We start from the raw sequence: 41812 nt of genomic DNA on the forward strand, positions 1-41812 counted from the left end.
GCCGGCAAGGTCGAAGCGACCATCACCGGAACTACCGGTGGTGATTTCGAGAACCTCAACGTCAGCTCGACCCCGGCAGTCACTGCCGTTACCGACTCGCTCGACACCAGCACCGTGGTGCTGACCGCCACCCCAAGCGTGACCGAAGGCGGCACCGTGGTGTACACCGCCACCGTCAGCGCGCCAGTCACCGGTACGCCGCTGGTGATTTCCCTGGCCAACGGCCAGACCATCACCATCCCGGTCAACGCCAGCTCTGGTTCGGTGGACTACATCGCGCCGAACAACGTCTACACCACCAACACGCCGCTGACCAACAGCATCACGGGTGTGACCGGTGGCAACTACGAGAAACTGGAAGCCTCGGGCAACCCAAGCACCACGGTCACCGACGACCCGGCGCACCTGGACAACACCGGTCTGGCCCTCACAGCCACCAATACTGTCCAGGAAGGCGGCCAGATCACCTATACCGCCAAGCTGACCAACCCGGCTGGCACCGAGATGAAGGTGACTCTGAGCAATGGCGCGGTGATCACCATCGCCAAGGGCCAGAGCGAAGGCACCGTCACCGTCGATGCACCGAAGAACACCGTGTACGTGGACGCAGGTAGCGTCAGCGCGACCATCACCGGCACCACCGGCGGTGATTTCGAGAAGCTGAACGTCAGCGCGACCCCGGCGGTAACCGCCGTTACCGACAGCATCGACACCAGCACCGTGACCCTGTCCGCCACCCCGAGCGTAACCGAAGGCGGCGTCGTCACCTACACCGCCACCGTGACCTCGCCGGTGACCGAGAAGCCGCTGGTCATCAGCCTGGCCAACGGCCAGACCATCACCATTGGTGTCAACGAGACCAGTGGTTCGGTCAACTTCACCGCACCGAACAACGTCTACACCACCAATGCGCCGCTGACCAACAGCATCACCGGCACCACCGGCGGCAACTACGAGAAGCTGGAGACCACCGGTACGCCAAGCACCACGGTCACCGACAATCCGAACAACCTGGACACCACCAACGTCAACCTCACGGCGACCGGTACCGTCCAGGAAGGCGGCCAGATCACCTACACCGCCAAGCTGAGCAACCCGGCCGGCAGCGAGATGAAGGTCACCCTGAGCAATGGCGCAGTCATCACCATCGCCAAGGGCCTGAGCGAAGGCACCATTACTGTCGATGCGCCGAAGAACACCGTGTACGTGGACGCCGGCAGCGTCAGCGCGACCATCACCGGTACCACCGGCGGTGATTTCGAGAAGCTGAACGTCAGTACAAACCCGGCAGTGACCTCGGTCACCGACACCATCGACACCAGCACTGTGACCCTTACCGCCACGCCATCGGCGGTCGAAGGCGGCGTGATCACCTACACCGCTACCGTCACCGCACCGGTCACCGGCTCGCCGCTGGTGATTTCGCTCGCCAACGGCCAGAGCATCACCATCGGCCTGAACCAGACCACCGGCTCCGTGGACTTCGTGGCGCCGAACAACGTCTACACCACCAACCCGGCGGTGACCAACAGCATCACCGGCGTGACCGGCGGCAACTACGAGAAGCTGGTCACCAGCGGTACCCCAAGCACCACGGTGACCGACAACCCGAACAGCCTGGACACCACCAACGTCAGCCTGAGCGCGACCGGTACCGTCCAGGAAGGTGGCCAGATCACCTATACCGCCAAGCTGAGCAACGCGGCGGGCAGCGAAATGAAGGTGACCTTGAGCAACGGCGCCGTCATCACCATCGCCAAGGGCAAGACCGAAGGCACTGTCACCGTCGACGCACCGAAAAACACGGTGTACGTGGATGCGGGCGAAGTGAAGGCGACCATCACCGGCACCACCGGTGGTGACTTCGAGAAGCTGAACGTCAGCGCGACCCCGGCGGTAACCGCCGTGACCGACACCATCGACACCAGCACCGTGACCCTGACCGCCACCCCGAGCGTGACCGAAGGCGGCGTGGTCACCTACACTGCGACCGTGACCTCGCCGGTGACCGAGAAGCCGCTGGTCATCAGCCTGGCCAATGGCCAGACCATCACCATCGGTGTCAACGAAACCAGCGGCACGGTCAACTACACCGCACCGAACAACGTCTACAACACCAATGCGCCGCTGACCAACAGCATCACCAACGTCACCGGCGGCAACTACGAAAAACTGGTCACCACCGGTACCCCAAGCACCACGGTGACCGACGGCACCAACACCAAGGACACCACCGGCCTGAGCCTGACGGCCACGTCGACGGTCGCCGAAGGCGGTCTGATCACCTACACCGCCAAGCTGACCAACCCAGCCGGCACCGAGATGAAGATCACCCTGAGCAATGGTGAAGTCATCACCATCGGCAAAGGCCTGAGCGAGGGCAGTGTCACCATCAACGCGCCGGCCGATGACCCGTACATCGATGCCAGCACGCTGAAGGTCAACATCACCGGCTCCACCGGTGGCGACTTCGAGCAACTGGTTACCGACGGTTCGTTCGTCGAAACCAAGGTCACCGACACCATCGACAACACCGGCCTGAGCCTGAGCGCCACTCAGACGGTCGCCGAAGGTGGCCAGATCACCTACACCGCCACCTTGACCAACAAGGCCGGCACTGCCATGACCGTCACCCTGAGCAACGGCGCGGTGATCCACATCGATGCCGGCAAGACCTCTGGCACCGCTACCGTCGCGGCCCCGGCCGATGACGTGTACATCGACGCGGGCAACGTCTCGGCGACCATCACCGGCACCACCGGTGGCAACTTCGAACAGCTGACCGTCAGCGACAAGCCTGCGGTCACCGCCGTGACCGACACCATCCAGACCACCACCCTCAGCATCAACGGCACCGCCGCAGTGGCCGAGGGCGGCACGGCCACCTACACCCTGACGCTGACCAACCCGGCGCAGACCGACGTCACCGTGAAACTGAGCTACAGCGGCACCGCCAGCAACGGAGCCGACTACACCGGCGTGGTCAGCGTGGTGATCAAGGCCAACAGCTCGACGGCCACCTTCACCGTCCCGACCATCAAGGACAACATCACCGAAGGCCCCGAGCAGTTCACCGTCAAGATCGACTCGGCCACCGGCGGCAACTTCGAGAACCTGGCCATCAGCGGCAGCGCCGGCAGCGCCACCACGGTCATCTACGAACCAGCCCCGGTGCTGGACCTGGACGCCAACGACTCCAGCGGCAAGGCCGGCGCCGACTACCAGACCACCTTCACCGAAAACGGCAAGGGTGTGTCGATCGGCGATGTCGACGTCAGCATCACCGACTACGACAGCTCGATGCTGACCGGCGCCACCGTGACCCTGACCAACCGTCAGCCAGGCGATGCCCTGAACCTGGGCAACAGCGTCAACGGAATCACCATCAATGCCAACAGCACCGACGGCAAGGTGGTGCTGACCCTGAGCGGCACTGCGTCGCTGGCCGACTACATCCAGGCGATCAAGAACATCACCTTCATCAACACCAGCGAAGACCCGAGCACTACGCCACGGATCATCACGGTAACGGTGACCGATGGTGTCAACACCTCCAACACCGCGACCACCACGGTCAACGTGATTGCCGTGAACGATGCGCCGACCACCACTGGCGGCGCGGTCACCGGCAACGAGGACACCGACCTGGTACTGGCCTGGAGCGACTTCAACGTCAGCGACGTCGATTCGCCGCTGAGCAGCCTGGGCGTGACCATCAACACCCTGCCAGGCGCCGGCAAACTGCAACTGCTGGTCGGTTCGACCTGGACCGACGTCAAGGCCGGCCAGACCGTCAGCCAGGCCGACATCGCCGCCGGCAAGCTCAAGTTCGTACCGGCCACCAACGAATCTGGCGTCGACGGCTACGGCGGCACCGGCGTGGGCAACAAGCAGGCCGACTACGCGCAGATCAAGTACACGCCTACCGACGGCAAGGATGCGGGCACCCAGGCCACGCTGAAGGTCGACATCAAGCCGGTCGCCGACGCCCCGACGCTGAGCATCGGCAACAACAGCGTCAACTCGCTGGGCCTGACCAAGGAAACCTGGACCTCGCTCAAGGACCTGGGCACCAATGGCAACGGCATCACCGGTGACGCGCTGAAGAACGTGTTCGCCAACTCCGGCAAGGCCGGCAAGACCGAAACCGTGACGACGGTCGACACCACGGCCAGCATCACCGCAGGTTCGGGCTCGAAGACCTCCGGCCTGATCTACCTGGAAGCCGGCAAGACCTATACCTTCAGCGGCACCGCCGACGACAGCCTGCAGATCGTCATCGGCGGCAAGAACGTTGCCGGCGCCATCTGGGCCAACTCCAGCGGTGCCATCTCTGGCAGCTTCACGCCGACCACCAGCGGCTACTACACCCTGGAAATCTACAGCGCCAACCAGGCGGGCCCGGGCAGCCTGGACATCAACATCCAGGTAGACAAAGGTGCGGTCACCGACCTGAACAGCACCAACATCCCGATGTATCCGAGTGTCAGCGCGCTGGCGAATGCCGGTGTGACGGTGTCCGACCTGCATGGCAGCAACGGCACGGGCTACTACGACGGCTACAAGCTCAACGAAGGCGGCGAGAACGGCGCACCGATCAAACTGGTGAGCATCAACACCGCACTGACCGACACCGACGGTTCGGAATCCCTGAGTGTCAAGCTCTCGGGCATCCCGGCAGGTTCGGTACTGGCAGACAGCGCAGGCCACACCATCACCGTGGGCAGCGGCGCCGTCGATGTCACCGGCTGGAACCTGGGCAGCCTGACCATCAAGCCACCGGCCTACTACCAGGGCCAGTTCGACGTGAAGGTCAGCTCGACCTCGAGCGAAAGCGTCGGCGGCAGCACCGCGACCACCGAAGGCACTATCAAGGTCACGGTCTACCCGCAGACCTACACCACCAGCAACCTGTCGTCCGACAGCGACACCATCACCGGCACCGATGGCAACGACATCATCGTGTCGGACGTCAATGGTCTGCACGTTGTACCGGGGCAGAACTACAACATCGCCTTCATCGTCGACACCTCGGGCTCGATGGGCTCGTCGGGCGTGAATGCGGCCAAGTCTTCGCTGGAGTCGGTCTTCAAGACCCTGGCCGCCAGCGTCAAAGGCGCCCAGTCGGGCGTGGTCAACATCCTCCTGGTGGACTTCGCCACCCAGGTCAAGAGCACGGTCTCGGTGACCCTCAACGACGCAGGCCTGAAAACCCTGCTGGCGGCACTGAACAACCTGTCGTCCGGCGGTGGCACCAACTACGAAGATGCCTTCAAGACCACCGCCAACTGGTTCCAGTCTCTCAAGGATGGCGGCAGCACCGGCAGCAACCAGACGTTCTTCATTACTGACGGCCAGCCGACCTACTACCAGACCAACGAGAAGACCAACCCGACGCTGGGCAACTCCGGCGTGACCATGGACGACTACCTCGCCTCGATCAACTACAAGGCGGGCATGACGGTCAATGCCTACATCAACAACAGCAACTACATCAGCATCGACAGCAGCGGCAATCTGCAAGTGCAGACATACAGCAACAAAAACGGCTGGTCCTACAGCACGTCCGGCCAACTGCATGCCGAAGGCAATGGCAGCTACGAGCTGTCGAAACTGGCCGGTACCGGTAACTCCACCGACAAAGACACGCTGTCCAACTCGACCGACAGTTTCAAGATCCTCTCGGCCTTGTCCGACGTCGAGGCGATCGGCCTGAACAGTGGCGTCAATACCAGCGACCTGAAGCCGTACGACTCCGATGGCAAGCCGCAGACCAACATCGACCCGAGCAAGCTCGCCGATGCCATCCTCGGACACACCGAGGCCACCCTGCCGGGCAACGACACGGTCAACGGCGGCGATGGCAACGATATCATCTTCGGCGACCTGGTGACCTTCCCGTCGATCGCTGGTACCGGCGTCGAGGCCATCCAGGCCTATGTCGCCGGCAAGACCGGAGTCGAAGTCGGTGACGTGGACGCACGGGCGATGCACCAGTACGTCAGCGAGCACTACACCGAGTTCGACATCTCCGGGGCCAACGACGGCAGCGACACCCTGATCGGCGGCGCAGGCAATGACATCATCTTCGGCCAGGGTGGCAACGACTACCTCGATGGCGGCAAGGGCAATGACATCCTGCTCGGCGGCAGCGGCAACGACACCCTCATCGGCGGCCAGGGTAATGACATCCTGATCGGTGGCAGCGGTGCCGACCTGTTCGTTTGGAAGGCAGGTGACGTGGGCAACGATGTGATCAAGGACTTCAAGGCCAGCGAGGGTGACCGCCTCGACCTGCACGACCTGCTGCAGGGCGAGACGGCCAGCACCATCGACAACTACCTGAAGATCACCACCGCCGCAGATGGCACCTCGACCTTGCAGGTCAGCTCCGACGGCAAGCTCAACGCCGGCGGCAGCGCCGACGTGACCATCAAGCTCGAAGGCGTGAACTGGTCGAATACCACGGTGAACTCGCTGATCAGCGGTGCCGACCCGACCATCAAGGTCGATCACTGATCCCTCCCCGCGGTGGCCAGGCCTGGCCACCGCGGGGGCGGCCTTCCCTGACTTCCTCGCGCAGCGCATACTCACGCGCCGGGCTCACCTGCCTGGTGAACTTTGCCTATGCTGCGGATTACCAACTAAGGAACCATCGTGACGAGGGACGACGCCATGTTCTACGTGCAACGCGACGCCGACGGCCAGTTGCTGCGGGTAGAAGCTGCCCCCTATGCCGAATTCACGGAAATGCTCCCGGCCGACCATGCCGACATCCTCGAATGGTTTGCCGACGACGTGGTCGAGACCAGCCTGCGTCAGCTCAAGCAGAGCGACCTGGACATGATCCGCGTGCTGGAGGACTTGATCGATGTGTTGACCACCAAGGGCGTGATCAGCATCACCGACTTGCCCGCCGGCGCCCAGGCCAAGCTGCTCAACCGCTCCACCGCGCGCAAGGCGCTGGGCAGCTTGAACAACCTGATCCAGGAAGATGAGGACAGCGGGTTGATCTGAACCGCATTCTGCAAACCGACGCGGTCCCTGTGGGAGCGGGCTTGCCCGCGAAGCAGGCGCCGCAGTGGATGGCACCGGCTTCGCCAGTGTTCGCGGGCAAGCCCGCTCCCACAGGGTACTGTCTACAGGGCCGTAGACCTCATCAGCGCTCGCGCAAGGCCTCGGTGCGGGCCTTGATGATCGGCTTGAGCAAGTAGCTCATGATGGTCTTCTTGCCGGTCTTGATGTCCACCGTAGCGACCATGCCGGGGATGATCTGCAGCGGTTTGTCGTCGCTGCCCAGGTGGCTCTTCCCGGTGCGCAGGCGGATCGGGTAGTAAGTGGTCTTCTTGTCTTCGTCGGTGATGGTGTCGGCGCCGATCTGTTCGAGCTTGGCCTCGAGCCCGCCGTAGATCGTGTAGTCATAAGCAGTGAACTTGACCATGGCCTCCTGCCCCGGGTGCAGGAAGGCGATGTCCTTGGGCAGGATCTTCGCTTCGATCACCAGGGTGTCGTCCAGCGGCACGATCTCGATGATGTCGCTGCCTGGCTGGATCACCCCGCCGATGGTGTTGACCAGCAACTGCTTGACGATGCCGCGCACCGGTGAAGTGACCAGCGTGCGGTTGACCCGGTCGTCCAGCGCCTGAGTGGTCGCGGTGGCCTTGTTCAGGTCGGTGCGCGCCTCGTTGAGCTGGGTCAGCGCGTCGCTGCGGAACTTGCCGCGGGTTTCCTCGATCTTGCTCTGCACTTCCTTCACCGCCGCCTCGGCGCGCGGGATGGCCAGTTCGGTGGCGTCCAGTTCGCCACGGGTCTCCACTTCGGAACGGCGCAGGCGCAGGATCTCGACCTGGGAAATCGCCCCCTTGGCCACCAGCGGCTCAGACATGCCGATTTCCTGGCGCAGCAGCTGCAGGCTGTTGGCGTACTGGGCGCGCTTGGAATTGAACTCGCGCAACTCCTGCTGCTTCTGCACCAGTTGCTGCTGCAGGCCATTGACCTCGTCATTCAGTTGCTGCCGCCGGCTGGCGTACAGCGATTCTTCGCTGGCCGCCTGGCTGGGTGCAGACTCGCGCAGCTTGTCGTCGATCGTCAGCGGCCGGTCCTCGACCTCGGCACTCAGGCGCTCGACGCGCAAGGCCATGGCCACGCGTTCGGCCTCCGTTTCGCCCTTGTTCGAGATGAAGCGCGTCTGGTCCAGGCGCAGCAAGGGTTGACCGACTTCCACCACTTCCCCCTCCTTGGCGAAGATCTCGGCGACGATGCCACCCTCCAGGTTCTGCACCTTCTGCACCTTGGACGACGGGATGGCCTTGCCCTCCCCCCGGGTCACTTCATCGATGGGCGCGAAGCAGGCCCAGACGATCAGGAACAGGAAGAACGCGATCACGCCCCAGATGGTCAGGCGCACGACACGCGGGGCGTCTTCGATCAGCGCCTTGTTGACCTCGGGCAGCGGTTGCCCATGCAGCGAATCGGAGCCCTTGAAATAGCGCCGCAGGCTGTCCTTGAACTGGCCGATCTCGAGCTTATGCAACACTGATCTGCCCCTTCTTCAGTGCATCCATGACGGCAGCTTTCGGGCCATCGGCGACCACCTGGCCGCGGTCGATGACGATCAGCCGGTCGACCAGCGTCAGCAGCGAGGCCCGGTGGGTCACCAGCAGCACGGTCTTGCTCTCGATCACCGCCTGCAGGCGCTGCTTGAGGCGCTCTTCGCCTGTATTGTCCATGGCCGCGGTGGGCTCGTCGAGCAGGAGGATCTGCGGGTTGAGCAGCAACGCACGGCCGAGGGCGACGTTCTGCCGCTGGCCGCCGGAAAGGTTCTGCCCGCGCTCGCCGACCTGCAGCTCGTAGCCGTCCGGGTGCAACCGGGCGAATTCATGCACACCGGCCAGTTCGGCGGCCTGCAGGATCAGTTCGTCCTCGATGTAGCGGGCGCCGCTGACCAGGTTGTCGCGCAGGGTACCGGCCAGCAGCTGGATGTCCTGCGGCACGTAGCCGACGTTGTGGCGCAGCTCGCTGACGTCGATCTGACGGATGTCCACACCGTCGACCAGCAGCGAACCATTGTCCGCCTCGTACAGGCCGACGATCAGCTTGGCCAGCGAGCTTTTGCCCGAACCGCTGCGGCCGATGATGCCGACCTTTTCACCCGGGCGGATATTCAGGCTGATGTTCTTCAGGGCCTGGTTCTGCTGGTTGGGGTAGGTGAAATCGACGCCGCGGAACTCGATGGCGCCCTGCAGCACCTGGCGGCTAAGCGGGCGTTCCTCGAAATTGCGCTCTTGTGGCAGCTCCATCATCTGGTTGGTCGAGGCCATGGTCACCTTGGCCTGTTGATAACGCGCCAGCAACCCGTTCAACTGGCCAAGCGGGCCGAGGGCGCGACCACTGAGCATGTAGCAAGCCACCAGGCCACCCATGCTGAGGTTGCCGTCGATGATCAGGTAAACACCGACACAGATCATCGCCACGCCGGCCATCTGCTGGATCATCAGGGTGATGTTCATGGCCAGGCCCGACAACACTTTCACCCGCAACTCAAGGCGGCTGAGCGTGCCGAGGGTCTGTTCCCACATGTACTGGCGTTCGCTCTCGGCATTGTTGACCTTGACCGCGTCCAGCCCGGCCAGGGTTTCGATCAGGCTCGACTGGCGCTCGGAGGCCAGTGCCATGGTCCTTTCCATGGTCGCCATGAGCGGTTTTTGCAGCGCATAGCCGATGCCCAGTGCCAACGGGAAGGCCAGGACAGGAATCCACACCAGGTGGCCGCCGATGATGGCGATGACCATGAGGATGATCAAGGTGAACGGCAGGTCGATCAGGCTGGTCAGGGTCAGCGAGGCGAGGAAGTCGCGCAGGCCCTGGAACTCGTGGATGTTCTGGGCAAAGCTGCCGACCCGCGCCGGGCGGTACTTCATCGACATGCCGACAATGCGCTCGAACAGCGTGGAGGAGATGATCAGGTCGGTCTTCTTGCCCGCCAGGTCCAGGCACAGGCTACGCAACCCTTTGAGGATCAGGTCGAACAAGTAGGCGCCGGTAATACCCACCGCCAACACCCACAGGGTCGACGTGGCTTGGTTGGGTACCACGCGATCGTAGACGTTCATCACGAACAGCGGCGCGGCCAGCGCGATCAGGTTGATCACCAGGCTGGCGGCGATGGCGTCGATGTACAGCCACTTGCTGCGCAGCAGGGTGTCACGGAACCAGGACTTGGCGCGCGGGATGAGATTGCCGTGGTTGACGTCGTACTTGTGCTGCGGCTGGGCGAAGAACACCTTGCCGCTGTAGTCCTCTACCAGCGCCTCGCGGCTGACCAGCACCTCGCCACCGTCGCTCTCGCTGAGCAGCAGGCGTGCGGTGTCGGCGTTTTCCCAACCGAGCAGGACCGCGGCGCGGCCTTCCTTGAGCAGCAGCATGGCCGGCATGGCAATGCTCGGGATCTGCTCCAGCTTGCGCTGCAGCAGGCGGCCCTGCAGCCCGGCGCGGGCAGCGGCACGGGGCAGCAACTCAGGGTTCAGGCGCTGAGCCGGCAGGGGCAATCCAGTGGTCAGCATCACTCGGCTGGCGGGTTTCTGATGCAACACGCACAGGGTCAGCAGACAGTCCAGCAGGGGATCGTCATGCTGACTACGCGGATCGTGGTTGAGCTGGACTCGTCTGACGTCGGATTCCACGTGGCGCTCTTCCTTGCAGTAGTTGGAACAATTGCCGATTGTTCTTTCCAGCAGACGACAGCGAAACCCGAAGGTTCATGACGGCTGCACAGCGGACGATTCTAAAAATATACCCACCCCTCCAACAGCACTAACAAAAGACTAACGATTCATCACACAGGCGCAAGTCAAAGTTGCGCTTCGCTTGTTGGCAGCGCCGCCGTTGTATCCGCAAAGTCATGCAGGACGGGGCTTTAAAACAGAGCGCCACATTTTCGATGATGCAAAGACATTACAACTAATACGAAAGTAAGAGTTGGCAAGCGGATAATTCACGATATGACTTTAGCTTGCCCACACTCGCAGCCTCGCAACCGAAGTCAATCATTCGTCGTTTTCAAATCAGCCAAAAGCCGTGTGCGCAACAGTTTGATATTCAGTGAATAAAAGCACTTTCGAATCATTCCAAAGACCCGTCAACGGGGCATGGAAGGTACTGGTCGAGTCATCTGGAGAGCCCCATGAGCACGGTAGTCGCCATCGTCAAAAGCATTGTTGGCCAAGTCATCGCGGTGTCCCCGGAAGGCATCCGCCGTGTGCTCATCGAAGGTGATCGGCTGTATGCGGGCGAGCAGGTACTGACCGGTGTGGGGGGGGCCGTTACCCTGCAGCTGGCCGATGGGCGCTACCTGGACCTCGGTCGCGACAGCCAGTGGAGCGCTGGCACGCCTGACAGCAGCGCCGACATGGGCATGGCCACTGCACAGGCGGCACCGTCGGTGGAGCAGTTGCAGCAGGCCATTCAGGCGGGCGCCGACCCGACCATGGCGCTGGAGGCGACGGCAGCGGGCCCGTCGACATCGGGCGGCAGCAGTGGCGCGCTGGGTGGCGGGCACAGTTTTGTCATGCTCGAGGAAACCGCTGGGCGGGTCGACCCGACGATCGGCTACCAGACCGGGCCGCTGAATTTCAGCGAGGGCCTGCGCTTCGAGCAGTTCGCCGGCCTGGACACGACCGTGGCCGCAGACACAGGCACGGCCGTGACGCTGAGCGCGACCCCGTCGATCAGCGAGAACGGCGGTACCATCGTCTATGTCGCCACGGTTGGCCAGGCCCCGCTCAGCGAACTGACCGTGACCTTGTCCAATGGTGCGGTGATCGTGATTGCCGCCGGACAGACCAGTGGCTCGGTGAATATCGCAGTGCCCGCCAACGACACGGTGTACGTCGATGGCCGGGTGCTGTCGGTGAACATCACCGGCACCAGTGGCGGCGGCCTACCCGTCAACATCGACAATACCCCGGCCAGCACACGTGTGGTCGATAGCATCGACACTACCACCGCCACCCTCAGCGCCAGCCCTGTGGTGGCCGAAGGGGGGGCGATCACCTACACCGTGACCCTGAGCAACCCGGCGCAGACCGCCGTCACGGTCAGCCTGTCCAATGGCCAGGTCATCAACATCGCCGCGGGCCAGAGCAGCGGCAGCGTGTCGTTGCAGGCGGCAAACGATGTGTACCAGGGCGCGAGCACGCTCAGCACCAGCATCACATCCGCCTCCGGGGGTAACTTCGAGCACCTGGAGGCAAACCCTGCCCCCGTTCTGACGGTGATCAACGATTCGGTCGACACCACTACCGTAACCCTGACGGCCAGCACATCGGCCAGCGAAAACGGCAACATCCTGTATACCGCCAGCCTCTCGGCACCGGTCACCGGCACACCGGTGGTTGTCACCCTGGCCAACGGCCAGGCCATCACCGTGGCGGTGGGCCAGAGCGTCGGCACGGTCAGCGTACCGGTGGGCAACGACGTGTATCAGGGGCAGGGGCAAGTCAGTAACAGCATCAGCACGGTCAGCGGTGGCAACTTCGAAAACCTGGTCGCCAACCCGACGCCGGTCAGCACCACGATCAGCGCAGTGCAAGACACCACCACGGTGAGCCTGAGCGCGACCCCGAGCGTGGCCGAGGGTGGCCAGATCCTCTACACCGCGACCCTCAGCAACCCAGCCCAGAGCGCCGTTACGGTGACCCTGAGCAACGGCCAGACCATCACCATCGCGGCCAACCAGGCTTCCGGCAGCATCAGCGTGGCCGCACCGGGCGACGATCGCTATGTCGATGGCGGGCTGGTCAGCGCGCGCATCATTGATGCCAGCGGCGGCAACTTCGAGCAGCTGGCAATCAACAGCACGCCGGCGCTGACGACGGTCACCGACACCCTCGATACCTCGACCGTGATGCTCAGTGCCACACCTTCGGTGGCCGAAGGCGGGACCATCCTCTACACCGCCACGGTGAATGCACCGGTGACCGGCTCACCGTTGCTCGTCAGCCTGGCCAACGGACAGATCATCACCATTGCGGTCGGCCAGAGCGCCGGCACGGCCATGGGAACTGCAAGCAACGACGTGTACCAAGGGCACGCACCGGTGACCAACAGCATCGTCGGGGTCAGTGGCGGCAATTATGAAAACCTGGTGGCCAACCCGGCACCGGTCAGCACCAACGTCACCGACGTGTTGGACAGCGTGCGGGCAACCCTGAGCGCGACAGCTTCGGTGGCCGAGGGTGGAAGCATTGTCTACACCGTGACCCTCGACGCACCGGTGGCGGGGGCTCCGGTGGTGGTCACCCTCAGCAATGGGCAGACCATCAGCATCGCCGTTGGCCAAAGCGTCGGCACAGCCACGGCTACGGTGAGCAACGAGCCTTACCAGGGGCATGCCGCAATCAGCAACAGCATTGCCGGGATCAGCGGGGGCAACTTCGAAAATCTGGTGGCAGACCAGGCGTCGGTCAGTACCCGCGTGACCAATGTACCGGACAGCATCGCCCTGACTTTGACGGCGACCCCCGCCGTCGCCGAGGGTGGCACCATCGTCTACACCGTGACCGTGAATGCACCGGTGACTGGCGCGCCACTGGTCGTCAGCCTTGCCAATGGCCAGACCGTCACCATCCCGGTCGGGCAAAGTTCGGGAACGGTCGCTGCGGTTGTGGATAACGATGCCTACCAGGGGCATGCGCCGATCGGCAACAGCATCACCGGGGTCAGCGGGGGCAACTACGAAAATCTGGTGGCCGATCAGACGCCAGTCAGCACCACTGTCACGGATGTGCAGGACACCACCACGGTCAGCCTGACCGCCACGCCGTCCGTGCTGGAAGGCGGCACCATCGTCTACACCGCAAGCGTGGGAGCGCCGGTCACCGGCAGCCCGGTCGTGGTGACCCTGACCAATGGCCAGACCATCACCATCCCGGTCGGCCAGAGTTCGGGAACTGCGACCGGCGCCGTGAGCAATGATGTTTATCAAGGCCATGCCCCGGTCACCAACAGCATCAGCGACGTGTCTGGCGGCAATTACGAGAACCTGATCGCCGACAAGACCCAGGTCAGCACCAACGTCACGGACGTGCAGGACACCACTACCGTGACCCTGACTGCCACACCATCCGTCGCCGAGGGCGGCACCATCGTCTACACCGCCACGGTGAATGCCCCCGTCAGCGGCTCTGCAGTGGTCGTGACCTTGGCCAATGGGCAGATCATCACCATCCCCGTAGGCCAGAGCACCGGCACGGCCACCAGCGCCGTGAGCAACGACGTCTACCAGGGACATGCGCCGGTCACCAACACCATCACGGCCGTCAGCGGCGGCAACTACGAAAGCCTGGTGGCCAATGCCGCGACGGTCAGCACCACCATTACCGATGTGCAAGACACTACAACGGTGACCCTGACGGCCACGCCGTCCGTATCCGAAGGCGGGACCATCCTCTACACCGCCACCGTCGGCGCGCCAGTGACCGGCAACCCGGTCGTGGTCACGCTGACCAATGGTCAGATCATCACCATCGCGGTCGGCCAGAGTTCCGGCACTGCTACAGGTGTCGTCAGCAATGACGTCTATCAGGGCCATGCGCCCGTCACCAACAGCATCAGCAGCGTGACCGGTGGTAGCTACGAAAACCTGGTGGCGGACAAGAGCCAGGTCAGCACCAGCGTGACGGACGTGACGGACACCACCACCGTCACCCTGACCGCCACACCGTCCGTAGCTGAGGGTGGAACCATCCTTTACACTGCCACTGTCGACGCGCCCGTTACCGGTAGCCCGGTCGTGGTGACCCTCAACAATGGCCAGACCATTACCATCCCGGTCGGCCAGAGCTATGGCACCGCCACGGGTGCCGTCAGCAACGACGTCTACCAGGGCCATGCGGCAGTTTCCAACAGCATCACCAGTGTCAGCGGCGGCAACTACGAGAATCTGGTTGCCGATCAGGCCCCCGTCAGCACCAGTGTCACCGACGTGCAGGACACCACCACCGTCTCGCTGTCGGCGACGCCGAGCGTGGCTGAAGGTGGCCAGATCGTGTACACCGCCACCCTGACCAATGCCGCCCAGTCTCCAGTGACCGTCACCCTGAGCAACGGCCAGACCATCACCATCGGAGCCAACCAGACTTCCGGCAGCGTCAGTGTCGCCACCCACGGCGATAACCCCTACCTCGATGCCGGCCAGGTCAGCGCCCGCATCACCAACGCCACGGGGGGCAACTTTGAGAATCTGGCGGTTAACAGCACCCCAGCAGTGACCAACGTCACCGATACCGTCGACACTTCAACTGTCAGCCTCACCGCCACGCCATCCGTGGCCGAAGGCGGGACCATCGTCTACACCGCCACGGTCACCGCACCGGTCACCGGTTCTGCCGTCGTGGTCACCCTGGCCAACGGCCAAACCATCACCATTCCGGTCGGCCAGAGTTCCGGCACCGCCACCGCTGCAGTCTCCAATGACGTCTACCAAGGCCATCCTGCCGTCAGCAACAGCATCAGCAATGTGTCGGGCGGCAACTATGAAAACCTGGTGGCCGATAAGACCCAGGTCAGCACCAGCGTCACCGATGTGACGGACACGACGACGGTCACGCTGACGGCCTCGCCGTCCGTGGCCGAAGGCGGCACCATCCTCTACACCGCTTCCGTCGGTGCCCCGGTCACCGGCAGTCCGGTGGTGGTCACGCTGACCAATGGCCAGAGCATCACCATCCCAGTCGGCCAGAGCACCGGCACTGCCACCAGCGCCGTGAGCAATGATGTTTATCAAGGCCATGCCCCGGTTACCAACAGCATCAGCGACGTGTCTGGCGGCAGTTACGAGAACCTGGTCGCAGATAAGTCCCAGGTCAGCACTACGGTCACGGATGTGACCGACACCACGACGGTCACCTTGACGGCCACGCCATCCGTAGCCGAGGGCGGGACCATCATCTACACCGCAAGTGTGGGTGCTCCGGTCACCGGTAGCCCAGTGGTGGTCAGCCTGGCCAACGGGCAGAGCATCACTATCCCGGTGGGCCAGAGCTCCGGCACGGCCACCGGCGCCGTGACCAACGATGTTTATCAGGGGCACGCGGCCGTTTCCAACAGCATCACCAGTGTCAGCGGCGGCAACTTCGAGAATCTAGTCGCCGATCAGGCCCCCGTCAGCACCAGTGTCACAGACGTGCAGGACACCACCACCGTCTCGCTGTCGGCGACGCCGAGCGTGGCTGAAGGTGGCCAGATCGTGTACACCGCCACCCTGACCAACGCCGCACAGTCGCCGGTGACCGTCACCCTGAGTAACGGCCAGACCATCACCATCGGCGCTAACCAGACCTCTGGCAGCATCAGCGTTGCCACCCACGGCGATAACCCCTACCTGGATGCCGGTCAGGTCAGCGCCAGCATTACCAATGCATCGGGCGGCAACTTTGAGAACCTCGCAGTCAACAGCACCCCAGCGGTGACCAATGTCACGGATACCGTCGACACCTCGACCGTGAGCCTGACCGCCACGCCATCGGTGGCCGAAGGCGGGACCATCATCTACACCGCCACGGTCACCGCACCGGTCACAGGTTCTGCCGTCGTGGTCACCTTGGCCAACGGCCAGACCATCACCATCCCGGTCGGGCAGAGTTCCGGCACCGCCACTGCTGCAGTCTCCAACGACGTCTATCAGGGCCATCCCGCAGTGGCCAACAGCATCAGCAATGTGTCCGGCGGAAATTACGAAAACCTGGTGGCTGACAAGACGACGGTCAGCACCAGCGTCACGGATGTAACGGACACCACCACAGTCACCCTGACGGCCACGCCATCCGTGGCCGAGGGCGGATCCATCATTTACACCGCAAGTGTGAATGCCCCCGTCACCGGTAGCCCAGTGGTGGTCAGCCTGGCCAACGGGCAGACCATCACCATTGCCGTCGGTCAGAGTTCCGGCACCACCACCGGCATGGTGAGCAACGATGTCTATCAGGGTCAAGCGCCAGTCACCAACAACATCACCGCCGTCAGCGGCGGCAACTATGAAAACCTGATCGCCAATACCGCCACCGTCAGCACCACGGTCACCGATGTTCAGGACACCACCACAGTGACGCTGACCGCTACACCATCGGTGGCCGAAGGCGGAACCATCCTCTACACCGCCACTGTCGACGCACCCGTCACCGGTAGCCCGGTCGTGGTCAACCTGGCCAACGGCCAGACCATTACCATTGCAGTCGGCCAGAGCTCCGGCACGACCACCGGCGCCGTCAGCAACGACGTCTATCAGGGCCATGCACCGGTCACCAACAGCATCAGCAACGTGTCTGGCGGCAATTACGAGAATCTGATCGCAGACCATACTCAGGTCAGCACTAGCGTCACTGATGTGCAGGACACCACCACCGTGTCGCTGTCAGCGACCCCGAGCGTGGCTGAAGGCGGCCAAATCGTATACACCGCGACCCTGACCAATGCCGCGCAGTCTCCGGTGACCGTCACCCTGAGCAACGGCCAGACCATCACCATCGCCGCCAACCAGACTTCCGGCAGCGTCAGCGTTGCCACCCATGGCGATAATCCCTATCTCGATGCCGGCCAGGTCAGCACGCGCATCACCGACGCATCGGGCGGTAACTTCGAGAATCTGGCGGTCAACAACACGCCAGCAGTGACCAGCGTCACCGACACCGTCGATACTTCTACTGTCAGCCTGACCGCCACGCCATCCGTGGCCGAGGGCGGGACCATTGTCTACACCGCCACGGTTACCGCACCGGTCACAGGTTCTGCCGTCGTGGTCACCTTGGCCAACGGCCAAACCATCACCATCCCGGTCGGGCAGAGTTCTGCCACCGCCACTGCTGCAGTCTCCAACGACGTTTACCAAGGCCATGCACCGGTCACCAATAGCATCAACACCGTGTCCGGCGGCAATTACGAGAGTCTGGTCGCAGACAAGAGCCAGGTGAGCACCACCGTTACCGATGTGACTGACACCACCACTGTCACCCTGACCGCCACGCCGTCCGTGACAGAAGGCGGAATTATCCTCTACACCGCCACCGTAGGCGCACCGGTTACCGGCAGCCCGGTCGTCGTCACACTGACCAATGGCCAGACGATTACCATCCCGGTCGGCCAGAGCTCGGGGACTGCCACCAGCACCGTCAGCAACGATGTCTACCAAGGCCACGCCCCGGTTTCCAACAGCATCAGCAACGTGTCCGGTGGCGACTACGAAAACATGGTGGCCGACAAAACGGCGGTCAGCACCAGCGTCACAGACGTGCAGGACACCACCACGGTCTCGCTGTCAGCGACCCCGAGCGTGGCCGAAGGCGGCCAGATCGTTTACACCGCCACCTTGACCAACGCCGCACAGTCGCCGGTGACCGTCACCCTGAGTAACGGCCAGACCATAACCATCGCCGCCAATCAGACCTCCGGCAGCGTCAACGTTGCCACCCATGGCGATAACCCGTACCTCGATGCCGGCCAAGTCAGCGCGCGCATCACCAACGCCAGCGGAGGCAACTTCGAGAACCTGGCGGTTAACAGCACGCCAGCAGTGACCAACGTCACCGATACCGTCGACACCTCTACCGTGAGCCTGGCCGCCACTCCATCGGTGACCGAAGGCGGCAGCATCGTCTATACCGCCACGGTCACCGCACCGGTCACCGGGACTGCCGTCGTGGTCACCCTGGCCAATGGCCAGAGCATCACTATCCCAGTCGGGCAGAGTTCGGGGACCACAACGACGGCAGTCTCCAACGACGTCTATCAGGGCCATGAGCCCGTCACCAACAGCATCACGGCCGTCAGTGGCGGCAACTACGAAAACCTGGTGGCGAACACTGCCATCGTCAGCACCACGGTCACCGATGTCCGGGACACCACCACCGTCAGCCTGACAGCCACACCATCCGTAGTCGAAGGCAGCACCATCCTCTACACCGCCACCGTGGGCGCACCGGTCACCGGCAGCCCGATCGTCGTCACACTGACCAATGGCCAGACGATTACCATCCCGGTCGGCCAAAGCTCTGGCACTGCCACGGGCGCCGTCAGCAACGACGTCTATCAGGGCCATGCCGCCGTCACCAACAGCATCAGCAACGTGTCCGGTGGTAATTACGAAAACCTGGTGGCTGACAAAGCGACGGTCAGTACCAGCGTCACCGACGTGCAGGACACCACCACGGTCTCGCTGTCGGCGACGCCAAGCGTGGCTGAAGGCGGCCAGATCGTTTACACCGCCACCCTGACCAACGCCGCCCAGTCGCCGGTGACCGTCACCCTGAGTAACGGCCAGACCATCACCATCCCGGTCGGGCAGAGTTCCGGCACCGCCACTGCTGCAGTCTCCAACGACGTCTATCAGGGCCATCCCGCAGTGGCCAACAGCATCAGCAATGTGTCCGGCGGAAATTACGAATACCTGGTGGCTGACAAGACGACGGTCAGCACCAGCGTCACGGATATGACGGACACCACCACAGTCACCCTGACGGCCACGCCATCCGTGACCGAAGGCGGCACCATCCTCTACACCGCCACCGTGGGTGCCCCCGTTACCGGCAGCCCCGTCGTGGTGACCCTGACCAATGGCCAGAGCATCACCATCCCGGTCGGCCAGAGCACCGGCACTGCCACCAGCGCCGTGAGCAATGATGTTTATCAAGGCCATGCCCCGGTCACCAACAGCATCAGCAACGTGTCTGGCGGCAGTTACGAGAACCTGGTCGCAGACAAGTCCCAGGTCAGTACCAGCGTGACGGACGTGACGGACACCACCACAGTCACCCTGACGGCCACGCCATCGGTGGCCGAAGGCGGGATCATCCTCTACACCGCCACCGTAGGCGCGCCCGTCACTGGTAGCCCGGTCGTGGTCAGCCTGGCCAATGGGCAGACCATTACCATCCCGGTCGGCCAGAGCTCTGGCACCACCACCGGCGCCGTCAGCAATGATGTCTATCAGGGCCATGCAGCCGTTACCAACAGCATCAGCAATGTGTCCGGCGGAAATTACGAAAACCTGGTGGCTGACAAAACGACGGTCAGCACCACAGTCACCGACGTGCAGGACACCACCACCGTGTCGCTGTCGGCGACGCCGAGCGTGGCTGAAGGCGGCCAGATCGTTTACACCGCCACCCTGACCAACGCTGCGCAGTCTCCGGTGACCGTCACCCTGAGCAACGGCCAGACCATCACCATCGCCGCCAACCAGACCTCGGGCAGCATCAGCGTTGCCACGCACGGCGATAACCCCTACCTGGATGCCGGTCAGGTCAGCGCGCGCATTACCAATGCATCGGGCGGCAACTTTGAGAACCTCGCAGTCAACAGCACCCCAGCGGTGACCAGCGTCACCGATACCGTCGACACCTCGACTGTCAGCCTGACTGCCACGCCATCAGTGGCCGAAGGCGGGACTATCGTCTACACCGCCACGGTCACCGCTCCGGTCACCGGTTCTGCCGTTGTGGTCACCTTGGCCAACGGCCAAACCATCACCATTCCGGTCGGCCAGAGTTCCGGCACCGCCACCGCTGCAGTCTCCAATGACGTCTACCAAGGCCATCCTGCCGTCAGCAACAGCATCAGCAATGTGTCGGGCGGAAACTATGAAAACCTGGTGGCCGACAAAACCCAGGTCAGCACCAGCGTCACCGATGTCACCGACACGACGACGGTCACCCTGACGGCTACGCCATCCGTAACAGAGGGAGGGACCATCATCTACACCGCCACCGTAGGCGCACCGGTGACCGGCAGCCCGGTGGTGGTCACGCTGACCAATGGCCAGACCATCATGATCCCGGTCGGCCAGAGCTCTGGCACGGCCACCGGTGCCGTCAGCAACGACGTCTACCAAGGCCACGCGCCGGTCACCAACAGCATCAGCAATGTGTCCGGCGGCAATTACGAGAGCCTGGTCGCAGACAAGACCCAGGTCAGCACCAACGTCACCGATGTGACTGACACCACCACGGTCACGCTGACAGCCACACCATCGGTGGCCGAAGGCGGCACCATCCTCTACACCGCCACCGTTGGCGCTCCGGTCACCGGCAGTCCGGTGGTGGTCACGCTGACCAATGGCCAGAGCATTACCATCCCGGTCGGCCAGAGCTCAGGAGCTGCCACCGCCGCCGTCAGCAACGATCTCTATCAGGGCCATGCGGCCGTCACCAACAGCATCAGCAATGTCAGTGGCGGCAACTACGAGAATCTGGTGGCCGACAAGTCCCAGGTCAGCACCAGCGTCAGCGATGTGACCGACACGACGACGGTCACCCTGACGGCCTCGCCGTCCGTGGCCGAAGGCGGCACCATCCTCTACACCGCTTCCGTCGGTGCCCCCGTTACCGGCAGCCCTGTCGTGGTGACCCTGACCAATGGCCAGAGCATCACCATCCCCGTCGGCCAAAGCTCTGGCACTGCCACGGGCGCCGTCAGCAACGACGTTTATCAGGGCCATGCCGCCGTCACCAACAGCATCAGCAACGTGTCCGGTGGCAATTACGAAAACCTGGTCGCTGACAAAACGGCGGTCAGCACCAGCGTCACAGACGTGCAGGACACCACCACGGTGTCGTTGTCGGCGACGCCGAGCGTGGCCGAGGGTGGCCAGATCGTTTACACCGCCACCCTGACCAACGCAGCGCAATCCCCGGTGACTGTCACCCTCAGCAATGGCCAGACCATCACCATCGGCGCCAACCAGACTTCCGGCAGCATCAACGTTGCCAGCCATGGTGATAACCCGTATCTCGACGCCGGACAGGTCACTGCGCACATTACCGATGCATCGGGCGGCAACTTCGAAAACCTCGCGGTCAACAGCACGCCAGCGGTGACCAACGTCACCGATAGCGTTGATACCTCGACTGTCAGCCTGAGCGCCACGCCATCGGTGGCCGAAGGCGGAACCATTGTCTACACCGCCACGGTCACCGCACCGGTCACCGGTTCTGCAGTAGTGGTCACCCTGGCCAACGGCCAGACCATCACCATCCCGGTCGGCCAGAGTTCCGGCACCACCACTGCTGTAGTCTCCAATGACGTCTACCAAGGCCATCCTGCCGTCAGCAACAGCATCAGTAATGTGTCGGGCGGAAACTATGAAAACCTGGTGGCCGACAAGACCCAGGTCAGCACCAGCGTCACCGATGTGACCGACACGACGACGGTCACCTTGACGGCCACACCATCCGTAGCCGAGGGAGGGACCATCCTCTACACGGCCAGCGTGGGCGCACCCGTCACCGGCAGCCCGGTGGTGGTCACGCTGACCAATGGCCAGACGATTACCATCCCGGTCGGGCAGAGTTCGGGCACCGCCACCGGCGCCGTGAGTAACGACGTTTACCAGGGCCATGCCTCCGTCACCAACAGCATCAGCGACGTGTCTGGCGGCAGTTACGAGAACCTGGTCGCAGATAAGTCCCAGGTCAGCACTACGGTCACGGATGTGACCGACACCACGACGGTCACCTTGACGGCCACGCCATCCGTAGCCGAGGGCGGGACCATCACCTACACCGCAAGTGTGGGTGCTCCGGTCACCGGTAGCCCAGTGGTGGTCAGCCTGGCCAACGGGCAGAGCATCACTATCCCGGTGGGCCAGAGCTCCGGCACGGCCACCGGCGCCGTGACCAACGATGTTTATCAGGGGCACGCGGCCGTTTCCAACAGCATCACCAGTGTCAGCGGCGGCAACTTCGAGAATCTAGTCGCCGATCAGGCCCCCGTCAGCACCAGTGTCACAGACGTGCAGGACACCACCACCGTCTCGCTGTCGGCGACGCCGAGCGTGGCCGAAGGTGGACAGATCGTGTACACCGCCACCCTCACCAATGCCGCCCAGTCTCCAGTGACCGTCACCCTGAGCAACGGCCAGACCATCACCATCGCCGCCAACCAGACCTCCGGCAGCATCAGCGTTGCCACCCACGGCGATAACCCCTACCTCGATGCCGGCCAGGTCAGTGCGCGCATCACCAACGCCAGCGGAGGCAATTTCGAAAACCTGGCGGTCAATACCGCTCCAGCGGTGACCAACGTCACCGATACCGTTGATACCTCGACTGTCAGCCTGACTGCTACGCCATCGGTGGCCGAAGGCGGCACCATCGTCTACACCGCCACGGTCACCGCACCGGTCACCGGTTCTGCCGTTGTGGTCACTTTGGCCAACGGCCAGACCATCACCATCCCGGTCGGGCAGAGTTCCGGAACCGTCACCGCTGCAGTCTCCAATGACGTCTACCAAGGCCATCCTGCCGTCAGCAACAGCATCAGCAATGTGTCGGGCGGAAACTATGAAAACCTGGTGGCCGACAAGACCCAGGTCAGCACCAGCGTCAGCGATGTGACGGACACCACCACGGTCACCCTGACGGCCACGCCATCCGTGACCGAAGGCGGCACCATCCTCTACACCGCCACCGTGGGTGCCCCCGTTACCGGCAGCCCTGTCGTGGTGACCCTGACCAATGGCCAGAGCATCACCATCCCCGTCGGCCAAAGCTCTGGAACTGCCACGGGCGCCGTCAGCAACGACGTTTACCAGGGCCATGCCACCGTCACCAACAGCATCAGCGACGTGTCCGGTGGCAATTACGAAAACCTGGTGGCGAACAAGGCGGCTGTCAGCACCTCGGTGACCGATGTTCAGGACACCACCACCGTTACACTGACGGCCACGCCGTCTGTGGCCGAGGGCGGGACCATCCTCTACACCGCCACTGTCGACGCACCCGTCACCGGTAGCCCGGTCGTGGTCAACCTGGCGAACGGGCAAATCATCACCATTGCAGTCGGCCAGAGCTCCGGTACGGCCACCGGCGCCGTGACCAACGATGTCTATCAGGGGCACGCGGCCGTTACCAACAGCATCACCAGTGTCAGCGGCGGCAACTACGAGAATCTGGTCGCCAATCAGGCCCCCGTCAGCACCAGCGTCACAGACGTGCAGGACACCACCACCGTCTCGCTGTCGGCGACGCCGAGCGTGGCCGAAGGTGGACAGATCGTGTACACCGCCACCCTGACCAACGCTGCGCAGTCTCCGGTGACCGTCACCCTGAGCAATGGCCAGACCATCACCATCGCCGCTAACCAGACCGCGGGCAGCATCAGTGTTGCCACGCACGGCGATAATCCCTACCTCGACGCCGGCCAGGTCAGCGCCCGTATCACCAATGCATCGGGCGGCAACTTCGAGAACCTCGCAGTCAACAGCACCCCAGCGGTGACCAACGTCACCGATACCGTCGACACCTCGACCGTGAGCCTCACCGCGACGCCATCGGTGGCCGAAGGCGGCACCATTCTCTACACCGCTTCCGTCGGTGCCCCGGTCACCGGCAGTCCGGTGGTGGTCACGCTGACCAATGGCCAGAGCATCACCATCCCAGTCGGCCAGAGCTCTGGCACGGCCACCGGTGCCGTCAGCAACGACGTCTATCAGGGCCATGCCGCCGTCACCAACAGCATCAGCAACGTGTCCGGTGGCAATTACGAAAACCTGGTGGCTGACAAAACGGCGGTCAGCACCAGCGTCACTGACGTGCAGGACACCACCACCGTGTCGCTGTCGGCGACCCCGAGCGTGGCCGAAGGTGGACAGATCGTGTACACCGCCACCCTGACCAATGCCGCGCAGACCCCGGTAACCGTCACCCTGAGCAATGGGCAGACCATCACCATCGCCGCCAACCAGACCTCGGGCAGCATCAGCGTCGCCACCCACGGCGATAATCCCTACCTCGACGCCGGCCAGGTCAGCACCCGTATCACCAATGCATTGGGCGGCAACTTCGAGAACCTCGCAGTCAACAGCACCCCAGCGGTGACCAACGTCACCGATACCGTCGACACCTCGACCGTGAGCCTGACTGCCACGCCATCGGTGGCCGAAGGCGGCAGCATCGTCTACACCGCAACGGTCACCGCACCGGTCACCGGTTCTGCAGTAGTGGTCACCTTGGCCAACGGGCAGAGCATCACCATCCCGGTGGGCCAGAGTTCCGGCACCACCACTGAAGTCGCCAGCAACGATGTCTACCAGGGCCATGCCCCGGTCACCAACAACATCACGGCCGTTAGCGGCGGCAACTATGAAAACCTGGTCGCCAATACCGCCACGGTCAGCACCACGGTCACCGATGTTCAGGACACCACCACAGTGACGCTGACCGCCACGCCGTCCGTAACCGAGGGTGGGACCATCCTCTACACCGCCACCGTCGGTGCCCCGGTCACCGGCAGCCCGGTCGTGGTGACCCTGACCAATGGCCAGAGCATCACCATCCCGGTCGGCCAAAGCTCGGGGACTGCCACCGGCGCCGTCAGCAACGATGTCTATCAGGACCATGCGGCCGTCACCAACAGCATCAGCAACGTCACTGGCGGCAACTTCGAGAATCTGGTGGCTGACAAATCCCAGGTCAGCACCAGCGTCACTGACGTGCAGGACACCACCACGGTCTCGTTGTCGGCAACGCCAAGCGTGGCCGAAGGCGGCCAGATCGTTTACACCGCCACCCTGACCAACGCCGCGCAGTCTCCGGTGACCGTCACCCTGAGCAACGGCCAGACCATCACCATCGCCGCCAACCAGACTTCCGGCAGCATCAACGTTGCCACCCATGGTGATAACCCGTATCTCGACGCCGGACAGGTCACTGCGCACATTACCGATGCATCGGGCGGCAACTTCGAAAACCTGGCGGTCAACAGCACGCCAGCGGTGACCAACGTCACCGATACCGTCGACACCTCGACTGTCAGCCTGAGCGCCACACCGTCGGTGGCTGAAGGCGGGACCATTGTCTACACCGCCACGGTCACCGCACCGGTCACCGGTTCTGCAGTAGTGGTCACCCTGGCCAACGGCCAGACCATCACCATCCCGGTGGGCCAGAGTTCCGGCACCACCACTGCTGCAGTCTCCAATGACGTCTACCAGGGTCACCCCGCAGTCAGTAACAGCATCAGCAATGTGTCGGGCGGCAACTATGAAAACCTGGTGGCGAACAAGGCAGCAGTCAGCTCAACCGTCACCGATGTACAGGACACTACCACCGTTACCCTGACCGCTACGCCGTCCGTGGCCGAAGGTGGCACGATCGTCTACACCGCCACTGTAGACGCGCCGGTCACCGGCAGCCCGGTGGTGGTCATGCTGACCAATGGCCAGACCATAACCATCCCCGTCGGCCAGAGCGCTGGCACTGTCACGGACGCCGTCAGCAACGATGTCTACCAGGGCCATGCCCCGGTCACCAACAACATCACGGCCGTCAGCGGCGGCAACTATGAAAACCTGGTCGCCAATACCGCCACGGTCAGCACCACGGTCACCGATGTTCAGGACACCACCACAGTGACGCTGACCGCCACGCCGTCCGTAACCGAGGGTGGGACCATCCTCTACACCGCAAGTGTGGGTGCTCCCGTTACCGGCAGCCCGGTCGTGGTGACCCTGACCAATGGCCAGAGCATTACCATCCCGGTCGGCCAGAGCTCTGGGACTGCCACCGGCGCCGTGAGCAACGACGTCTATCAGGGCCATGCCGCCGTCACCAACAGCATCAGCAACGTTACCGGAGGCAATTACGAAAACCTGGTGGCCGACAAAACGGCGGTCAGCACCAGCGTCACAGATGTGCAGGACACCACCACGGTGTCGTTGTCGGCGACGCCGAGCGTGGCTGAAGGCGGTCAGATCGTTTACACCGCAACCCTGACCAATGCCGCGCAGTCTCCGGTGTCCGTCACCCTGAGCAATGGCCAGAACATCACCATCGGAGCCAACCAGACTTCCGGCAGCGTCAGCGTTGCCACCCATGGCGATAATCCGTATCTCGATGCCGGCCAGATCAGCGCGAGGATCACCAACGCCACCGGGGGCAACTTCGAGAACCTGGCGGTCAACAGCTCGCCAGCGGTGACCAACGTCACCGACACCATCGACACCTCGACTGTCAGCCTGACCGCCACACCGTCGGTGGCTGAAGGCGGGACCATTGTCTACACCGCCACGGTCACCGCACCGGTCACCGGTTCTGCCGTCGTGGTCACCTTGGCCAACGGCCAGACCATCACCATCCCGGTCGGCCAGAGTTCCGGCACCGCCACCGCTGCAGTCTCCAATGACGTCTACCAAGGCCACGCGCCGGTCACCAACAGCATCAGTAATGTGTCCGGCGGCAATTACGAGAGCCTCGTCGCCGACAAGTCTCAGGTCAGCACCACCGTTACCGATGTGACTGACACCACCACCGTCACGCTGACCGCCACGCCGTCCGTGGCCGAAGGCGGCATCATCCTCTACACCGCTTCCGTCGGCGCCCCGGTCACCGGTAGCCCGGTGGTTGTCACACTGACCAATGGCCAAACGATTACCATCCCGGTCGGCCAAAGCTCCGGCACTGCCACGGGCGCCGTCAGCAACGACGTTTATCAAGGCCATGCCGCCGTCACTAACAGCATCAGCAGCGTCATCGGTGGCAATTACGAAAACCTGGTCGCTGACAAAACGGCGGTCAGCACCAGCGTCACGGACGTGCAGGACACCACCACCGTGTCACTATCGGCGACGCCCAGCGTGGCTGAGGGTGGCCAGATCGTTTACACCGCCACCTTGACCAATGCCGCCCAGTCTCCAGTGACCGTCACCCTGAGCAACGGCCAGACCATCATCATCGGAGTCAACCAGATTTCTGGCAGCATCAACGTTGCCACCCATGGCGATAACCCGTACCTCGATGCCGGTCAGGTCAGCGCGCGCATCACCAACGCCACCGGGGGCAACTTCGAGAACCTGGCGGTCAACAGCGCGCCAGCAGTGACCAGCGTCACCGATACCGTCGATACCTCGACCGTAAGCCTGAGCGCCACGCCATCTGTGGCTGAAGGCGGGACCATCGTCTACACCGCCACGGTCACAGCACCGGTCACCGGTTCTGCCGTGGTGGTCACCTTGGCCAACGGGCAGACCATCACCATTCCGGTCGGGCAAAGTTCCGGCACCGCTACGGCGACGGTATCCAACGACGTCTATCAGGGGCACCCCGCAGTCACCAACAGCATCAGCAATGTGTCGGGCGGCAACTATGAAAACCTGGTGGCGAACAAGGCGGCTGTCAGCACCTCAGTGACCGATGTCCAGGACACCACCACCGTTACTCTGACCGCTACGCCATCCGTGGCCGAAGGCGGCACGATCGTCTACACCGCCACTGTAGGCGCACCGGTCACCGGCAACCCGGTCGTGGTGACCCTGACCAATGGCCAGAGCATCACCATCCCGGTCGGCCAGAGCACCGGCACTGCCACCAGCGCCGTGAGCAATGATGTTTATCAAGGCCATGCGCCGGTCACCAACAGCATCAGCAACGTGTCTGGCGGCAGTTACGAGAACCTGGTCGCAGACAAGTCCCAGGTCAGCACCAGCGTGACGGATGTGACAGACACCACCACAGTGACGCTGACCGCCACGCCGTCCGTGAACGAGGGCGGGACCATCCTCTACACCGCCAACGTGGGTGCTCCCGTTACCGGCAGCCCGGTGGTGGTCACGCTGACCAATGGCCAGACCATCACCATCCCAGTCGGCCAGAGCGCTGGCACCGCCACGGGCGCTGTCAGCAATGACGTCTACCAAGGCCATGCAGCCGTTACCAACAGCATCAGCAACGTGTCCGGTGGTAATTACGAAAACCTGGTGGCTGACAAAGCGACGGTCAGCACCAGCGTCACCGACGTGCAGGACACCACCACGGTCTCGCTGTCGGCGACGCCAAGCGTGGCTGAAGGTGGCCAGATCGTGTACACCGCCACCCTGACCAATGCCGCCCAGTCTCCAGTGACCGTCACCCTGAGCAACGGCCAGACCATCACCATCGCCGCCAACCAGACCTCCGGCAGCATCAGCGTTGCCACCCACGGCGATAACCCCTACCTCGATGCCGGCCAAGTCAGCGCCAGCATAACCAACGCCACCGGGGGCAATTTCGAGAACCTAGCGGTCAACAGCACACCAGCGGTTACCAGCGTCAGCGATACCGTGGATACCTCGACCGTCAGCCTGACCGCCACGCCATCGGTGGCCGAAGGCGGGACCATCGTCTACACCGCCACAGTGACCGCACCGGTTACCGGCTCCGCCGTTGTGGTCACTTTGGCCAACGGCCAGACCATCACCATTCCGGTCGGCCAGAGCTCAGGGACCGCAACAGCGGTGGTATCCAACGACGTTTATCAGGGCCATTCCGCGGTCACCAACAGCATCAATAACGTCTCCGGCGGCAACTACGAGAATCTGGTCGCAGACAAGTCCCAAGTCAGCACCAGCGTGACGGATGTGACGGACGCCACGACGGTCTCACTGTCGGCGACGCCGAGCGTGGCTGAAGGCGGCCAGATCGTTTACACCGCCACCCTGACCAACGCTGCGCAGTCTCCGGTGACCGTCACCCTGAGCAACGGCCAGACCATCACCATCGCCGCCAACCAGACCTCGGGCAGCATCAGCGTTGCCACGCACGGCGATAACCCCTACCTGGATGCCGGTCAGGTCAGCGCGCGCATTACCAATGCATCGGGCGGCAACTTTGAGAACCTCGCAGTCAATAGCACCCCAGCGGTGACCAGCGTCACCGATACCGTCGACACCTCGACAGTGAGCCTCACCGCCACGCCATCGGTGGCCGAAGGCGGGACCATCATCTACACCGCCACGGTCACCGCACCGGTCACAGGTTCTGCCGTCGTGGTCACCTTGGCCAACGGCCAAACCATCACCATTCCGGTCGGCCAGAGCTCCGGCACCGCCACCGCTGCAGTCTCCAATGACCTCTACCAAGGCCATCCTGCCGTCAGCAACAGCATCAGTAATGTGTCGGGCGGAAACTATGAAAACCTGGTGGCCGACAAGACCCAGGTCAGCACCAGCGTCACCGATGTGACCGACACGACGACGGTCACCTTGACGGCCACACCGTCCGTGGCCGAGGGCGGGACCATCATCTATACAGCCACCGTGGGCGCCCCGGTCACCGGCAGCCCGGTGGTGGTCACGCTGACCAACGGCCAGACCATCACCATCCCGGTCGGCCAGAGCTCCGGGACCGCCACGGGCGCTGTCAGCAATGACGTATACCAAGGCCATGCACCGGTCACCAACAGCATCAACAACGTTTCCGGCGGCAATTATGAAAGCCTGGTCGCTGACAAGACCCAGGTCAGCACCACCGTTACCGATGTGACTGACACCACCACCGTTACCCTGACGGCCACGCCGTCTGTGGCCGAGGGCGGGACCATTACCTACACGGCCAGTGTGGGCGCGCCCGTAACCGGCAGCCCGGTAGTAGTCAGCCTGGACAATGGCCAGACCATCACCATTGCAGTCGGCCAGAGCTCCGGCACCGCCACGGGCGCCGTGAGCAACGACGTTTATCAAGGTCATGCGCCAGTCACCAACAACATTACCGGCGTCAGTGGCGGCAGCTACGAAAACCTGGTGGCAAACACTGCCACCGTCAGCACCACGGTGACCGATGTTCAGGACACCACCACCGTCACCCTGACCGCCACGCCATCCGTGGCCGAAGGCGGGGCCATCCTCTACACCGCCACGGTGGGCGCACCGGTCACTGGCAGCCCGGTCGTGGTCAGTCTGGCCAACGGCCAGACCATCACCATTGCCGTAGGACAGAGCTCGGGTACCGCTACGGCTGCCGTGAGCAACGATGTCTATCAGGGCCATGCAGCAGTCACCAACAGCATCACCAGTGTCACTGGTGGCAGCTACGAAAACCTGGTCGCCGACAGAACCCAAGTCAGCACCAGCGTCACGGATGTGCAGGACACCACCACGGTCTCGCTGTCGGCGACACCGAGCGTGGCTGAGGGTGGCCAGATCGTTTACACCGCGACCCTGACCAACGCCGCGCAGTCTCCGGTGTCCGTCACCCTGAGCAATGGCCAGACCATCATTATCGGAGCCAACCAGACCTCTGGCAGCATCAACGTTGCCACCCATGGCGACAATCCGTACCTCGACGCAGGCCAGGTCAGCGCCCGCATCACCAACGCCAGCGGGGGCAACTTCGAGAGCCTCGCAGTCAACAGCACGCCAGCGGTGACTAACGTTACCGATACCGTCGATACCTCGACCGTCAGCCTGACCGCCACACCCTCCGTTGTTGAAGGCGGCACCATCATCTACACCGCGACCATCAGCGCGCCGGTCACCGGCAGCCCGGTCGTCGTCACACTGACCAATGGCCAGTCGATTACCATCCCGGTCGGCCAGAGCTCGGGAACTGCCACCGGCACCGTCAGCAACGACGTCTATCAGGGCCATGCCGCCGTCACCAACAGCATCAGCAACGTGTCCGGTGGCAATTACGAAAACCTGGTGGCTGACAAAACGACGGTCAGCACCAGCGTCACGGACGTGCAGGACACCACCACCGTGTCGCTGTCGGCGACGCCGAGCGTGGCCGAAGGTGGACAGATCGTTTACACCGCCACCCTGACCAATGCCGCGCAATCCCCGGTGACTGTCACCCTCAGCAATGGCCAGACCATCACCATCGGAGCCAACCAGACCTCCGGCAGCGTCAGCGTTGCCACCCACGGCGATAATCCCTATCTCGATGCCGGCCAGGTCAGCGCGCGCATCACCAACGCATCGGGCGGCAACTTCGAGAACCTGGCGATCAACAGCGCGCCGGCAGTAACCAATGTCACCGATACCGTCGATACCTCGACCGTAAGCCTGACCGCCACGCCATCGGTGGCTGAAGGTGGCAGCATCGTCTACACCGCCACGGTCACCGCACCGGTCACAGGTTCTGCCGTCGTGGTCACCTTGGCCAACGGCCAGACCATCACCATCCCGATCGGCCAGAGTTCCGGCACCACCACCGCCGCTGTCAGCAATGACGTCTACCAGGGCCACCCTGCCGTCAGCAACAGCATCAGCAATGTGTCGGGCGGCAACTATGAAAACCTGGTGGCGAACAAAACCGCAGTCAGCACCACCGTCACGGACGTGCAGGACACCACCACCGTGTCCCTATCGGCGACGCCCAGCGTGGCCGAAGGTGGCCAGATCGTCTACACCGCCACCCTGACCAACGCCGCGCAAACCGCCGTGACCGTGACCCTGAGCAACGGCCAGACCATCACCATCGGCGCCAACCAGACCACCGGCAGCGTCACCATCGCCGCGCCAGGCGACGACCCCTACATCGACGCAGGCCAGGTCAGCGCCCGCATCACCAGCGCCACTGGCGGCAACTTCGAGAACCTGGCGATCAACAGTACGCCAGCAGTGACCAACGTCAGCGATACCATCGACACCTCGACCGTCACGCTGACTGCCACACCGTCGGTGGCCGAGGGCGGCACCATCGTTTACACCGCCACCGTCAGTGCTGCTGTGACAGGCAGCCCGGTGACGGTGACCTTGGCCAATGGCCAGACCATCACCATCCCGGTCGGCCAGAGCTCCGGCACCGCCACGGGTACTGTGACCAACGACGTGTATCAGGGGCACGCGCCCGTCACCAACAGCATCACCGCCGTCAGCGGTGGCAACTACGAGAACCTGGTGGCCAACCAGGCACCGGTCAGCACCAGCGTCACCGATGTGCAGGACACCACCACCGTCACCCTGACGGCCACGCCATCCGTGGCCGAGGGCGGCACGTTCACCTACACGGCAAGCGTCGGCGCGCCGGTCACTGGCAGCGCCGTGACAGTGACCCTGGCCAACGGCCAGACCATCACCATTCCGGTCGGCCAAAGCTCCGGCACCGCCACCGGCAGCGTGACCAACGACGTCTATCTGGGCCACGCGCCGGTCACCAACAGCATCACCAACGTGTCCGGCGGCAGCTACGAAAACCTGGTCGCCAACACCGCCACCGTCAGCACCACGGTCACCGATGTACAGGACACCACCACCGTCACCCTGAGCGCCACACCATCGGTGGCCGAGGGCGGCACCATCCTCTACACCGCCACCGTCAGTGCTGCGGTCACCGTGACCCCGGTGATCGTGACCCTGACCAATGGCCAGACCATCACCATTGCGGTGGGCCAGAGTTCCGGTACCACCACGGCGGTCGTGAGCAATGACGTGTATCAGGGCCATGCCGCCGTCACCAACAGCATCAGCAGCGTTTCCGGTGGCAGCTACGAGAACCTGGTGGCCAACAAGGCCGTGCTCAGCACCAGCGTCACCGACGTGCAGGACACCACTACCGTTTCCCTGACCGCCACTCCCACCGTGGCCGAGGGCGGCCAGATCGTCTACACCGCCACCCTGACCAACCCGGCGCAAACCGCCGTCACCGTGACCTTGAGCAACGGCCAGGCCATCACCATCGGCGCCAACCAGTCCTCCGGCAGCATCACCGTGGCCGCGCCAGCCGATGACGTCTACCTCGACGCGACCACGCTCAGTACCACCATCACCAACGCCACCGGGGGCAACTTCGAAAGCCTGGTGGTCAACCCGGCGCCAGCGGTCACCGCCGTGACCGACACGTTGAACACCACCACCCTCGGCATCACCGGCTCCGCCACCGTGGCCGAGGGCAACAACGCCACCTACACCCTGACCCTGAGCAATCCACCGCAGACCGACGTGGTGGTCAAATTGAGCTACAGCGGCACCGCCACCAACGGCGTCGACTACACCGGCGTGGCCACGGTGACCATCAAGGCCAACAGCAACCAGGCCACCTTCACCCTTCCGACCATCAAGGACAACGTCACCGAAGGCACCGAGCAGTTCACCATCAAGATCGACTCGGCCACCGGAGGCAACTTCGAGGGGCTGGCAGTCAGCAGCACGGCAGGCAGCATCACCACCCAGCTGTACGAGCCGGCCCCGGTACTGGACCTCGACGCCAACGACTCCAGCGGCAAGACCGGTGCCGACTTCCAGACCACCTTCACCGAAAACGGCAGTGGCAACTCGATCAGTGACCTGGACATCTCCATCACCGACTTCGACAGCACCCAAATGGCCGGTGCCACCGTCACCCTGACCAACGCCCAGGCTGGCGACGCGCTGAACCTGGGCAGCAGCGTCAACGGCATTACCATCACCTCCAGCGTGACCGCCGGCAAGGTGGTGCTGACCCTGACCGGCAACGCCTCGCTGGCCGACTACATGCAGGCGATCAAGAACATCACCTTCGTCAACACCAGCGAAGACCCAAGCACCACGCCGCGGATCATCACGGTCACGGTCACCGACGGGGTCAATGTGTCCAACACCGCGACCACCACGGTCAACGTGGTGGCGGTCAACGACGCGCCTGTGTCCACCGGAGGTGTCGCGACCGGTGTCGAGGACACCGCGCTGGTGCTGAACTGGAGCAACTTCAACGTCACCGACGTCGACAGCCCCACCTCGAGCCTGGGCGTCACCATCACCCAACTGCCGACCCTTGGCACCCTGCAGTACAACAACGGCACCGCCTGGGTGAACGTCACGGTCAACCAGACCGTGAGCCAGGCCGACATCGCTGCCGGCAAGCTCAAGTTCGTGCCGCTGGCCAACCAGTCCGGTGCCGATGGCTACGGTGGTACCGGTGTGGGCAACAACCAGGCTGACTATGCACAGATCAAGTTCAAGCCCACTGACGGCATGACCCCGGGCACTGAAACCACGCTGAAGGTGGACATCACGCCGGTCGCCGACGCACCTACCCTGAGCATCGGCAGCAACACCGTCAATTCGCTGGGCCTGACCAAGGAGACCTGGACCACCCTCACCGGCCTGGGTACCAACGGCAACGGCATTACCGGCGATGCGCTGAAGACAGTGTTCGCCAACTCCGGCACCGCCGCTACGTCAGCCACCACCACCAACGTGCAGTCCGACGCCACCGTCGCGGCCCAAAGTGGTTCGAAGACGTCCGGCCTGGTGTACCTGGAAGCCGGCAAGACCTACACCTTCAGCGGCACCGCCGACGACAGCCTGCTGGTGAACATCGGCGGCAAGACCGTGGTCACCGCCACCTGGGGCGCTGGCGGCACCGTGGCGGGCACCTATACCCCCACCACCAGCGGCTACTACACCCTGGAGATCTACCACGCCAACCAGTCGGGCCCAGGCAGCTACGACGTCAATATCAAGGTTGGCAGCGGCACGGTGGGCGATTTCAACAGCACCAGCATCGCGATGTACCCGAGCGTCACCGCACTGGCCAATGCCGGTGTCACGCTGTCCGACCTGCACGGCAGCAGCGGCCAGGGCTACTACGATGGCTACAAGCTCAACGAAGGGCCGGAGAACGGCAGCGTCAAGCTGGTGGGCATCAGCAGCAGCCTGACCGACACCGACGGCTCCGAGGCCCTGAACGTCAAGCTGGGTGGCATCCCGGCGGGCTCGGTGATCAGCGACAGCGCCGGGCATAGCGCTACCGTGGGGGCGACGGCCGTCGACGTCAGCGGCTGGGCCCTGAACAGCCTGACGATCAAGACACCGTCCTACTACAGCGGCCAGTTCGATGTGAAGGTCACCTCGACGTCCACCGAGTCGGTCGGCGGCAGCTTTGCCACCACCGAGGGCACGCTGAAGGTCACGGTGTACCCGGACACCTACACCACCTCCCAGTTGACCACTGCCAGTGACAGCACAACCGGCACCTACGGCGACGACATCATCATCGCCGACACCGCCGGCCTGCACATGGCCGCCGGCACCAACTACAACCTCGCCTTCATCGTCGACACCTCGGGCAGCATGAGCACCACCGGCATCGAGGCGACCAAGGCGTCACTGGCCACCACGTTCCAGACGTTGCTGGCGGATGCCAAGGCCACCGGGGTCGGCACAGTGAACGTACTGCTGGTGGACTTCGCCACCCAGGTCAAGAGCACGGTTGCGGTCACCCTCAACGATGCCGGCCTCAAGACCTTGCTCAATGCCCTGAGCGGCATGAGCGCGGACGGTGGCACCAACTACGAGGACGCCTTCAAGACCACCGCCAACTGGTTCCAGAACCTGAAGAATGCCGGCGTCACCGGCACTAACCAGACCTACTTCCTCACCGATGGCCAGCCGACCTACTACCAGACCGGCGAGCAGACCAACCCGGCCCTGGCCAACAGCTCGGTCAAGCTCGACACGCTCCTGACCAACATCAGCTACAAGATGGGCGACACGATAACCAACTATCAACTGGACACCAGCAACCGGGTGTCGATCGACGCCACCGGCAAGCTCACCGCCGAAACCCGCAGCTTCGACCTGCTGAGCCTGAGCTACAAGTGGAGTGCCGTGACCACCGGCCTGATCCACGCCGAAGGCAACGGCGGTTACGAGCTGTCGAAGCTGGCCGGCACCGGCAGCACCACGACCAGCGACACCCTGAGCAACGCCACTTCCAGCTTCGCGTTGCTCGCGGCGCTGTCGTCGGTCGAGGCCGTCGGAGTTGGCACGGGCATCAGCAACACCGACCTCAAGCCGTTCGACAGCGACGGCTTACCGCAGGTCAATGTCGACCCCAGCAAAATCACCGATGCGATCCTCGGCCATACCGACCAGACCATTGCCGGCGCCGACACGATCAACGGTGGCGATGGCCACGACATCATCTTCGGCGACCTGGTGAGCTTCGACTCGATACCCGGCAGCGGCATCGAGGCCGTCCAGGCCTTCGTCGCGACCAAGCTGGGTGTGGACGCCAGCCTGGTGGATGCCAAGGTGATGCACCAGTACATCAGCGAGCATTACACCGACTTCGACCTGTCGCGCACCAATGACGGCGCCGACACCCTGATGGGCGGGGGCGGCAACGACATCATCTTTGGCCAGGGGGGCAACGATTACCTCGATGGTGGCAAGGGCAATGACATCCTGCTCGGCGGCACTGGCAACGACACGCTGCTGGGGGGCGAAGGCAACGACCTGCTGTTTGGCGGGGCCGGCAACGATACCCTGATCGGCGGCAAGGGCAACGACATCCTCAGCGGTGGCGCTGGGGCCGATACCTTTGTGTGGAAGGCCGGCGACCTTGGCCAGGACGTGATCAAGGACTTCAAGCTGAGCGAAGGCGATCGGCTGGACCTGACCGACCTGCTGCAAGGTGAACGTGGCACGACCATCGACAATTACCTGAAGATCACCACCGTGGGCGGCGAATCGACCCTGCAGATCAGCACCGAGGGCAAGCTCAACGCTGCCGGCGGCCTGGCCAACGCCGATGTCAGCATCAAGCTGGAGGGGGTGGACTGGTCGCACACCTCGATCAACTCGCTGATCAGCGGCGCCGACCCGACCATCAAGATCGACAACAACAACAGCTGACGGGCAGGCGCAGCCGGGCAAAGTTGCCTATGCTGCGCCAGAACCGACCCTTGAGGACTCAACGTGACGAGGATGGACGCCATGTTCTATGTGCAACGCGACAGCGAGGGCCAGTTGGCACGGGTGGAAGCCGCGCCCTACGCCGAGTACACGGAAATCCTGCCCGCCGACCATGCGCAAGTGCAGGAGTGGTTTGCCGACGATGTCGTCGAAAACAGCCTCAAGCAGCTCAAGCAGAGTGACCTGGACATGATCCGCGTGCTCGAGGACCTGATCGAGGTGCTCACGGCCAAGGGCGTATTCAGCATCACCGACCTGCCGCCGGGGGCCCAGGCCAAGTTGCTCAACCGCTCCAGCGCGCGCAAGGCGCTGGGCAGCCTGAACAACCTGATCGAGGAAGAAGAGGAAGGCGGGTTGATCTGAGCCTGCGGGGCGCAATGCGCCCCAACGTACCTGAGGTCAGCGCCAGGGGGCCGGCTCACCGACCAGCTGCCCCTGAATACCGCCCACCCCCATCTCTACCAGCACGCCGCGCTCCCCTTCGGTCTCTACCCGCTCGGCGATCAGCGGCAGGTCGATACTGTGCGCTGCGCGCTGGATCGCTTCGATGAACAGGCGCTTGTGCTGTTCCTGATCGATATTGCGGATGTAACTGCCATCGATCTTCAGGTATGCCAGGCCCAGATGCGCCAGGTTGCCGATCATGCTGAACCTGCCGCCAAAGCGCTGCAGTGCCAGGCCAAAGCCCAGGCCATGCAGACGTCGGGTGAGCTTTTCCAGCGAGGCCTGGTCGGGCAACTGCTCCTCACCGATCTCGAATATCAACCGCGCGCCCAGCGCTGGGTTCTGGCCTAGCAATTCGTACACACGCTGCAAGGCTGCAGGGTCGGCCAGCGTTGCAGCAGACAGGTTGAGCGCGAGTACCTGGTCATGGCCACGCAGATGCCCCAGCACTTTCTCCAGTACCAGCACATCCAGCCGCGACATCCAGCCAAAGCGCTCCAGCCATGGCAGGAAGCGGCCGGCTGGCAACGCTTCGCCCTGGTCGTCGTGCAGGCGTGAAATCACCTTGTGATGAAGGACCCGCTGCGTCTGCCTGGCATCCACCACAGGCTGGAAATACAGCTCGAACTGCCCTTTTACGAAGGCTTCATCCAACCGTGTGTGCCAGGCATGCTGGCTGTCGCCGGCCACAGCGGCCACGCCCTGCTCAAGGCATACCCAACCTGGAGCTGGTTGATTCTCGGCACGGGCCAATGCCTCGTCGGCCAGCTTGAGCAGCGCCTGAGGAGCGTCGCCGGGGCTGAACGGAGCAAGGCCGATGCAGGCAACCGGGTCCACGTCGCTGGCACCTGTCTCGTGCAGGCTCAGCAAGGTCGCCTCCAGCGCCTGGGCGAGCTGCACCGCCTCTTCATGGACCATGCCCGGAGCCAGCACAGCGAACTCACCGCCCCGGCTGCGGGAAATCAGGTCGTTGGTTTCCGGGAAGCTGGCACAGGTACGGCGCAGCTGCTCACCCACCGCTTGCAGCAGCTGGTCAGTGCGCTGGCCGCCCAAACGTGCGTTGAGCCCGGCCAGGCCCTGCACGCGCAGCAGCAGCAGGTAACCGGCACGCGCTTCTTCCAGGTTGCTGACCCGGGCAGTCAGCTGCATCTCGAAATACCTCCGGTTGGACAGCCCGGTGAGGCTGTCCTGATAGGACTCGGCGCGCAACCGCTCACTGCGCTCGGCCTGCTCGGTGAACAAGGCCTTGAGCTTCTCGACCATCTGGTTCATCGCCTGCACCACACGGCGCAGTTCCGGCGTGCGCGGCAGCTCTGGCAGGCTGAGGAATTCGCGGCGGGCGATGGCGTGCGACTGCTCGACCATGTAGTCCAACGGCCGCAGCTGGCGGCGCAACAGCAAGGCACCCAGCACAGCACTGGCCGCCCCGCACAACAACAGCCAGCCGAGGCTGCCCAATGCGCTCTGCCAGAGCTTGGCGATAGCGAACATCGGGTGGCTGATCACCTCGACCCGCGCCGCCTGCTGCCAGCCGCGGCTGACGATGGCATCACCACCGGCCGCTTCCAGGCCAATCAGGTGGATGAACCAGGCGGGCACGCTGCCAGGGTCTGGCTCGGCATGACGCTCCACCAGCACGGCGTTGGAGCCAAGGTCGATGACCTTGATGCTGGCGTAATAGCCGCTGTCGAAGATTGAGCTGACCATCAGCTCGACCATCGCCGGATCATCGATATTCGGCGTCAACGACAATGCCAGCGCAGTGGCCGCGTCCTGGGCGTGCGAACGCAACTGGTTGACGTACTGGCTGCGCGAGCTTTCCAGGCTGACCATGAAGCTGCCGCTGAACGCGACCACCAGGAACAGGCAAATGGCCAACAGCAATTGTTTGAACAGTGACATCTGTGCTCCTTCAGTAAACCGGTTCGGCCGGGAACCCTTCGGCCTGCATTTTCTTCAACACGTCCTGCCAGCGGGACAGGCGCTTGGTGTCGCCGACCTTCTTGTTGCCTGCAGCGCCGGTCAGCCACAGGCCTTCACCGTTGAAGGCATATACCGGTAGCAAGTCTGTCCGCTGGCTGGCCGGCTTGATCGCGTCCATCAGGCTGTCGAGCACCAGTGGCTGCGCCTGTGGGCTTGAATAATAGGTCAGGACCATATGCGCGCGGTTCTGGCGCAAGGCCTTGACGTAGGTGATGCGCAGCTTTTCGCTGGGGATACCCATGCGACGCAGGCTGAAGTATTTGGCGATGGCGTAGTCCTCGCAGTCGCCGGCCCCTTTGATCAACGCCTGAATCGGAGTGGCCCAGTAGTCGACCTCGTGCCACAGGTCGATATCTTCGGCATAGCGCAATTGCTGGTTGAAGAACTGGTTGACCACCTGCAGGCGCTGCAGCTCGCTGCCCTGGCTCTGGGTAGCCATCAGGTTCTGCCAGGCATCGATTCGGCCCTTGCCTGCGCCAAGCGGGCCGTACAATGCCTGGGCCTTGCGACTGATCTCGGCAAAGTCCCAATCCGCGTGCAACGCGCCCAGCAGCAAGCTACCCAGCAGCAGGGCAAGGCCAACACATCGCACGGCGGTTTTGAGCAGCCAGGTAATCGCCACTGCGAGGCCCTGTTCAGGTCATTCCAAGTGGCGATGGTGCGGCTTGGAGGCTCAAAAGACAATGGCACCCTGCAATCATGTCACCGGTGGTCGGCCTGCTATCACTTTATTGTTAGGCCTCAAGGCGTACCGCTTCCTTTGCCTGGCAAGTTGATCCAACATATTCGTGGTCTTGCTGCGCGCACCCCGTTGCGGGTGCCGGTTTGACAAGGCCCCTTGCCTATCACTAGCTTTATTGGATCCAACTCTTGTCGTCGAGGCACACTTCGCTTGGCCGAGAAAATCAAACTCAGTAACGTGCTGGCCAGCGAGCAGCTGCCGGCACACCTGGCCCGTGGTGTCATCGAAGAGCGCCTGCGCAGCGCCATTCTCGATGGCCGCCTGCCACCCGGCACTGCCATGCGCCAACAGGAAATCGCGGACTTGTTCGGCGTCAGCCGCATGCCGGTGCGCGAAGCGCTGCGCCAGCTGGAGGCGCAATCGCTGCTCAAGGTGGAAATGCACAAGGGCGCGGTGGTCGCACCGTTGATTGGCGAGGACGCGGTCGACACCTATGCGTTGCGCGTACTGCTCGAAAGCGAAGCGCTGCGCCAGTCGATCCCGCTGCTCGATGCCAGCGACATTGCCAGCGCCCGAGGCTACATCCAGCAACTGGAGAACGAAACCAGCCATGCGGAAATCGGTCGTCTCAATCGGCTGTTCCATATGGCGCTCTATGGGAAGGCATCCAACCAGAAACTGCTGCGCCTGATCGAGAACGAGCTGAACGAGGAAGAACGCTTCCTGCGCTTTCATTTGTCGTCCATGGGGCTTGGCAAGCTGACCCAGGACGACCATAACGCCTTGGTCGATGCGGCGGCTGACAAGCTGGTCGACGAGGCAGTCAGGGTGCTGGAGCAGCACCTGAACAATGGCGCGCGGGTGATCAGGAACTACCTGGACAAACAACTCGCCCGCTAGTATCCAAGTGAGGCTACGGCAGCTTGCTGTAGCCCGGAAAGAAAAAACCCCTGTCTGCAGCGCAGACAGGGGTTTTTATTTGAATCTTGACGATGACCTACTCTCACATGGGGAAACCCCACACTACCATCGGCGATGCATCGTTTCACTGCTGAGTTCGGGATGGGATCAGGTGGTTCCAATGCTCTATGGTCGTCAAGAAATTCTGTGTGCCGGTCCGTCCTGAGGACGTACCCGCGAAATCTCTGTAGTTCCTACTTAAAGACAAAACCCCTACCTGCATGCGCAGATAGGGGTTTTGCGAAATGAATCTTGACGATGACCTACTCTCACATGGGGAAACCCCACACTACCATCGGCGATGCATCGTTTCACTACTGAGT

At 63.2% G+C, this 41812-nt stretch carries 9 protein-coding genes and 1 rRNA gene; 5 read left to right on the plus strand and 5 right to left on the minus strand.

Annotated elements, in window-relative coordinates:
- Both CAF78_RS27255 and CAF78_RS27260 read left to right on the plus strand, forming a co-directional pair.
- Nucleotides 1-6519, plus strand: a 6519-nt coding sequence (locus CAF78_RS27255) for an immunoglobulin-like domain-containing protein (RefSeq protein WP_256576954.1), incomplete at its 5' end; no start/stop codon positions are given.
- A 156-nt stretch (nt 6520-6675) separates the two neighbouring features.
- Complete coding sequence (locus CAF78_RS27260; RefSeq protein WP_085691065.1) at nt 6676-7017, plus strand: tryptophan synthase subunit beta; 342 nt, start codon at nt 6676-6678, stop codon at nt 7015-7017.
- A 142-nt stretch (nt 7018-7159) separates the two neighbouring features.
- Here the strand turns inward: CAF78_RS27260 and CAF78_RS27265 are convergent, their stop codons facing one another.
- The gene (locus CAF78_RS27265; protein WP_085691067.1) at nt 7160-8536 is read right to left on the minus strand and encodes an HlyD family type I secretion periplasmic adaptor subunit; all 1377 of its coding nucleotides are present in this window, start codon (nt 8534-8536) and stop codon (nt 7160-7162) included.
- Entirely contained in the window at nt 8526-10682 is a 2157-nt protein-coding gene (locus CAF78_RS27270) for a type I secretion system permease/ATPase (RefSeq protein ID WP_085691069.1), read from the minus strand. Before CAF78_RS27270 ends, CAF78_RS27265 begins: the two co-directional genes overlap by 11 nt.
- Nucleotides 10683-11182: 500 nt before the next feature.
- Between CAF78_RS27270 and CAF78_RS27275 the strand changes: the two genes are divergently transcribed.
- Entirely contained in the window at nt 11183-37360 is a 26178-nt protein-coding gene (locus CAF78_RS27275; RefSeq protein ID WP_085691071.1) for an immunoglobulin-like domain-containing protein, read from the plus strand.
- Between the two features lie 81 nt (nt 37361-37441).
- On the plus strand, nt 37442-37783 hold the full coding sequence (locus tag CAF78_RS27280; protein WP_085691073.1) for a tryptophan synthase subunit beta: 342 nt from the start codon (nt 37442-37444) through the stop codon (nt 37781-37783).
- Nucleotides 37784-37819: 36 nt separating this feature from the next.
- Here the strand turns inward: CAF78_RS27280 and lapD are convergent, their stop codons facing one another.
- Nucleotides 37820-39766, minus strand: a complete 1947-nt coding sequence (gene lapD / locus CAF78_RS27285; RefSeq protein WP_085691075.1) for a cyclic di-GMP receptor LapD — start codon at nt 39764-39766, stop codon at nt 37820-37822.
- 10 nt (nt 39767-39776) lie between these two features.
- Complete coding sequence (gene lapG, locus CAF78_RS27290; protein ID WP_085691077.1) at nt 39777-40469, minus strand: cysteine protease LapG; 693 nt, start codon at nt 40467-40469, stop codon at nt 39777-39779.
- A 270-nt stretch (nt 40470-40739) separates the two neighbouring features.
- On the opposite strand from lapG, the gene CAF78_RS27295 reads away from it, so the two are divergent.
- A complete protein-coding gene (locus CAF78_RS27295; protein WP_085691079.1) occupies nt 40740-41429 on the plus strand; it encodes a GntR family transcriptional regulator in 690 nt (229 codons plus the stop codon).
- 84 nt (nt 41430-41513) lie between these two features.
- Here CAF78_RS27295 and rrf read toward each other — a convergent pair.
- Nucleotides 41514-41629, minus strand: a 5S ribosomal RNA gene (gene rrf, locus CAF78_RS27300).
- Nucleotides 41630-41812: the final 183 nt, after the last annotated feature.

The sequence above is a fragment of the Pseudomonas sp. R28(2017) genome, assembly GCF_002112505.1.
Classification (GTDB): Bacteria; Pseudomonadota; Gammaproteobacteria; order Pseudomonadales; family Pseudomonadaceae; genus Aquipseudomonas.

What these genes read in the sequence shown, in the direction of transcription:
- CAF78_RS27280 (WP_085691073.1), top strand. Translation starts at nt 37,442, where the DNA reads ATGTTCTATGTGCAACGCGACAGCGAGGGCCAGTTGGCACGGGTGGAA.
- lapD (WP_085691075.1), bottom strand. Translation starts at nt 39,766, where the DNA reads ATGTCACTGTTCAAACAATTGCTGTTGGCCATTTGCCTGTTCCTGGTG.
- CAF78_RS27275 (WP_085691071.1), top strand. Translation starts at nt 11,183, where the DNA reads ATGAGCACGGTAGTCGCCATCGTCAAAAGCATTGTTGGCCAAGTCATC.
- CAF78_RS27260 (WP_085691065.1), top strand. Translation starts at nt 6,676, where the DNA reads ATGTTCTACGTGCAACGCGACGCCGACGGCCAGTTGCTGCGGGTAGAA.